This window comes from Streptomyces sp. YIM 130001 (assembly GCF_003574445.1).
In the GTDB taxonomy this organism is placed as follows: Bacteria; Actinomycetota; Actinomycetes; order Streptomycetales; family Streptomycetaceae; genus Streptomyces.
The window spans coordinates 221,970-278,959 of record NZ_KZ984548.1 but is presented as its reverse complement, the minus strand read 5'-3'; the positions used below and the strand labels follow the sequence as shown (position 1 = coordinate 278,959).

50 protein-coding genes and 1 pseudogene (1 of these 51 only partly in view) are annotated in these 56,990 nt (G+C 71.3%); 14 read left to right on the top strand and 37 right to left on the bottom strand.

The window, feature by feature from the left end:
* On the top strand, nucleotides 1–136 hold the final stretch of the coding sequence (locus DSC45_RS01355; protein ID WP_119286258.1) for a pyridoxamine 5'-phosphate oxidase family protein. 335 nt of this gene lie to the left of the window's left edge; only the last 136 of its 471 coding nucleotides appear in the window; its start codon lies beyond the left edge, outside the window; the stop codon is at nucleotides 134–136.
* Between the two features lie 78 nt (nucleotides 137–214).
* Here the strand turns inward: DSC45_RS01355 and guaA are convergent, their stop codons facing one another.
* Complete coding sequence (gene guaA, locus DSC45_RS01350) at nucleotides 215–1,801, bottom strand: glutamine-hydrolyzing GMP synthase (protein WP_119286257.1); 1,587 nt, start codon at nucleotides 1,799–1,801, stop codon at nucleotides 215–217.
* A 357-nt stretch (nucleotides 1,802–2,158) separates the two neighbouring features.
* Here guaA and DSC45_RS01345 point away from each other — a divergent pair, with 357 nt between their 5' ends.
* Together DSC45_RS01345 and DSC45_RS36040 are read left to right on the top strand one after the other, a co-directional pair.
* Entirely contained in the window at nucleotides 2,159–2,479 is a 321-nt protein-coding gene (locus DSC45_RS01345; RefSeq protein WP_119286256.1) for a chorismate mutase, read from the top strand.
* A gap of 602 nt (nucleotides 2,480–3,081) precedes the next feature.
* Nucleotides 3,082–4,065 carry a hypothetical protein gene (locus tag DSC45_RS36040; protein WP_205571216.1) on the top strand — a complete coding sequence of 328 codons (984 nt, stop codon included), beginning with the start codon at nucleotides 3,082–3,084 and terminating at the stop codon, nucleotides 4,063–4,065.
* Between the two features lie 104 nt (nucleotides 4,066–4,169).
* On the opposite strand, the gene DSC45_RS01330 is transcribed toward DSC45_RS36040, so the two are convergent.
* The 7 genes from DSC45_RS01330 to DSC45_RS01300 form a co-directional block, all read right to left on the bottom strand.
* Nucleotides 4,170–5,945, bottom strand: a complete 1,776-nt coding sequence (locus tag DSC45_RS01330; RefSeq protein WP_240434365.1) for a GMC oxidoreductase — start codon at nucleotides 5,943–5,945, stop codon at nucleotides 4,170–4,172.
* Between the two features lie 216 nt (nucleotides 5,946–6,161).
* Nucleotides 6,162–7,787, bottom strand: coding sequence for a succinic semialdehyde dehydrogenase (locus DSC45_RS01325; RefSeq protein WP_119286254.1), 1,626 nt, complete (start codon nucleotides 7,785–7,787; stop codon nucleotides 6,162–6,164).
* Nucleotides 7,788–8,068: 281 nt separating this feature from the next.
* Nucleotides 8,069–9,922 (bottom strand): serine/threonine-protein kinase, encoded by a 1,854-nt coding sequence (locus DSC45_RS01320; RefSeq protein ID WP_119286253.1) that lies wholly within the window; start codon nucleotides 9,920–9,922, stop codon nucleotides 8,069–8,071.
* Between the two features lie 199 nt (nucleotides 9,923–10,121).
* Complete coding sequence (locus DSC45_RS01315) at nucleotides 10,122–11,816, bottom strand: serine/threonine-protein kinase (protein WP_119286252.1); 1,695 nt, start codon at nucleotides 11,814–11,816, stop codon at nucleotides 10,122–10,124.
* A 144-nt stretch (nucleotides 11,817–11,960) separates the two neighbouring features.
* The gene (locus DSC45_RS01310) at nucleotides 11,961–14,798 is read right to left on the bottom strand and encodes a protein kinase (RefSeq protein WP_119286251.1); all 2,838 of its coding nucleotides are present in this window, start codon (nucleotides 14,796–14,798) and stop codon (nucleotides 11,961–11,963) included.
* Nucleotides 14,799–15,114: 316 nt separating this feature from the next.
* A complete protein-coding gene (locus tag DSC45_RS01305) occupies nucleotides 15,115–16,920 on the bottom strand; it encodes a serine/threonine-protein kinase (RefSeq protein WP_119286250.1) in 1,806 nt (601 codons plus the stop codon).
* A gap of 290 nt (nucleotides 16,921–17,210) precedes the next feature.
* On the bottom strand, nucleotides 17,211–18,917 hold the full coding sequence (locus DSC45_RS01300; RefSeq protein WP_119286249.1) for a glycerol-3-phosphate dehydrogenase/oxidase: 1,707 nt from the start codon (nucleotides 18,915–18,917) through the stop codon (nucleotides 17,211–17,213).
* A gap of 261 nt (nucleotides 18,918–19,178) precedes the next feature.
* On the opposite strand from DSC45_RS01300, the gene DSC45_RS01295 reads away from it, so the two are divergent.
* The gene (locus tag DSC45_RS01295) at nucleotides 19,179–20,438 is read left to right on the top strand and encodes a nucleotide sugar dehydrogenase (protein ID WP_119286248.1); all 1,260 of its coding nucleotides are present in this window, start codon (nucleotides 19,179–19,181) and stop codon (nucleotides 20,436–20,438) included.
* Between the two features lie 73 nt (nucleotides 20,439–20,511).
* On the opposite strand, the gene DSC45_RS01290 is transcribed toward DSC45_RS01295, so the two are convergent.
* The 4 genes from DSC45_RS01290 to DSC45_RS01275 all read right to left on the bottom strand — a co-directional run bounded on the left by DSC45_RS01290 (nucleotide 20,512) and on the right by DSC45_RS01275 (nucleotide 24,943).
* Nucleotides 20,512–21,636 (bottom strand): GuaB3 family IMP dehydrogenase-related protein, encoded by a 1,125-nt coding sequence (locus DSC45_RS01290; protein ID WP_119286247.1) that lies wholly within the window; start codon nucleotides 21,634–21,636, stop codon nucleotides 20,512–20,514.
* A 144-nt stretch (nucleotides 21,637–21,780) separates the two neighbouring features.
* Nucleotides 21,781–23,283, bottom strand: a complete 1,503-nt coding sequence (guaB, locus tag DSC45_RS01285) for an IMP dehydrogenase (protein ID WP_119286246.1) — start codon at nucleotides 23,281–23,283, stop codon at nucleotides 21,781–21,783.
* A 146-nt stretch (nucleotides 23,284–23,429) separates the two neighbouring features.
* Nucleotides 23,430–24,005, bottom strand: a complete 576-nt coding sequence (locus DSC45_RS01280) for a sigma-70 family RNA polymerase sigma factor (protein WP_119286245.1) — start codon at nucleotides 24,003–24,005, stop codon at nucleotides 23,430–23,432.
* 326 nt (nucleotides 24,006–24,331) lie between these two features.
* Nucleotides 24,332–24,943 (bottom strand): response regulator transcription factor, encoded by a 612-nt coding sequence (locus DSC45_RS01275; RefSeq protein WP_003948568.1) that lies wholly within the window; start codon nucleotides 24,941–24,943, stop codon nucleotides 24,332–24,334.
* A 390-nt stretch (nucleotides 24,944–25,333) separates the two neighbouring features.
* Here DSC45_RS01275 and DSC45_RS01270 point away from each other — a divergent pair, with 390 nt between their 5' ends.
* Nucleotides 25,334–25,648: a WhiB family transcriptional regulator gene (locus DSC45_RS01270; protein ID WP_119286244.1), complete on the top strand. Its 315-nt coding sequence runs from the start codon at nucleotides 25,334–25,336 to the stop codon at nucleotides 25,646–25,648.
* Nucleotides 25,649–25,726: 78 nt separating this feature from the next.
* On the opposite strand, the gene DSC45_RS01265 is transcribed toward DSC45_RS01270, so the two are convergent.
* The gene (locus DSC45_RS01265) at nucleotides 25,727–26,662 is read right to left on the bottom strand and encodes a LysR family transcriptional regulator (protein WP_119286243.1); all 936 of its coding nucleotides are present in this window, start codon (nucleotides 26,660–26,662) and stop codon (nucleotides 25,727–25,729) included.
* An 80-nt stretch (nucleotides 26,663–26,742) separates the two neighbouring features.
* Between DSC45_RS01265 and DSC45_RS01260 the strand changes: the two genes are divergently transcribed.
* The 3 genes from DSC45_RS01260 to DSC45_RS01250 all read left to right on the top strand — a co-directional run bounded on the left by DSC45_RS01260 (nucleotide 26,743) and on the right by DSC45_RS01250 (nucleotide 29,825).
* Nucleotides 26,743–27,411 carry an MOSC domain-containing protein gene (locus DSC45_RS01260; protein ID WP_119286242.1) on the top strand — a complete coding sequence of 223 codons (669 nt, stop codon included), beginning with the start codon at nucleotides 26,743–26,745 and terminating at the stop codon, nucleotides 27,409–27,411.
* A 123-nt stretch (nucleotides 27,412–27,534) separates the two neighbouring features.
* On the top strand, nucleotides 27,535–29,031 hold the full coding sequence (locus tag DSC45_RS01255) for a multicopper oxidase family protein (protein WP_240434309.1): 1,497 nt from the start codon (nucleotides 27,535–27,537) through the stop codon (nucleotides 29,029–29,031).
* A gap of 20 nt (nucleotides 29,032–29,051) precedes the next feature.
* Nucleotides 29,052–29,825 carry an SDR family NAD(P)-dependent oxidoreductase gene (locus DSC45_RS01250; protein ID WP_119286240.1) on the top strand — a complete coding sequence of 258 codons (774 nt, stop codon included), beginning with the start codon at nucleotides 29,052–29,054 and terminating at the stop codon, nucleotides 29,823–29,825.
* An 83-nt stretch (nucleotides 29,826–29,908) separates the two neighbouring features.
* On the opposite strand, the gene groL is transcribed toward DSC45_RS01250, so the two are convergent.
* The 4 genes from groL to DSC45_RS36205 all read right to left on the bottom strand — a co-directional run bounded on the left by groL (nucleotide 29,909) and on the right by DSC45_RS36205 (nucleotide 34,243).
* On the bottom strand, nucleotides 29,909–31,531 hold the full coding sequence (groL, locus tag DSC45_RS01245; protein ID WP_119286239.1) for a chaperonin GroEL: 1,623 nt from the start codon (nucleotides 31,529–31,531) through the stop codon (nucleotides 29,909–29,911).
* 117 nt (nucleotides 31,532–31,648) lie between these two features.
* Nucleotides 31,649–31,957, bottom strand: coding sequence for a co-chaperone GroES (gene groES / locus DSC45_RS01240; protein ID WP_119286238.1), 309 nt, complete (start codon nucleotides 31,955–31,957; stop codon nucleotides 31,649–31,651).
* Between the two features lie 419 nt (nucleotides 31,958–32,376).
* Nucleotides 32,377–33,261 (bottom strand): polysaccharide deacetylase family protein, encoded by an 885-nt coding sequence (locus DSC45_RS01235; protein ID WP_240434308.1) that lies wholly within the window; start codon nucleotides 33,259–33,261, stop codon nucleotides 32,377–32,379.
* Nucleotides 33,262–33,280: 19 nt separating this feature from the next.
* Nucleotides 33,281–34,243, bottom strand: coding sequence for a polysaccharide deacetylase family protein (locus DSC45_RS36205; RefSeq protein WP_240434307.1), 963 nt, complete (start codon nucleotides 34,241–34,243; stop codon nucleotides 33,281–33,283).
* Between the two features lie 90 nt (nucleotides 34,244–34,333).
* On the opposite strand from DSC45_RS36205, the gene DSC45_RS36200 reads away from it, so the two are divergent.
* Complete coding sequence (locus tag DSC45_RS36200) at nucleotides 34,334–35,503, top strand: THUMP-like domain-containing protein (protein WP_240434306.1); 1,170 nt, start codon at nucleotides 34,334–34,336, stop codon at nucleotides 35,501–35,503.
* A 15-nt stretch (nucleotides 35,504–35,518) separates the two neighbouring features.
* On the opposite strand, the gene DSC45_RS01225 is transcribed toward DSC45_RS36200, so the two are convergent.
* Nucleotides 35,519–36,817 (bottom strand): RNA polymerase sigma factor, encoded by a 1,299-nt coding sequence (locus DSC45_RS01225; RefSeq protein ID WP_205571215.1) that lies wholly within the window; start codon nucleotides 36,815–36,817, stop codon nucleotides 35,519–35,521.
* Between the two features lie 104 nt (nucleotides 36,818–36,921).
* Entirely contained in the window at nucleotides 36,922–37,284 is a 363-nt protein-coding gene (locus tag DSC45_RS01220; protein WP_119286236.1) for a YciI family protein, read from the bottom strand.
* 238 nt (nucleotides 37,285–37,522) lie between these two features.
* Here DSC45_RS01220 and DSC45_RS01215 point away from each other — a divergent pair, with 238 nt between their 5' ends.
* Entirely contained in the window at nucleotides 37,523–37,987 is a 465-nt protein-coding gene (locus DSC45_RS01215) for a carboxymuconolactone decarboxylase family protein (protein WP_119286235.1), read from the top strand.
* A gap of 61 nt (nucleotides 37,988–38,048) precedes the next feature.
* Here DSC45_RS01215 and DSC45_RS01210 read toward each other — a convergent pair whose 3' ends face one another.
* The 4 genes from DSC45_RS01210 to tsaB are packed head-to-tail and all read right to left on the bottom strand — an operon-like array spanning nucleotide 38,049 to nucleotide 40,741.
* On the bottom strand, nucleotides 38,049–38,315 hold the full coding sequence (locus DSC45_RS01210; RefSeq protein WP_119286234.1) for a hypothetical protein: 267 nt from the start codon (nucleotides 38,313–38,315) through the stop codon (nucleotides 38,049–38,051).
* The gene (gene tsaD, locus DSC45_RS01205; RefSeq protein ID WP_119286233.1) at nucleotides 38,312–39,442 is read right to left on the bottom strand and encodes a tRNA (adenosine(37)-N6)-threonylcarbamoyltransferase complex transferase subunit TsaD; all 1,131 of its coding nucleotides are present in this window, start codon (nucleotides 39,440–39,442) and stop codon (nucleotides 38,312–38,314) included. Before tsaD ends, DSC45_RS01210 begins: the two co-directional genes overlap by 4 nt.
* Entirely contained in the window at nucleotides 39,435–40,070 is a 636-nt protein-coding gene (locus DSC45_RS01200) for a GNAT family N-acetyltransferase (protein ID WP_119286773.1), read from the bottom strand. Before DSC45_RS01200 ends, tsaD begins: the two co-directional genes overlap by 8 nt.
* Nucleotides 40,071–40,087: 17 nt before the next feature.
* Entirely contained in the window at nucleotides 40,088–40,741 is a 654-nt protein-coding gene (gene tsaB, locus DSC45_RS01195) for a tRNA (adenosine(37)-N6)-threonylcarbamoyltransferase complex dimerization subunit type 1 TsaB (RefSeq protein ID WP_119286232.1), read from the bottom strand.
* A gap of 139 nt (nucleotides 40,742–40,880) precedes the next feature.
* Between tsaB and DSC45_RS01190 the strand changes: the two genes are divergently transcribed.
* The gene (locus DSC45_RS01190) at nucleotides 40,881–41,429 is read left to right on the top strand and encodes a hypothetical protein (protein ID WP_119286771.1); all 549 of its coding nucleotides are present in this window, start codon (nucleotides 40,881–40,883) and stop codon (nucleotides 41,427–41,429) included.
* 32 nt (nucleotides 41,430–41,461) lie between these two features.
* On the opposite strand, the gene DSC45_RS01185 is transcribed toward DSC45_RS01190, so the two are convergent.
* The 8 genes from DSC45_RS01185 to DSC45_RS35585 form a co-directional block, all read right to left on the bottom strand.
* Nucleotides 41,462–41,656 (bottom strand): hypothetical protein, encoded by a 195-nt coding sequence (locus DSC45_RS01185; protein WP_119286231.1) that lies wholly within the window; start codon nucleotides 41,654–41,656, stop codon nucleotides 41,462–41,464.
* 169 nt (nucleotides 41,657–41,825) lie between these two features.
* Nucleotides 41,826–42,419 (bottom strand): tRNA (adenosine(37)-N6)-threonylcarbamoyltransferase complex ATPase subunit type 1 TsaE, encoded by a 594-nt coding sequence (gene tsaE, locus DSC45_RS01180; RefSeq protein WP_119286230.1) that lies wholly within the window; start codon nucleotides 42,417–42,419, stop codon nucleotides 41,826–41,828.
* Nucleotides 42,388–43,623, bottom strand: a complete 1,236-nt coding sequence (locus DSC45_RS01175) for an alpha/beta fold hydrolase (protein WP_240434305.1) — start codon at nucleotides 43,621–43,623, stop codon at nucleotides 42,388–42,390. Before DSC45_RS01175 ends, tsaE begins: the two co-directional genes overlap by 32 nt.
* Nucleotides 43,624–43,787: 164 nt before the next feature.
* The gene (gene alr, locus DSC45_RS01170; protein WP_119286228.1) at nucleotides 43,788–44,933 is read right to left on the bottom strand and encodes an alanine racemase; all 1,146 of its coding nucleotides are present in this window, start codon (nucleotides 44,931–44,933) and stop codon (nucleotides 43,788–43,790) included.
* A gap of 124 nt (nucleotides 44,934–45,057) precedes the next feature.
* Nucleotides 45,058–46,524, bottom strand: a complete 1,467-nt coding sequence (locus tag DSC45_RS01165; RefSeq protein ID WP_119286227.1) for an NAD(P)H-hydrate dehydratase — start codon at nucleotides 46,522–46,524, stop codon at nucleotides 45,058–45,060.
* Between the two features lie 43 nt (nucleotides 46,525–46,567).
* The gene (locus DSC45_RS01160) at nucleotides 46,568–46,936 is read right to left on the bottom strand and encodes a holo-ACP synthase (RefSeq protein ID WP_119286226.1); all 369 of its coding nucleotides are present in this window, start codon (nucleotides 46,934–46,936) and stop codon (nucleotides 46,568–46,570) included.
* The gene (glmS, locus tag DSC45_RS01155; RefSeq protein ID WP_119286225.1) at nucleotides 46,933–48,780 is read right to left on the bottom strand and encodes a glutamine--fructose-6-phosphate transaminase (isomerizing); all 1,848 of its coding nucleotides are present in this window, start codon (nucleotides 48,778–48,780) and stop codon (nucleotides 46,933–46,935) included. Before glmS ends, DSC45_RS01160 begins: the two co-directional genes overlap by 4 nt.
* Before the next feature lie 140 nt (nucleotides 48,781–48,920).
* Nucleotides 48,921–49,208: a hypothetical protein gene (locus DSC45_RS35585; RefSeq protein ID WP_162929069.1), complete on the bottom strand. Its 288-nt coding sequence runs from the start codon at nucleotides 49,206–49,208 to the stop codon at nucleotides 48,921–48,923.
* Between the two features lie 193 nt (nucleotides 49,209–49,401).
* Here DSC45_RS35585 and coaA point away from each other — a divergent pair, with 193 nt between their 5' ends.
* Both coaA and DSC45_RS01145 read left to right on the top strand, forming a co-directional pair.
* Complete coding sequence (gene coaA / locus DSC45_RS01150) at nucleotides 49,402–50,388, top strand: type I pantothenate kinase (protein ID WP_119286769.1); 987 nt, start codon at nucleotides 49,402–49,404, stop codon at nucleotides 50,386–50,388.
* Nucleotides 50,389–50,485: 97 nt separating this feature from the next.
* Entirely contained in the window at nucleotides 50,486–51,448 is a 963-nt protein-coding gene (locus DSC45_RS01145) for a DUF389 domain-containing protein (protein WP_119286224.1), read from the top strand.
* 17 nt (nucleotides 51,449–51,465) lie between these two features.
* Here DSC45_RS01145 and glmM read toward each other — a convergent pair whose 3' ends face one another.
* The 3 genes from glmM to rplM form a co-directional block, all read right to left on the bottom strand.
* Nucleotides 51,466–52,878, bottom strand: a complete 1,413-nt coding sequence (glmM, locus tag DSC45_RS01140; protein WP_119286223.1) for a phosphoglucosamine mutase — start codon at nucleotides 52,876–52,878, stop codon at nucleotides 51,466–51,468.
* Nucleotides 52,879–53,050: 172 nt separating this feature from the next.
* Nucleotides 53,051–53,566, bottom strand: coding sequence for a 30S ribosomal protein S9 (rpsI, locus tag DSC45_RS01135; protein ID WP_119286222.1), 516 nt, complete (start codon nucleotides 53,564–53,566; stop codon nucleotides 53,051–53,053).
* Between the two features lie 42 nt (nucleotides 53,567–53,608).
* Entirely contained in the window at nucleotides 53,609–54,052 is a 444-nt protein-coding gene (gene rplM / locus DSC45_RS01130; protein WP_119286221.1) for a 50S ribosomal protein L13, read from the bottom strand.
* 333 nt (nucleotides 54,053–54,385) lie between these two features.
* On the opposite strand from rplM, the gene DSC45_RS01125 reads away from it, so the two are divergent.
* Nucleotides 54,386–55,336 (top strand): hypothetical protein, encoded by a 951-nt coding sequence (locus tag DSC45_RS01125; RefSeq protein ID WP_119286767.1) that lies wholly within the window; start codon nucleotides 54,386–54,388, stop codon nucleotides 55,334–55,336.
* On the opposite strand, the gene truA is transcribed toward DSC45_RS01125, so the two are convergent.
* The 3 genes and pseudogenes from truA to DSC45_RS01110 form a co-directional block, all read right to left on the bottom strand.
* Complete coding sequence (truA, locus tag DSC45_RS01120; protein ID WP_119286220.1) at nucleotides 55,310–56,164, bottom strand: tRNA pseudouridine(38-40) synthase TruA; 855 nt, start codon at nucleotides 56,162–56,164, stop codon at nucleotides 55,310–55,312. The two genes, DSC45_RS01125 and truA, sit on opposite strands and share 27 nt — an antisense overlap.
* Nucleotides 56,165–56,274: 110 nt before the next feature.
* Nucleotides 56,275–56,757 (bottom strand): 50S ribosomal protein L17, encoded by a 483-nt coding sequence (gene rplQ / locus DSC45_RS01115; protein ID WP_119286219.1) that lies wholly within the window; start codon nucleotides 56,755–56,757, stop codon nucleotides 56,275–56,277.
* Between the two features lie 80 nt (nucleotides 56,758–56,837).
* Nucleotides 56,838–56,990, bottom strand: a pseudogene (locus DSC45_RS01110) (DNA-directed RNA polymerase subunit alpha); the annotation flags it as partial.

The following is a 56,990-nucleotide window of genomic DNA, read 5'->3' as shown; positions in this document are numbered from 1 at the left end:
GGTGAAGCCGCCGGAGCCGTTCCACCTCTTCCGTACCGAACTCACCGAAGTGGTCAGGACGTTCGTCGAGGGCGACGAGCTCGTCGTCGAGGTCTGGCAGCCGGGCGCGCAGCTGCGCACGATCCGCCGAAGCTGACACCGGGCGGTCCCGCGCCCCGGACGTGCGAGAGGCGCCGCCCGACCGGACGGCGCCTCTCGCACGCTCAGGTGGGGATCACTCCCACTCGATGGTGCCCGGGGGCTTGCTGGTGACGTCGAGCACGACGCGGTTCACGTCGGCCACCTCGTTGGTGATCCGGGTGGAGATACGGCCGAGCACGTCGTACGGCATACGCGTCCAGTCCGCCGTCATGGCGTCCTCGGAGGAGACGGGCCGCAGCACGATCGGGTGCCCGTAGGTCCGTCCGTCGCCCTGCACGCCGACCGAGCGCACATCGGCGAGCAGTACCACCGGGCACTGCCAGATCTCCCGGTCGAGCCCGGCCGCCGTGAGCTCCTCACGGGCGATGGCGTCAGCCTCGCGGAGCAGGTCGAGCCGCTCCCGGGTGACCGCGCCGACGATGCGGATGCCGAGGCCCGGTCCGGGGAACGGCTGGCGCTGGACGATCTCGTCCGGCAGGCCGAGCTCCTGGCCGACCATCCGGACCTCGTCCTTGAACAGCTGGCGCAGCGGCTCGACGAGTTCGAACTCGAGATCCTCGGGGAGGCCGCCGACATTGTGGTGCGACTTGATGTTCGCCGCGCCGGTACCGCCGCCGGACTCCACCACGTCCGGGTAGAGGGTGCCCTGGACCAGGAAGGCGACGGGCTCGTCGGTGGCGGACGCCTCGGCGATGATCTCGGCCTGGGCCTGCTCGAAGACCCGGATGAACTCCCGGCCGATGATCTTCCGCTTCTCCTCGGGGTCGGACACCCCGGCGAGCGCGTCGAGGAAGCGCTGCTGCGCGTCGACGACCTTGAGCTGCACGCCCGTGGCCGCCACGAAGTCCTTCTCGACCTGCTCGGTCTCGCCCTTGCGCATCAGGCCGTGGTCGACGTACACGCAGGTCAGCTGGGTGCCGATGGCCTTTTGGACCAGGGCGGCCGCGACCGCGGAGTCGACGCCTCCGGACAGGCCGCAGATCGCGCGCCTGCCGCCCACCTGTTCGCGGATCGCGGCGACCTGCTCGTCGATGACGCTGCCGGTGGTCCACGACGGCTTGAGGCCGGCGCCGCGGTACAGGAAGTGCTCGAGCACCTGCTGGCCGTGCGTGGAGTGCATCACCTCGGGGTGGTACTGCACGCCGTAGAGCTTCTTCTCGTCGTTCTCGAACGCGGCGACCGGGACCACGTCCGTCGAGGCCGAGACCGCGAAACCCTCGGGGGCGGCGCTGCACGCGTCGCCGTGCGACATCCACACGGACTGCTCGGTGGGCGTGCCCTCGAAGAGGGTCGAGCCGGGCTTGGACACGTGCAGCGGGGTGCCGCCGTACTCGCGGGCGCCGGTGTTGTCGACCGTGCCGCCGAGCGCCGTGGCCATCAGCTGGAAGCCGTAGCACATCCCGAAGACCGGGACGCCGGCCTCGAAGAGCGCGCGGTCGACGCTCGGGGCTCCGTCCGCGTACACGGAGGAAGGGCCGCCGGACAGGATGATCGCCGCCGGGTTCCTGGCCAGCATCTCGGCGACGGGCATGGTGCTCGGCACGATCTCGCTGTAGACCCGGGCCTCCCGCACGCGGCGGGCGATGAGCTGGGCGTACTGCGCACCGAAGTCGACGACCAGGACGGTGTCGGGAGCGGCAGCTGGGGACACTGAAGACACTGCGGGCGGCCTTCCGGCGGTGGGTGAGGGGGGTCTCTACCGGTCGATTCTAACGGTGTCGGAGAGTCCGGCAGTCGCCGACGGAGTGCGCGGGACCGCTGCCGTACGTCTCACCATCCGGGAACCCACCAGGGCCAGGTTGACCGGGCACGCGCGCCTGGGGACATACTGACCAGGTGAACACGCACCTCGGCTTCCTCTTTACCTATGGCACCCGGCCCGCCGGCTGCCATGGTCGAGCTGCTTGATCACCTGACAAGCGACTTCCAGGCGCCCCGGGCCGACAAGGCCCGGGGCGCCTGTCGTGTCACCCGGGTCCGGTCGCTCCGGGGCATCCCTTCACCAAGGAGCCCCGACATGACCGCCACCACCGCCACCGCCTCGACCGACGACGGCTCGACCGCCGAGGACGTCACCGGTGCGCGTACGCAGGACGCCGCCTCCCTGATCACGGGCGCGCGCGAGCGCATCGACGCGCTCGACGACCGGATCATCGGCCTCATCCAGGAACGGATGGCCGTCTCGTCGGTGATCCAGGAGTCCAGGATCCGCTCGGGCGGCCGCCGGGTGAACCTCTCCCGCGAGATGGACGTTCTCAGCCACTACAGCGACGCACTCGGCAAGCCCGGCACCTCGCTCGCGATGACCCTCCTCGAGCTGTGCCGCGGCCGCGTGTGAGGCACCGCTTCCGCTGCCCGGTACGGAGCACGACGGTGCCCGGACCTGAGTTCGGGTGCGCTCTCACCCGTACGGCGCGTGACCGGTTCGCGGCGGTCTTCGTTGGTCCCGATGTCCGTGCCAGCCAGGCGCGGGCCCGCACGAACCACGCGTGGCTCCGCTGGAGCGATGAGACGTACGGCTCGCGCCGCACGTCGTGGGACCTCGCTCCAGGGTGTGACCGGGCGGCAGGGGACAGCAGTCCGGTCACGACACAACGGCCGGTTCCGGGGACGCCCGGGACCGGCCGTTTCGCGTCTCGTCCCCTTCCCGTACGGCCCGAGAGCCCCGCTTCCACGGGGTCGACTCGACTTCGCGGCCCTCGCGGCCACTTGACCGGCGCGATCGCCGGACGTCCGCGTGACCGGGACCGTAGAGCCTCCGCTCCGGGATCCAACGGTCGCGTGATTCAGGCCACATGAGGAAAGTGTCGGTTCGCGGACAACCATTCACAGGTTTCGCGGGTCATGCATGCGAATCAACGGCCGTACCCGCGCCCCGCCGCGGAGGCCTCCACCCGTGTCGCGCGGTTCGCGCGGCACGCCGGACACTCCGAGGTCTTCATGACACTTCGTCGTGCGACGGCCATCGCGGCCGCAACGGCCGTGATGGCCCCTGCCGCGCTCCTGGCCGCGCCGAGCGCGTACGCGACGGAGGGCTCCTCCCCGACGCCGACGCCGTCCGTGTCCGACAGCAGCCCCGGTACGACCGCGTCCCCGACGCCGAGCGAGACCCGGAGCAGCACACCGCCCGAGGAGCCCGGCGGGTCCGAGACCGCCACGGCGACCGCCGAGCCGAGCGTGACGGACTCCACGGACCCGGAGCCCGGCGCGAGCGAGTCGGAGTCCGGCGAGCCGAGCCAGGAGCCCACCGACCCCGGGGAGTGCGCGGACTCCAAGGTCGACCTCGACATCAAGGGGCTGCCCGGCAAGATCGCGACAGGCAGTGGCTGGCACAAGTTCAGCCTGACGGCCGGCAACGAGTCGCAGACGGTACTCGAGGACATCGTCTTCCTGGCCGGCGCGTCCGCGGACAAGGACGGCGAGGACGTCTTCAAGAGCAAGCAGGTCGAGATCCAGGCGTACAACCCGGACGACAGGACCTGGGAGACCGTCGGCACCGACGACTACGCGGTGGGATTCGTGGGCTGGACCGACGAGTTGAAGCCCGGCCACACCGTCGACATTCCGATGCGCCTGAACGCCCGGGCAGGTGCCCCGGTCGGCTCCGGATTCTCACTCGGCGCCAGTGTCTACCTCGACGAGTCGGGTGACTGCGCCGGGTTCGGCGAGGTCGCGTACAAGTTCCGGATCGTTGCAGCGGGTTCCGACACCGAGGGCACGAAGCCGCAGGAAGGCGGCAGGGCTCCGGTCACCGACGAGACGCCGAGCAAGCCGGTCGTCACCGAGGTGACCGGCAACCTGGCACGGACCGGGTCGAGTTCGATGCTGCCGACCATCGGCCTGATCGGCGGCATCGCCGTTCTCGCCGGTGCCGGCGTGGTCTTCGCCGTCCGCCGTCGCGGCGCCGGCGAGCCGCCCGCCTGAGCGGGCGGTGACGACGGAGGGACCTGCGCTCGGAGGGGGGTGCAGGTCCCTTCGTACGTCGTCCGCCGGGTGCCGAACGCGCGGCGCCTCAGCCCGTCAGGCACTCAATTCGCAGGCGTGGCCACGCCGTTCGCGTCCCTCTTCGGCGGCAGCGTCGGCATCCCGAGGAACGGCAGCTTCAGCGCGCCGAAGGCGTCGGCCGGCACGGCCGGGGCGCCCGGCGCGACCGGGTCGACCCTGATGTACGCGGTGCCCGGCTCGGGACGCGGGTCCTTGTCGCCCTTGTTCGGCCACAGGGACATCGCACGCTCGGCCTGCGCGGTGATCGTCAGGGACGGGTTCACACCGAGGTTCGCGGTCACGGCCGCCCCGTCCACGACCGAGATGCCGGGGTGCCCGTACAGCCGGTGGTACGCGTCGATCACGCCGGTGCGCTCGGAGTCGCCGATCGGGCAGCCGCCGAGGAAGTGGGCGGTGAGCGGGGTGCCCATCAACTCGCCGACGTTACTGCCGGGGAAGCCGTTGATCTCCTCGGCGATCAGGCTCGCCGCGCGGGTGGCGGCCTCGATCTGGTTCGGGTTCGGCGCGCCGTGGCCCTGCCGGGCGGTGAGCAGTCCCTTGCCGAGGCCCTTGGGCTTGCGGTGCGTCGTCAGGGAGTTGTCCAGGGACTGCATGACCAGGCCGATGATGGTGCGCTCGGACCAGCGGCGGTTGGAGAGCGAACGCGCCGTCATCAGCGGATGCCGCGCACAGTTGGCCAGCCAGGCGGCCACCCGGTGCGTGCTGAACGGGACTTGGAGGATCGTCAGGCCGCCCATCGCGTTCGAGCCCTTGCCGTAGCGCACCGGCTCGATGTGGGTGTCGGCGTCCGGGTGCACCGACGAGGTGATGGCGACACCCTTGGTGAAGTCGGCCTTGGCCGTGCCGTGGCGCTTGCGGTAGCGCCGGTCGGTGGTCTGCGCGCCCACCAGGGCCTCGGAGTTGGTGCGGGTCAGGTCGCCGAGGCGTTCGGAGAGGTGCGGCAGCAGGCCCGCGTCCTTCATCCGGTGCAGCAGCGTCTGCGTCCCGTACGTGCCGGCCGCGAGGACCACCCGCCTGGCGCGGAACGTACGGCCCTGGCCCTTGCGCTTCTTGTCGGTCGGCAGCGTCCCGACCGCGTAGCCGCCGCGGGAGTCGTCGGTGACGGTGACGACCGAGGTGAGCGGATGGACGACGGCGCCCGCCTTTTCGGCCAGGTACAGGTAGTTCTCGTTGAGGGTGTTCTTCGCGCCGTGCCGGCAGCCGGTCATGCATTCGCCGCATTCGGTGCAGGCGCGCCGGGCGGGGCCCGCGCCGCCGAAGTACGGGTCGGCAACTTCCTTGCCCGGCTCGGCCGTTGTGTCTCCGGTCGCGTCCCGGCCGTCGCCGAAGAAGACGCCGACCGGCGCCAGATGGAAACTGTCCCCCACACCCATGGCCTGCGCGGCCGACTTCAGATGGACGTCGGACGGCGTCACGGTCGGGTTGAGGCGTACGCCGAGCATGCGCTTGGCCTGCTCGTAGTACGGACCCAACTCGTCGTGCCAGTCGGTGATGTCCTTCCACTGCGGGTCGTTGAAGAACGGCTCGGGCGGTACGTAGAGGGTGTTGGCGTAGTTGAGCGAGCCGCCGCCGACGCCTGCGCCCGCGAGCACCATGACGTTGCCGAGGAGGTGGATGCGCTGGATACCGAAGAGGCCGAGGGCGGGTGCCCACAGGTAGTTCTTCAGGTCCCACGAGTTGCGGGGCAGCGACTCCCGGCTGAAGCGGCGTCCGGCCTCGAGCACGCCGACCCGGTAGCCCTTCTCGGTCAGCCGGAGCGCCGAGACGGAACCTCCGAATCCGGACCCGATGACGATCACGTCGTAGTCGTAACCGTCATCGACGCCGTGGCTGTCGCCGCCACCGCCGACGTGGCTCTCGGGGCCGCCGTCGGGCGCGGGCCCGGGAGCGAGATCGCGCCCGGTCTCGTCCCGATTTTGGGCAGACTCATCCTGTGACACCGATACCTCCGGAAAACGTGCAGGTCAGCGTGGAGTGAGCGGAGCAGTGCACGGACTGCGCCGCCCCGCGAGGGGTCAGCGCAGCCGGAAGGCCTTCATCGCGCGCAGGCTCCGGCTCATGAATGCGGCGTACTTGGCGTCGTCCATGCCGAACGACGGCGCCATCGGCATCAGCCGCTGCTGTGCCACGGTCTGCGCCTCGGTGTACTTGAGGATGCCCTCGCTGCCGTGCCGCCGGCCGAGGCCGGACTCCTTCATGCCGCCCATCGGCGACTGGACGCTGCCGTAGGCGGGGGCGTACCCCTCGTTGACATTGACGGTGCCGGTACGCAGCCGGGCGGCGACCTCGCGGCCGCGGCGGCCGTCCTTGGTCCACACCGAGGAATTCAGGCCGTACGCCGTAGCGTTGGCGAGGTCGACGGCCTCGTCCTCGTCGCTGAAGCGGTAGATGGCGACGACCGGACCGAAGGTCTCCTCGTTGCACACGGCCATCGGCGCCTCGACGCCGTCCAGGATGGTCGGCTCGTAGAAGTACGGGCCGATGTCCGGCCGGGCGACGCCGCCGGCAACCAGCTCGGCGCCCTTGGCCACGGCCTCCTCCACGTGCCGCGTGACGGTCTCCAGCTGTCGTTCGCCGACGAGCGAGCCCATGTCGGCGCCGTACGCGAGCGAGGTGCCGAGCCGCATCGCCTTGGTACGCGCCGCGAACCGGCTGACGAACGCGTCCGCCACCGACTCGTGGACGTAGAGCCGCTCGATCGAGATGCAGAGCTGGCCGGCGGAGGAGAAGCAGGCGCGTACCGCACCGGCGGCCGCCTTCTCCACGTCGGCGTCCTCGAGGACGAGCATCGCGTTCTTGCCGCCGAGCTCCAGGGACACTCCGACGAGGCGCGCCGCGGCGCCCTGTGCGACCTCGCGGCCGGTGCGCGTCGAGCCGGTGAACGACACGTAGTCGGCGTGCCGGACGATCTCGGGCCCGACGACCGGCCCGTCGCCGAGCACGACCTGGAACGCCTCGGCCGGAAGGCCCGCCTCGATCAGCAGGTCACGAGCCCACAGCGCGGTCAGGCAGGTCTCCGTGTCGGGCTTCATCACGACCGCGTTGCCGGCCACGAAGGCCGGCAGCGCGTCGCCGACGGAGAGCTCGAGCGGGTAGTTCCACGGGGCGATCTGGCCGACCACGCCGCGCGGTTGGCGCAGCTCGGTGACCTTGGTCAGGGTCGGGACCGCGCCGGTGTGGCGCTTGGCCCGCAGGTACGACGGGGCCTTGCGGCCGTAGTGCCGGGCCGCGACGACGACGGCCTGGACCTCCTCATGGGCGTGCAGCCGCGCCTTGCCCGTCTCCAGTTGGATGAGGTCGAGCACCTCGGCCTGCCGCTGGAGCACCAGGTCGTGGAAACGCAGCAGGACCGCGGCGCGCTTGCGTACGGGCACGGCGGCCCACAGGCGCTGCGCCACGCGGGCGCGCTCGAAGGCGGTCGCCACGTCCTCGGGCGTCGACTCGGGCAGGTCGGCCAGCTTCGCGCCGGTCAGCGGCGAATGGTTGGCGGTGCGGCCGGAGCCGACGACATCGCTGGTGAGCTGGGCGACCAGCTCCGGCGTGACCACGTCGGAGGCCGTACGGACACCCTGCGGTGCCGGTGCGGTGGGGTTCGTGCCGGTGGTGGTGCCCGCGGTGGAGGGGGCCTGCGAGTCCGTCATGTCGTGGAGGTTACGGCCCTGTCGCACGTTTGGGTACCCGGCGGTAACGAGCTTTCACGGCGTGCACACATCACGCCAGCGATCGCTGGCAGAAAGCCCCTGATCAGGGGCTTGTCACGGTCGGGACTAGTCGGAAGGGAAAAATGGAAGCTCCACGCCACGACGGCCGGAGGCCGGCGGCGGACAGTGCGGGTCCGCCACCGTTCCAAGTGCCATCGACCGACTCGTGCGCCGCTTTGGTCCCTCGGACGTCGGCCCCTCGGACGTCGGCCCCTCGGACGTCAGGGCTTCGTGATCTTCAGGTTGTCGATGGCCGTCTTGGCCACCTCACGGCCGCGCTCGGTGAAGTCGCCCTTGCCGGGATAGAGGACCGAGAGGCGGTACATGTCGCCCTTCCCGGTCCGGTAGTAGAAGATCTTGCCCTCGCGGGGCAGCGGCGCGTCCGTGTCCGAGTCGTCGGTGAACGTGATCGTACTGACGGCCGCCTTCTTCTCCTCGTACTTGATGTCGTCGTCGACGTCGACCTCGGGGGCCGGCTTGTCCGCCACGGTCCACGCGGAGGTCGTACCGTCCTCGATGGACCTGCTTTCCGCGTGAGCCTGACTCACCGCCGAGCTCTCGATCTCATCGAGCGAGTCCTCGGACTTCTTCATGAGGTCGAGTCGGATGTATACGGCGCCGCTCGGGTCCGTGTAGCGGATCCAGTGCTCGTCCTCCGCGTCCGGCTCCGGCTCGGTGTCCCCGTACCCGTTCGGCACCGCGAGCGTCGCTCCCAGCGGCTTGACCGGCTGCTCCTTCCAGTCGTCCGGCAGCGGCCCCGCGAAGGGATCGACGACCACGAGCACCGTCGCGAGCACCGCGGCGACCACCACCGCGCCCGCCGCGATCCAGCCCTTGCGGCTGAGACCGATGCCCTTGCCGCCACCCGGGCCCGACACCCGCACCACCTGTGCGGGCTGCGGCGGCTTCGCGGCCTGCTCGAGGAGCTGGCGCACCTGAGGCGTACTCGGACGCTGGTTGGGGTCCTTGACCAGGAGCCGATTGATCGCGTCCGCGAGGGGGCCCTTCGCCGAAGCGGGCGCCGCCGGGGCCGCGTTGAGCACCGACTGCAGGGTGGCCGGGGTGTTGTTGCGCCGGAACGGCGAGACGCCCTCGGTCGACGCGTACAGCACCACACCCAGCGACCAGAGGTCGGAGGCCGGGCCGGGGCGCTGCCCGAGCACCCGCTCGGGCGCGATGAACTCGGGCGAGCCGACGAATCCGCCGGTGTCCGTCAGGTTGGTCTCGCCCTCGATCTGCGCGATGCCGAAGTCGGTGAGGACCACGCGGTCGTGCGAACCGAGCATGACGTTGTCGGGCTTCACATCGCGGTGCAGGATGCCTGCCTGGTGCGCGGCGTCGAGCGCGTTGAGCACCTCGAGGCCGATCCTGGCCGCCTCACGGGCGCCGAGTGTGCCCTCCTGCAGGGCTGCCCCGAGGGAACGGCCCCTGACGAACTCCATGACGATCCACGGCTGCCCGTCCTCGACCGCGACATCGTGCACGTTGACCACGGCGGGGTGGTCGAGCCGGGCGGCGGCGCGGGCCTCACGGCGCATCCGCTCGAAGGCGTTGGCCCGCTCCCGCTCCGGCAGGTGATCCGGAACGCGTGGCTCCTTCACCGCGACCTCGCGGTCCACCGTCTCGTCCTTGGCCCGCCACACCGTGCCCATGCCACCGTGGCCGAGCTTGGAGAGCAGCCGGTACCGGTTCGCGATCAGGCGCCCGGCGCCCGGGTCCGGCGGCTCGTGGGCGGAGACCTGGGTGGGGACGACGGGCGTCTGCGGGTTGTTCGGCGGCTGCGGTGCCGGCGGAGGCGTGCCGGGCTGCTGCGGCTGGTTCTGCGACGGGTACGCCTGGGTCGGGTCGTACGCGTACGGGCTGCCCTGCCCCTGCCCCGGAGTGCCCGGCTGTCCGGGGCCGTTCGCGCCGGGATGCCCCTGGCCGTACGGGTCCTGGCCCTGCCCGGACTGCGCCTGCGCCTGCGCGTACGGGTTGCCCCCGGGGGCCCCGCCCTGCCCCTGCGGGTGCGGCGGGCGCAGGCCGTAGCTGGTCGGGTCCTCGGGACCGTAGGGAGTTCCCCCGTCGTTACTCATATGCCCATCCCTATCGCGTGCGGTGTCGCCAAATCCACCTCGGGTCGCCGTCGGTCACCGACCCGTGACGAGCGGCGCCTCGTTTCTTGCGGTTGCACACCATTTGGTTACGGGCAGGCGGGCAGCGGCGGCGGGGACGGCGGGTCGGCCGGGAACCGTTCGGCGGCCGGGAGACGGGCCGGCCCGGAAGCCGCAGCGGCTATCGCCCGCCCCGCACACCGAAGGTGTCGAGCGCGGTGTCGAAGTGGCGTTTGGCCTCGCCCTTCCTGGCGAGCGGTGCGGACACCCAGACGTCGTACATCCTGCCGCCCTCCTCCCAGGTCAGGTCGAGGGTGTGCCGCGCCCCCTCCTTCTCGGTGAAGCCGTCCCAGGTGAACTCCCAGAGCGCGGCGGTCCGGCCGTTGTGCGTCGTCTCGGTGACCCGGCCGTCGCGGTAGCCGGGGTTGTTGTCCGGGCCCTTGGCGGCCGCGCTGCGCATCGCGGCCATCGGCCCGCCCGGCACCGGCTTCGTCGACTTGATGCCGATCCGGACCTTGTCGTCGGCGGATACGTAGAACACCCGGGGCGCCTGCCGCTCACGGACGTACGCGCGCGGCACCGCGAGGGAGAAACCCTCGGCGTCCTGCGCGATGCGATAGCCGGCCGGGACCTTCGGGCGCCCGTCGCCCCCGGGCTCGGTGACCGTCACCGTCGGCCCGGGGCTCGGATCACCACTCGTCTCCGAGGGCGGCTCCGTGGTGTGCGTCGTCTCCGGGGCCGAACTGGCCGGCGGATCGTCGTGGTCCTGACCGCGGTCCAGGAGGAACGCGGCGGCACCCGCTCCGGCACCGGCGACCGCGACGACGAGTGCAACGGCGATCAGCGCGGACCTCCGCGACCGCCGCCTGCCGGGCTCCCGCGGCACCGGCGCCTCGGAGAGCGCGGCGGCCGACGTGGCGGACGGCACCGAGGACGGTGTCGCGTCCGCCGGAAACCCCGGCATGTCGACGGGCATCGCGGCACGCTCCGCCACCCGCACGTCCGCGTGCGCCGGCGTGTACCCGGCCGGCACCGGCGGCATCGTGCCCGTCGTCACGTAGGCGGAGAGCAGCCGTTCGGCCTCGACCGCGTCGATACGGCGCTCCGGCGACCGTTCGAGGAGGCCGTGCACCGCGGGCAGCAACGGCGCCACCGCGGACGGCGGACGGATCTCGTCCATCACCACGGCATGCAGGACGCCGCCGAGCGAATCCCGGTGGAACGGGGACTCCCCGGTCACCGCCGCACACAGCAGCACCCCGAGCGACCAGAGGTCGGACTCGGGGCCGGTCTGCCCGCCCGCCATCCGCTCCGGCGCCGTGTACTCGGGCGAGCCGACGAACGCCCCGTACTCCGTGAGCGTCGTGGCCCCCGCGACCTGGGCGATCCCGAAATCCGTGAGCACGGCGCGGTCGGTGCCGGCCTCCAGGAGGACGTTGCCCGGCTTGATGTCGCGGTGCAGGACTCCGCGCGCGTGCGCGGCGCGCAGGGCACCGAGCAGCGACAGGCACAGCCGCGCGGCCTGCGCGGGAGAGACCGGCCCCTGCGAGGCCAGCCGGTCCGCCAGCGAACCGCCGTCGATCACTTCCATGACGATGTACGGCTGTTCGTCCTCGACCACCACGTCGTGCACGACGATGACGTGCGGATGCCGGACGCCCGCGACGATGCGCGCCTCGCGCAGCATTCGTTCCCGCAGTTGGCGCGCCTCGTCCGCGGACAGCGTCTCGTCGAGGCGCAGTTCCTTGACCGCCACCTCACGCCCGAGCACCTCGTCGACGGCCCGCCAGACGATCCCCATACCGCCTCTGCCGAGCCGCGCGCACAGCCGGTAGCGGCCCGCGATGACTCGGCTGCTTCCCCCGTCAGTCGCCATGCAGTCATCATGCCGCACAGGAACGATCTGCTCCGTCCCGGTGTCCGACCGCCACCTGCGGCAGCTCCGGCCCCACCGGACCCAGCGGCGTCCGTCGACGGCGAGGGGGACGACCCGGCTCCGCCGAGCGCCCCCGGCGATCGCCTACTTCGTAGGCCGATACGTGGCAGCCGCCTGCTCGTAGAACCGCGAGACCTCGTCCCGCTCCGACTCGGGGCCCTTCACCATCACCACGTGGTACCGGCCGTCGACGATCATCGCCAGGTTCCGCACGTAGACCTCGTCCTCGTCGCCCTCCTGCCAGGTGAACTGGCCCTCGGCCATGGCCCGGTCGCCGACGTCTATTCGGCGCATGCCCGTGGACGTGGACCAGGAGGAGTCCCGGAACGGCTGCAGCTCCCGCTCCTTCTCCCGCTGGTACTCCATCGGGTCGCTGCCCTGCGCGTCGGTGCCGTCCCGGCCGGGGACCAGCAGCAGCTCGAAGTCTCCCTTGCTGTACGTGACTTGGCCCTGGCCGTTCTTGCCCTTTCGGTCCCAGCCCTTCGCCACCGCCACGTGGAATCCCGCGGGGTCCTTCTGCAGCGTGAAGCCCTTGGGCAGGTCAGGGTCCGTCGTCTGCGGGTCCGGAGACCCCTTGCCCGTCTCCTCGGGCTTCTCCGATTTCCCGGGGCTCTCCGGCTTCTCCGGATCGGACGAGGCCCGCGGAGGCGTGTCCGCCGGGGCGGACTCGCTCGCACCGGCGCCCTGGGCGTCGTCACCGCTCCCCGAATCCGCCTTGGGCATGAACATCACGGCGTAGGCCACGGCTGCCACCAGCCCGAGCAGGACGAGCGCGAGCAGCAGCCGGCCGAGCCTGCGCGGACCACCGCGGCGTGGTTCGCTCGGCGGCTTCGGCGCCCGCTCGGGCAGATCCCGCTGCACCACGGGCTCCTCGCGCCGGGCGGGCCTCTCCCTGCGCACGGCCTTCTCCCGCCGGGCGCGCGGTTCCTTCGGCGGCTTGCCCTTCTTGTGCCGTCCGCCGTCACCCCTGCGCCTGCGTACGAGCTCGCCGCGGCGGCGTACGACGGGCAGCTTGCCGGACTCGTGCGGCAGCACCGGCACGACGTCCTCGCCGACCTCCGGCTCCGGCGCCGAGCGGATGAGCGAGCGCAGCCAGCCGCGCAGCTCCTCGAACTCGGGCCGCTCCGTGGGGTCCTGGCGCAGCAGCGACTCCACCACGGGCCGCAGCGGCCCGCACTCCTCGGCGAACGCGGGCGACTCCGCGCACACCAACTGCACGAGTTCGTAGGTGCTGTCCTCCGGATACGGCGCATGCCCCTGCACCGCCCGGAAGAGCAGCGCGCCGAGGGCCCAGAGATCGGTGGCGGGGCCGACCGGCGGCGCCAACTGCCAGTTCTCGTGCACCGGTCCGGCCTGCTCCGGCGACCAGCGCTCGGTCACCGCGCCGACCACCGTCATCCGTGCCTGTCGCGCCCGCTCCGCGTCCAGCGGGGTCGCGGGCCCCTTACGACGCGGACCGTCGCCCGCCACCAGGTCGTCCCAGCGAGCTCCGCCCGTGGCGTGCGCCGGCGCACCGGCGGGCAGACCGGCCGTCCCGGTCGAGGTGCCCGTCAGCCCGGAGCCATCGCGGGTGGCGAGCTCCTGGCCGACCGCACCACCGGTTTCCCAGGGCTCCCGCGGCTCGTGCGACTCCTCGGCCCCACCGGCATCCTGCTCACGGCCGGCCACCTCCACCCCGGCGTCCGTGCCGGCCCTCGCGGCCTCGCTGCGTGGAACCGCACCGTGCCAGCCGGGCGCCGGCTCCGCGGCGCTCGCGCCGCTGCGCTCGGAGAGGTGCCGCGGGCGGTGGGCCGGCTCCGGCTCTCGCCCGTCCGCGCCGTCACTCGCTCCGGAGAGGCGCCCGCCCACTCCGTACGGATCGACTATCCGTCCGGGCGGCCCTGCCTCGACGGGCCCGGACTCACCGGACTCCTCGGGCGCGAAGCGGTCCTCCTCGCGTGCTGCACTGCGCGGCCCCGGGAGGGCGCGCCCCTCGACGTCCTCCTCGCGCACGCGCGCCGCCGCGGCCGCCCGAGCGCCCGCGCGGTAGGCCGCGATCGCTCCGGCCCGCGCGGCCCGGGTGTCACCCACGGGCAGAGCGGGGCGCGCCCCGCCGTCCGGCCGGCCCTTGTCGAGCGCGGGAGCGCCGACCGCGACCTGACCCGAACTCCCGTCCCGATGACCGGAATTGATCGCTTCATACCCACCCGCCCCAGCCGGCTCCGGCAGAGCACTGCTCGAGTACCCAGCCCCGGGACCGCCCGAGCCGCCGTCCTCGCCGCCGACCGAGCCGTCGGCCGAGCCGTCGATCGGCTCATCGGCCTCGCCGTCGTCCGGCGGCGGCTCGGGCACCGGGTCGTACCCGCACAGTGCGTCCTCGGCCGCGCCTGCGGCCAGCCCGGTCAGCATGATGCGTCCGTCGTCGCAGACCAGGACCGTACGCACCGTGATGTTCCGGTGGACCCAGCCGTGCGCGTGCAGAACCCGCAGGGCCGTGAGGACGTCCGAGGCGACTTCCGCCGCCCGATACGGCGGCAGGGGCCGCTCGGCCAGGAGCGCGGCGAGCGGCCGCGCGGCCACGACCTCGCTCACGATCCACAGCGAACCGCCCTCCGCGAACACGTCGAAGACCTGGTCGAGCCGGGGATGGTCCGGAATCTGCGCGGCGGCCTGAGCGGCCTCGATGGCCCGCCGGACCGCCGGATCGGTGGGCTTGCGCGTGGTCCGCCCCGAGGCCCGCCGGGGCGCCGGCACCGTCCCTACGCCGCCCTCGTCGTCCAGCACCTCGGCCTCGACGACCTCGGGCAACGGCACCTGCCTGACCAGGACTTCCTGGCCGCTGTAGGTGTCGAACGCGCGCGTCTCGGCGAACTCGTACTCATCGGACGGCGGCAGTGGCAGACGGTAACGGTCGGCAAGTACACGTCCCGCGTAGTCGTCCACATCGCCTCCCCGTCAGCATGCGCGGCGCCCGATGCCCCTGTCCGCGCACTTCTACCCGTCCCTTTGTGCGCCAAGTCCGTTCGTTTCCCGCCAGATTGCGGTTGCGTAGGGTTCGCGCGTTCTCACGATACGTCACCACGCACATCTGTGCGGGTTATCCACAGGCATCGCGGAGAGCGAGGCCCTCACCAGGCCACTAGCCCCCAATTCCGCCCAAGGTGCGCCTAGTTGGGAACAATCCGATCAACGGGCATGACGATACGCGGTCACCCAGAGCACCACCCCGGGGTCCGCGGAAGTCGTTCGCGCGCTGCGGTCAGCCCTTCGGCTCGAAGGTGTCGAACGCCGTATCGCGCAGCTCGGCGCAGGACTTGTCGTCCCACTTGTCCGCCTCGCAGGTGATCATGATCGCGTAGGCGTGCGCCTTGTCCGTCACGAAGCCCCTGTTCAGTATCCGCACCGGCACCTTGCCCTCGGTACGGGTGAACTCCCAGTCGGCGACGGTCAGATAGCCGCGCCAGGACGAGGGCTCGAGCGACACGCGCTTGTAGTCGGTGGAGTTCTGCTTGACCGACACCTCGCCCTTCCGCCAGGCGTCGGCCGCGTCACTGCCCGGCGACCGGGAGAGGTCCACCTGGACCTTCGGATAGCCGCCGTCGCTCCCGGCATAGATCGCACCGGCGCCGGCACCCGACTCACCGGTCTGCTTCCAGCCCTCCGGCAACGCCACGGAGAACTCGAACTTCGAGTTCGAGACCGTCTCGTACCCGTCCGGGGGGCCGTCCTCGGGCTTGTCCTCGGCCTTGCCGCCGTCGTCGTCGCCGTCACCGGCGTCGTCGCCCTGCCCGCCGGCCTCCTCCTTGGGCTTGTCCGCGCCCTTCTCCGAGCCCGCGGACTCCTGGGCGCCCTTGCCCTTGTTGTCCCGACTGCCGTCGCCGGAACCGTTGTTCAGCGCGACAGCCAGCGCGGAGCCGAGCACGACAAGCGCCGCCACCACGGCCAGGATCACCATCTTGTGCCGCGCCAGCAGCCGCCCGAACGCCTCTCCCCCGGCGTTCACCCCCGACGGCGCGGAACTCGGCGGCGGCCCGGCAGGCCCGGCAGGCGTGGCGGCAGCCGCATCGGCCGCCACCGCTCCTTCGCCCGCGGCCGCACCGGCACCGGCCGCAGCACCCTTCCGCTTGCCCGACCCCTTCGGCTTCCCCGCCGGCGGAGGCGGCAACGGCATGGAGCGAGTCGAGTCCGCCGGGGGCTCCGGCGCCTTCTCCTCGGACTCCTCGGGCGCGTGGATCACGTCGTTGAGCAGTGCACGGGCCGCGGCATCGTCGAGACGCTGGTCCGGGTCCTTGGCGAGCAGACCGTAGATGACCGTCTCCAGCGGCCCCGCGTTCTTCGGCGGCTCCAGGTTCTCGGTCATCACCGCGGTGAGGGTGGCGATCGCCGACCCCTTGTCGTACGGCGGGACGCCCTCGACCGAGGCGTAGAGCAGACCGCCGAGCGACCACAGGTCCGCGGCGGGCCCGGGCTTGTGCCCGCGGGCCCGCTCCGGCGAGATGTACGAGGGGGCTCCGACGAGCATGCCGGTCGAGGTGATCGACGGGTCGCCCTCGACCTGGGCGATCCCGAAGTCGGTGAGGACGACGCGGCCGTCGTCCTCGGAGATCAGTACGTTCGACGGCTTCACATCGCGGTGCAGGATTCCCTCGCGGTGCGCAAAACGCAGCACGTCGAGCACCGCGAGCCCCACCTCGGCGGCGCGCCGGGGCGTCAACAGCCCGTCATCACGGGTCACCTCGGCGAGGGACTTGCCCTCGATCAGCTCCATGACGATCCACGGCCGGTCGTCCTCGTCGACCACGTCGTAGACCGTCACCGCGCCGTTGTTCCGGATCCGGGCGATCGCCTTGGCCTCGCGCAGTGTGCGCGTGATCAGCCGGCGCTTCTCGTCCTCCTCGATGGCCGAGGGAAACCGCAGCTCCTTGACCGCGACCGTACGGCCGAGGGTCTCGTCGACTGCGCGCCAGACGGTGCCCATTCCGCCGCGACCGAGGACCTCGCCCAGGCGGTACCGCCCGGCAAGGAGGCGCCCCGTGGTCTCCTTCGGCTGCTCAGCCTCCGACATGCGTCCCCTCTGCAATCAACCCGCCCTGGCAGAGCCTCCATTGTCCCTCATGCCCGGGGTAGGGGAAGTCCCGGGTCCGCGCCGCAACGGTGCGCGTTCGCAAGGCACCGCACCATGCCCGGCGACCTCGTCATATGCCACGGGAAGCCCGTTTCCGGACCGATTCAGCCGGTATCCACAGCCCGGCCCGAGCCCGCACCCGGGCCGGTGCGAATCACACGCACCACCGACCCAGCCACCGCCAACTCCCCTGCCGGGCAAGGTGGTTGCCCGGCAGAGGTCACCGCACGTCAGTCCGGCGAGATCTCCGGAGCACCGAGCCGCGCCGCGTCCGCCGTCAGGTCGTCCGGCTGGAGCTGCGACTCCCGCTCGGCCTCGACCCGCTTCTCGTAGTGCGTGATCTCCCGTTCGATCTGGTCCTTGTCCCAGCCCAGCACCGGCGCCATCAGCTCCGCGGCCTCCCGCGCACTGCGCGTGCCCCGGTCGAACGTCTCGATCGAGATCCGCGTACGCCGCGTCAGGACGTCGTCCAGGTGACGGGCGCCCTCGTGCGAAGCCGCGTAGACCACCTCGGCACGCAGGTAGTCGTCCGCGCCCGGCAACGGCCGGCCGAGCGACGGATCCGCCGCGATCAGCTCGAGCACTTCCTCGGCCATCGATCCGTACCTGTTCAGCAGGTGCTCGACGCGGACCACATGAAGGCCGGTACGGGCCGCGGTGCGCGCCCGCGCGTTCCACAGCGCCCGGTACCCCTCGGCTCCCACCAGCGGGATGTCCTCGGTGACACATTCCGCGACGCGCTGATCGAGGCCGTGCACCGCCTCGTCCACGGCATCCTTCGCCATCACCCGGTACGTCGTGTACTTGCCGCCCGCCACGACCACCAGACCCGGCACCGGATGGGCCACGGTGTGCTCGCGGGACAGCTTGCTGGTGGCATCCGACTCACCGGCGAGCAGCGGCCGCAGCCCTGCATAGACCCCTTGCACATCGTCCCTGGTCAGCGGCACCGCGAGCACCGAATTGACGTGCTCGAGGAGGTAGTCGATATCCGCGCTGGACGCCGCCGGGTGCGCCTTGTCCAGGTCCCAGTCCGTGTCGGTGGTCCCCACGATCCAGTGCCGTCCCCAGGGGATGACGAACAGCACGCTCTTCTCGGTCCGCAGGATCAGACCCGTCGTCGAGTTGATCCGGTCCTTCGGTACGACCAGGTGGATGCCCTTGGACGACCGGACGTGGAACTGCCCCCGCTCACCGACCATGGCCTGGGTGTCGTCGGTCCACACGCCCGTGGCATTGACGACCTGGCGTGCCCTGATCTCGTACTCCCCGCCGCCCTCCAGGTCCTGGACCCGGGCGCCGACCACCCGCTCGCCCTCGCGCAGGAAGCCGGTCACCCGCGCCTGGTTCGCGACCTTCGCGCCGTACGCCGAGGCGGTGCGCACCAAGGTGGCTACGTAGCGGGCGTCGTCCATCTGCGCGTCGTAGTACTGCAGGGCCCCGACCAGTGCGTCCTTCTGCAGACACGGTGCCACCCGCAGGGCGTGACGCCGGCTCAGGTGCCGGTGCATCGGCAGCCCCCGGCCGTGGCCGCGCGACATCGACATCGTGTCGTAGAGCGCGACGCCCGATCCCGCGTAGATCCGCTCCCAGCCCTTGCCCTTCAGCGGGTAGAGGAACGGCACCGGTTTCACCAGGTGCGGGGCGATGCGCTCCAGGAGCAGGCCTCGCTCCTTCAAGGCCTCCCGCACCAGCGCGAAGTCGAGCATCTCCAGATAGCGCAGCCCGCCATGGATGAGCTTGCTCGACCGGCTGGATGTACCGGATGCCCAGTCGCGTGCCTCGACCAGACCGGTGGACAGGCCGCGGGTCACGGCGTCGAGCGCGGTACCCGCGCCGACCACGCCGGCGCCGACGACCAACACGTCCAGTTCCCGCTCGGCCAGGCCGGCCAGTGCTTCGGCGCGCTCTGCGGGGCCCAGTGTCGCTGTCCTCACGGCTGCCTCCCGTTCGTTTCGGGTGTGCTCGGGCGTTTCGGATGTGCTCGGGCTCACGTCACCCATGCCCCGATTCTGTCCGCGTGCACGGACATCGGCCACCTCCACCTCTCAGCCTGTGGACAACACACGGTGGATCACGGCCGCACAATGCCGGAAATCGGTCATATTTACTCCTAACCTGACATTGCGCTCGTCCACCTTGTCCACAGGACTTGCGCGCTCCTCCCGCTCCGGCTACAGGGAAGGACGGCTCATTCCATGCCCGCAGATCTCGCCGTCATCGGACTCGGTCATCTCGGCCTGCCACTGGCCCAGGCCGCCGTGGCGGCCGGCATCGACACCGTCGCCTACGACCCGCGGCACAACGCCGACCTCACCGCCGGACGGCTGCCCGCGGACGAAGGCTCCCTGTCCGCCGCCGACCTGCGCCGCATGCTCGCGAACGGCTTCCGCCCCACCACGAACGCCGCCGAACTGGGCCGCGTCCGTACCGCCGTCATCTGCGCCCCCGCCCCGCTCGGCCCCGACCGCTCCCAGGACCTCTCCCAGGTCACCGAGGCCGCCCGCGCGCTCGCCGCCCGACTGCGCCCGCACACCACCGTCATCCTCGAGTCACCGGTACCGCCGGGCACCACCGAGGAACTCCTGCGCCCGCTCCTGGAGAAGGGCTCCGGACTGCGCGCGGGCCGCGACTTCCACCTCGCGTACTCCCCCGGCCGCCTCGACCCCGGCAGCCGCACGCACAGCCACGCGAACACCCCGAAGGTCATCGGCGGCATCACCCCCGCCTGCACGGAGTCCGCCGCCGCCTTCTACGGCCGGCTCTCCGACAAGGTGGTACGCGCGCGTGGACCACGAGAGGCCGAGACCGTACAGGTCCTCGAGACCAACTACCGGCACGTCAACATCGCCCTGGTCAACGAGATGGCCGTCCTCTGCCACGACCTCGGCGTCGACCTGTGGGACGTGATCCGCTGCGCCGAGACCAAGCCCTTCGGCTTCCAGGCCTTCCGCCCCGGCCCGGGAGTGGGCGGCCACGGCGTCCCCCTCGACCCCAACTACCTGCCGCACCCGACCCGCACCCCGGGCCACCCGCTGCGCATGGTCGGCCTCGCGCAGGAGATCAACGACCGCATGCCGAGCTACGTCATCCAGCGCGCCGCCACCCTCCTCAACGAGCACGGCAAGTCGGCCCGCGCCGCACGCGTCCTGCTGCTCGGCGTGACCTACAAGCCGGACCTCGCCTCCCAGGAGGGCGCCCCCGCGCACGAGATCGCCACTCGCCTGATGGAGATGGGCGCCGCCATCAGCTACCACGACCCCTACGTCCCGCACTGGAGGGTCCTCGGCCGCCCGGTCCCCCGCGCCGACTCCCTCTACGAGGCCGCGGCCGACGCCGACCTCACGATCCTGCTCCAGCCCCACCGCACGTACGACCTACAGGGTCTGGCCGTGAAGGCACAACTCCTCCTGGACACCCGCGGCGCCACCCCCATCGGCGCCGCCCACCGCCTCTGACACGCAGGAAAGGCCGCCCCGCAGAACAGCGGGGCGGCCCTTCCTGCTGCCGGGGCACGACCCCGGCGGGCGCTCAGCGGCTGTGCTGCGAGTCGGCCACAGTGACCTCGACCCGCTGGAACTCCTTGAGCTCGCTGTACCCGGTGGTCGCCATCGAACGCCGCAGCGCACCGAAGAAGTTCATCGACCCGTCCGGCGTGTGCGAGGGACCGGTCAGGATCTCCTCGGTGCTGCCCACGGTGCCCAGGTGCACCTTCTTGCCCCGCGGCACGTCCTCGTGGACGGCCTCCATGCCCCAGTGGTGGCCCTGACCGGGCGCATCGACGGCACGGGCGAGCGGCGACCCGATCATCACCGAGTCGGCACCGCAGGCGATCGCCTTCGGCAGGTCACCGGACCAGCCCACTCCGCCGTCCGCGATGACGTGCACGTAGCGACCGCCGGACTCGTCCATGTAGTCACGCCGGGCCGCGGCGACATCGGCCACGGCCGTGGCCATCGGGACCTGGATGCCGAGGACGTTGCGTGTGGTGTGCGCGGCGCCGCCGCCGAAACCGACGAGCACGCCGGCCGCACCGGTCCGCATCAGGTGCAGCGCGGCCGTGTACGTGGCGCAGCCACCCACGATCACCGGGACGTCCAGCTCGTAGATGAACTGCTTGAGGTTCAGCGGCTCGGCCGCGCCCGAGACGTGCTCGGCGGAGACCGTGGTGCCGCGGATGACGAAGATGTCGACGCCCGCGTCCACGACGGCCTTCGAGAACTGGGCCGTACGCTGCGGCGAGAGCGCGGCGGCGGTGACCACGCCCGAGTCACGCACCTCCTTGATGCGCCGGCCGATCAGCTCTTCCTGGATCGGCGCCTCGTAGATCTCCTGCAGCCTGCGGTTCGCGGTCTCGGGGTCGAGCTCCGCGATCTCGTCGAGCAGCGGCTGCGGGTCCTCGTAACGGGTCCACAGACCCTCGAGGTTGAGGACGCCGAGGCCGCCGAGCTCACCGATGCGGATGGCGGTCCCCGGCGAGACCACCGAGTCCATCGGGGCTGCCAGGAAGGGCAGGTCGAAACGGTAGGCGTCGATCTGCCAGGCGATCGAGACCTCCTTCGGGTCCCGCGTGCGCCGGCTGGGGACGATGGCGATGTCGTCGAACGCGTACGCCCTGCGGCCGCGCTTGCCGCGCCCGATCTCGATCTCAGTCACGTTGGGTGGCCTTTCCGTCTTCCGGTCCTGCGTCTTCCAGTATCCCCGACCGCACACCGAGGGCTTCCCCGGCCGCACGGGGCGGCGCACCGAGGCCCGCGGGCACAGTACCCGCGGGCCTCGTCGTGTGCGTCCGCCGTCCGTCTAGCGACCCGCGTAGTTCGGTGCCTCGACGGTCAACGAGATGTCGTGCGGGTGGCTCTCCTTGAGCCCCGCCGACGTGATGCGTACGAACCGTCCCTTGGCCTTCAGCTCCGGGACGTCGGCCGAGCCGACGTACCCCATGGAGGCCCGCAGGCCGCCGATCAGCTGGTGCGCCACCGAGGACAGCGGGCCGCGGTAGGGCACCTGGCCCTCGATGCCCTCGGGCACGAGCTTGTCCTCGGACAGCACGTTGTCCTGGAAGTAGCGGTCCTTCGAGTACGAGCGGGCCTGCCCGCGCGACTGCATCGCACCCAGCGATCCCATGCCCCGGTACGACTTGAACTGCTTGCCGTTGACGAACACCATCTCGCCCGGCGACTCCTCGCAGCCCGCGAGGAGCGAGCCCAGCATCACCGTGTCCGCGCCGGCGGCGATGGCCTTCGCGATGTCGCCGGAGAACTGCAGTCCGCCGTCACCGATCAGCGGCACACCCGCGGCGTGGCAGGCCTTCGCGGCCTCGTAGATCGCCGTGACCTGGGGGACGCCGATACCGGCGACCACCCGCGTGGTGCAGATGGAGCCGGGTCCGACGCCGACCTTCACGCCGTCGACACCGGCGTCGATGAGGGCCTGGGCGCCGTCCCGCGTCGCGACGTTCCCACCGACGATGTCGATGTCGATGTGCGTCTTGAGCTTGGCGATCATCTCGAGGATGCCGCGGCTGTGGCCGTGCGCACTGTCGACCACGAGGAAGTCCGCGCCGGCTTCGACGAGCGCCTGCGCCCGGTCGAACGACTCGTCCCCGACGCCGACCGCGGCACCGACGACCAGACGGCCCTCGGCGTCCTTGGCCGCGTTCGGGTACTTCTCGGCCTTGACGAAGTCCTTGACGGTGATGAGGCCGCGCAGCACGCCCGCGTCGTCGACCAGCGGCAGCTTCTCGATCTTGTGCTTGCGCAGCAGCTGCATGGCGTCCTCGCCGGAGATGCCGACCTTGCCGGTGACCAGCGGCATCGGCGTCATGACCTCGCGGACCTGCCGGGAGCGGTCGTTCTCGAAGGCCATGTCGCGGTTGGTGACGATGCCGAGCAGCTTGCCCGCCGGGTCGGTGACCGGCACACCGCTGATCCGGAACTTCGCACAGAGGTCGTCGGCCTCGCGCAGGGTCGCGTCGGGCGAGACGGTGATCGGGTCGCTGACCATGCCGGACTCGGAGCGCTTGACGAGGTCGACCTGATTGGCCTGGTCCTCGATCGAGCTGTTGCGGTGCAGTACGCCGGCGCCGCCCTGACGTGCCATGGCGATCGCCATGCGGGCCTCGGTGACCTTGTCCATGGCCGCCGAGAGCAACGGGATGTTCACCCGGACGTTGCGCGACACGCGGGAACCGGTGTCGACCTTGTTCGGCAGCACCTCGGAGGCGCCCGGCAGCAGCAGGACGTCGTCGTATGTCAGCCCGAGCATCGCGAATTTTTCGGGCGCTCCGTCGACGTGGTCACTCATGACACCTTCCCCAATGCTCTTGCCAGGCGCGGACCACCATGCTAACGGGCCGCGGAGGTACTTCATTCCACGATCGCACCGACTGCTCAACCGAACTTCGTCGTGCGTTCCTACGACCGCGCCCGCACCCCCACGACCGGGAGTTGCTACTGCCCGGCGAGCGCCCGCAGCCGGCTGAGTGCACGGTGCTGGGCGACCCGGACGGCACCGGGCGACATACCGAGCATCTGGCCGGTCTCCTCGGCGGTGAGGCCGACGGCGATCCGCAGCAGCAGCAGTTCGCGCTGGTTCTGCGGGAGATTGGCGAGGAGCTTCTTGGCCCAGGCGGCATCGCTGCTGAGCAGCGCCTGCTCCTCAGGACCGAGTGAGTCGTCGGGCCGCTCGGGCATCTCGTCGGACGGCACGGCGGTGGATCCGGGGTGCCGCATCGCGGCCCGCTGCAGATCGGCGACCTTGTGCCCGGCGATGGCGAAGACGAACGCCTCGAAGGGACGCCCGGTGTCCTTGTAGCGCGGCAGCGCGAGGAGTACGGCGACGCAGACCTCCTGCGCCAGATCCTCCACGAAGTGCCGTGCGTCACCCGGCAGTCGGGACAGCCTGGTGCGGCAGTAGCGCAGCGCGAGCGGGTGGACATGGGCCAGGAGATCGTGCGTGGCCTGCTTGTCGCCCTCGACGGCACGATGGACCAGATCGCTGATCACCGTCGTCCCGTCGTCCCGCATCGGTCCATGGTGCCTTGGTGTCTGCCGATCTGCGGCACCGCGTCCGTAGTTGTGCATGGAAGCGTTATGAGCAGGCGCGCCGGAACTCATCTCCTGCGCCCTCCCCTCCCGCTCGGCCGAATCGTCCCCGAGGAACTCCACACCTCAAGGATGCGGCATCTCGTGGGAAACAACCTAAGCCGCTGTACGAAGCGGGTTGCAGGGGCGTCCGCCACCCCGCCCGCACGTCGGCGGAGGGCGATGCTCCCACCCCCGCGACACAGTGGAGGGTGTGGGTCTTTCACCACACCCCCCGAAGAGTCCGCACAGGACTTCGCGGGCACGGCCTAGCGCACCAGACCCCAGCGGAAGCCCAGCGCCACGGCGTGCGCCCGGTCCGATGCGCCGAGCTTCTTGAACAGCCGGCGCGCGTGCGTCTTGACGGTGTCCTCGGAGAGGAAGAGCTCGCGCCCGATCTCGGCGTTCGACCGGCCGTGGCTCATGCCTTCGAGCACCTGGATCTCCCGCGCGGTCAGCGTGGGAGCGGCGCCCATCTCGGCGGAACGCAGTCGGCGCGGGGCGAGCCGCCAAGTCGGGTCGGCGAGCGCCTGCGTGACGGTCGCGCGCAGTTCCGCACGCGAGGCGTCCTTGTGCAGATAGCCGCGGGCGCCGGCGGCGACCGCGAGTGCGACCCCGTCGAGATCCTCGGCCACCGTCAGCATGATGATCCGCGCGCCGGGGTCGGCGGACAGGAGCCGGCGCACCGTCTCCACACCCCCGAGCCCGGGCATGCGTACGTCCATCAGAATCAGGTCCGAGCGGTCGGCGCCCCAGCGGCGGAGGACTTCCTCGCCGTTGGCCGCTGTCGTCACGCGCTCGACACCGGGCACGGTCGCGACCGCGCGGCGGAGCGCCTCTCGGGCGAGCGGGGAGTCGTCGCAGACGAGGACGGAAGTCATGATTGGCGTCCTCCGCGGCTCTCACAGCTGCTGCGCGTCACCTTGAGCCTCCAGGCTGGGTACGAATCGTCACCTGTGCGGTTGACGCTCTCGGACATGTGCCCGAGCGCTTGGGTTTTCAACCGCCTCGCACTCTCAACGATGGTCACCCGAAAGAGTTACGGGTCCGAGCACCTGGTTCGGCACTCTACGTAAGGGCCTGAATACACCAGAGAGTCCGCAGGTCATCGCGACATCGCCGAGCAGTGTGCCCCATTCAGGCTGGATTTCTTCCCTTTTAGTGGTGTTTGAGGCTAGATTCGCAATGAGTCATATTTACATCTCCTACGACAGTAGATGTACCGTCGTGGGCACTGAAACCGCCTCAGAACGGCTGCAAGGGGACACGTAATGGCAGACTTCTCCCGCCTTCCCGGACCGAACGCTGATCTGTGGGACTGGCAGCTCCTGGCCGCGTGCCGAGGGGTCGACAGCTCGCTGTTCTTCCACCCGGAGGGCGAGCGGGGAGCGGCACGAAGCGCCCGCGAGAACTCGGCCAAAGAGGTCTGCATGAGGTGCCCGGTGCGCGCCGAGTGCGCGGCCCACGCCCTGGCCGTGCGCGAGCCGTACGGGGTGTGGGGCGGGCTGACCGAGGACGAGCGCGAAGAGCTCATGGGACGGGCCCGCAACCGGCTCGTGACGGCCGCGACCTCAGCACCTTCCTGAAGGAACGTTTCTTCGAAACTCGGCGGCCGCGGGAGGCGACCGCAGGGCCGAGACGACGTCCGGGCCCGGGCGACCGCGTCAGAGCGCGGCGGCCGTGGCCAGTTCGTCGAGGGTCGCGGCGACGGCCGGGACCTGGGCGAGGTCCGGCAGCGTGAGGGCCACGATCTCCCGCCGCACAGCCGGTTCGACCGTCACGGTCCGCACTCCGCGGGCCCGGACCGAGGCCAGCGCCAGCTCGGGCAGTACGGCGACCCCCAGGCCGGCGCCGACCAGGCCGACCACCGCGGGATAGTCGTCCGTCGCGAAGTCGATGCGCGGGGCGAACCCGGCGCTCTCGCACACCTCGACCAACTGCCGGCGACACCGCGGGCAGCCCGCGATCCAGGGCTCGTCCGCGAACTCGCCGATCTCCACGGACTCCTGGTCCGCCAGGCGGTGGCCCTCGGGCACCACGCCGACCAGGCGATCCGCGAGTACGGGACGTACCACCAGATCGCTCCAGTCGTCTGCGCTGCGGGGGGCCTGCCGGGCCGGCTCGCGCGGCGTCTCGCGCCAGCCCTCCTCGTAGCGGAAGGCGAGCGCCACGTCGCAGTCGCCCTCGCGGAGCATCTCCACCGAGCGCGGCGGCTCGGACTCCACCAAGGAGACGCGGGTGCCGGGGTGCGCCGCGCGCAGGGCGGCGAGCGCGCCGGGGACGAGGGTGGAACTGCCGCTGGGGAAGGAGACCAGGCGGACCCGGCCGGCGCGCAGGCCGGCGATGGCGGCGACTTCCTCCTCCGCGGCGGTCAGGCCGGCGATGATGCCTGCCGCATGCCTGACCAGAGCCTCTCCGGCCTGGGTCAGGCGCATCTCGCGTCCCGACCTGATCAGCAGCGGCGTACCGGCCGACTGCTCGAGCGCCTTCATCTGCTGGCTCACCGCGGGCTGCGTACAGCCCAGTTCGCGAGCAGCCGCCGAGAACGAACCGGTGGCGGCGACGGCGCGCAGGACGCGGAGGTGACGTGCCTCGATCATTCTCCGAGCATAAGGGAGTCTTGGGGAGAACGGAGAATACTGCGTTGCCGCTTTGGCTGGTGCTGGCTTAGCGTGCGGCCATGAGGCTTCTTTCCGTGAATCTGGGTCGGGCCAAAGCCGTCGAGTACTCCGACGCGCCGTCCGGCACCTCCGGCATCGACAAGCGTCCCGTGCAGGGCCCGGTACGGATCTTCGAACCCGGCCCGAAGGGCGTGGGCGCCAGCGGCGTCGCCGGGGACGCCGTCTGCGACACCCGGCACCACGGCGGGACCGACCAGGCCGTGTACGCGTTCGCCCGGGAGGACCTGGACTTCTGGGAACAGGAGCTCGGGCGCCCCCTCGCCAACGGTAGCTTCGGGGAGAACCTGACCACCTCCGGCATCGATGTGAACGGCGCGCGGATCGGCGAGCGCTGGCGGATCGGCCCCGATCTGCTGCTCGAGGTGTCCAGCAGCCGTATCCCCTGCCGCACCTTCGCGGCCTGGCTCGGCGAGCGCGGCTGGGTCAAGCGGTTCACCCGGCAGGCCGCGCCCGGCGCCTATCTCCGGGTGGTGGAACCGGGCGAGGTCGAGGCCGGCGACACGGTCGAGATCGTGCACAGGCCCGAGCACGAGGTCACGGTGTCCTTCCAGTTCCGGGCCCATACGACCGAACGGACGCTGCTGCCCCGGCTGCTCGCCGCCGGTGACGCACTGCACCAGGAGGACCTGGCCGCCGTTCGGAAGTACGAGGCCAGGCTCGGGGGTTGAGCCCGTGCTCCCCTAGGGGGCGTCACCGGGTTCGTTCAGGGCCGTTCCGGATACTGCCCCGAGCGTGGCGCGACCACGCTGATTGTCATGGCGGAGACGGGTGGCAGACGCAGGTGGAGACGGGTGCTGATCGTCTTGGCGACGGTCGCGGGGGTGTTCGCGGCGATGCTCGGGGGCGGGTTCGCCTGGGTGTGGAGCAGCGCCGATGTCAGCACCGTCGGCAAGGTGGATTTCAGTGATCGACTGGCCGTACCTCCCCTCGCGAGGTCGACGGTGGCCAAGGACGGCACGCGGGTCTTCGACCTGCGCATGCAGTCCGGCAGCAAGGAGTTCAACTCGGGGCGGAAGACCCCGACTTGGGGGTTCAACGGCGACTACCTGGGACCGACGCTGCGCGCCGAGCGCGGCGAGAAGGTCAGGGTCAGGATCGCGAACGGTCTGCAGGAAGCCTCCACCGTGCACTGGCACGGCATGCACCTGCCCGCGCGCATGGACGGCGGCCCGCACCAGATGGTCGAGCCGGGCGACACCTGGTCGCCCGAGTGGAAGATCGACCAGCCGGCGTCGACCCTCTGGTACCACCCGCACCCGCACGGGGCGACGGAGAAGCATGTGCAGCGCGGTCTCGCGGGCATGTTCCTGCTCGACGACAAGCGTTCGTCCGGTCTGGACCTGCCCGATGACTACGGGGTCGACGACGTTCCGGTGATCGTGCAGGACGTGCGGTTCGACGGCGCGGACTTCGACCACGGCCACGGGTTCATGCAGAGCACCGGCTTCCTCGGTGACCGCACGATGGTCAACGGCACCATGAAGCCGTACCAGGAGGTCGGCGACGAGCTGGTACGGCTGCGCCTGCTGAACGCGTCGACGGCGCGGATGTACGACTTCGGCCTGTCCGACGACCGCGAGTTCGCGCTGGTCGGGACGGACGGCGGCCTGCTCGAGGCGCCCGCGCGGATGAACCGGATCCAGCTCTCCCCCGGTGAACGCGCCGAGATCGTGGTGCGGATGAAGCCCGGCGAGAAGAGCGTGCTGCGCAGCTACCCGCACGACTCCTACGGGAACCACTGGCAGCAGCGCTTCAGCGGCGGCGACGACGCCTTCGACATCCTCGAGCTGCGCGCGGCCGACCGCCTCCGGCCTAGTCCTGAACTACCCGGAAAACTCGGCGAGTTGGAGGTCCCGCACGGCAAGGACTCCAGCAGGGAGCGGTTCTTCGGCCTGCGGATGAGCGGGATCAACGGCAGGGCGATGGACATGAGCCGCGTGGACGAGACGGTCACCCGCGGCGCCACCGAGACCTGGACCGTACGCAACGAGGACGGGGTGCTGCACAACTTCCATGTGCACGATGTGCAGTTCAGGGTGCTGGCGGTGAACGGCGAGGCCCCGCCCCCCGAACTGCGCGGCGCCAAGGACACGGTGCCGGTGCCCGGCGGGGACTCGGTCAAGCTGGCGATGCGCTTCGACGGGCCGGCGGATCCGGACACTCCGTACATGTACCACTGCCATCTGCTGTCCCACGAGGACGGCGGGATGATGGGGCAGTTCGTGGTCGTCGAGAAGGGCGGCAAGGCTGGTCGGCCACCCGCGGGGCACGGTCACGGCGATCATTGAGCGGTCATTAACCTGACCCCATGACAACCGCTCTGATTACGGGTCCGACCTCCGGTATCGGCGCCGCCTTCGCGCGCCGGCTCGCCGCCGACGGACACAACCTGGTCCTGGTGGCGCGCGACATCGGCCGGCTGCGGGAGCAGGCAACCGAGTTGCACGACCGGCACGGCATCGAGGCCGAGGTGCTCGCGGCCGATCTCTCCACGGAGGAAGGGATCAGCGCGGTCGAGACACGCGTCGCCGACCGCACGAGCCCGGTCGATCTGCTGGTCAACAACGCCGGGTTCGGCAACAAGGGCCGCTACCTCGAAGTCCCCATGTCCGACGAGCTGACGATGCTGAAGGTGCACTGCGAGGCAGTGCTCCGGCTGACCTCGGCGGCAGCGGAGTCCATGCGGGAACGGGGCCGGGGCGGCGTGATCAACGTGGCGTCGACGGCGGCCTTCGTGCCGCGCGGGACGTACGGCGCGTCCAAGGCGTGGGTCGTGCAGTTCACCCAGGGCGCGGCGAACGACCTTGCGGGGGCCGGCGTACGGCTGATGGCGCTGTGCCCGGGGTTCGTCCGTACCGAGTTCCACGAGCGGGCCGGTATGGGGACCGACAGCATCCCCAAGTGGATGTGGCTGGACGCGGACAAGCTGGTGACGGCCGCGCTCTCCGACATGGCGCGGGGCAAGTCGCTGTCGATCCCCGACGCGCGCTACAAGGCGATGATGGGGGCGGTGAAGTTCGTACCGCGCGGACTGCTCGGCGGGATCACCTCGCGCACGGGACGCAAGTACGGCCCGCAGTAAGGGACTTGGCCCATGAGCGCGCGCCGGAAAAGCGGGAGGCCCGGCCCCCCGAAGGGAAGCCGGGCCCCGACGACGCGGAAGCGTCAGTGGCTGTGGCCGTGCCCGTGGCCCGCGGCCTCTTCCTCCTCGGCCGGCTTCTCGACGACCAGGGTCTCGGTCGTGAGGAGCAGGGAGGCGATGGAGGCGGCGTTCTCCAGGGCGGAGCGGGTGACCTTGACCGGGTCGATGACGCCGGACTTCAGCAGGTCGCCGTACTCGCCGGTGGCGGCGTTGTAACCGCTGCCCTTCTCCAGCTCGGCGACCTTGGAGACGATCACGTAGCCCTCGAGGCCCGCGTTCTCCGCGATCCAGCGCAGCGGCTCGACGGCGGCGCGGCGGACGACGGCGACACCGGTGGCCTCGTCGCCCTCCTTCTGCAGGGAGCCCTCGAGCACCTTGGCGGCGTGTACCAGAGCGGAGCCACCTCCGGAGACGATGCCCTCCTCGACCGCGGCGCGGGTCGCGGAGATGGCGTCCTCGAGACGGTGCTTCTTCTCCTTGAGCTCCACCTCGGTGGCGGCGCCGACGCGGATCACGCACACGCCGCCGGCCAGCTTCGCGAGACGCTCCTGGAGCTTCTCGCGGTCCCAGTCGGAGTCCGTGGACTCGATCTCGGCCTTGATCTGGTTGACGCGGCCGGCCAGGTCGTCGGCGTTGCCGCCGCCGTCGACGATGGTGGTGTCGTCCTTGGTGATCGTCACGCGGCGGGCGGTGCCGAGCACGTCGAGGTCCGCCTGGTCGAGCTTGAGGCCGACCTCTTCGGCGATGACGGTGGCACCGGTGAGGGTGGCCATGTCGCCGAGCATCGCCTTGCGGCGGTCGCCGAAGCCGGGGGCCTTGACGGCCACGGCGTTGAACGTGCCGCGGATCTTGTTCACGACCAGGGTCGACAGGGCCTCGCCCTCGACGTCCTCGGCGATGATCAGGAGCGGCTTCGAGCCACCGGCCTGGATGACCTTCTCGAGCAGCGGGAGCATGTCCTGGATCGAGGAGATCTTGCCCTGGTGGATCAGGATGTACGGGTCGTCGAGGACGGCCTCCATACGCTCCTGGTCGGTCACCATGTACGGCGACAGGTAGCCCTTGTCGAAGGCCATGCCCTCGGTGAAGTCCAGCTCCAGACCGAAGGTGTTGGACTCCTCGACGGTGATGACACCGTCCTTGCCGACCTTGTCCATCGCCTCGGCGATGAGCTCGCCGACCTGCTGGTCCTGCGCGGAGAGCGCGGCCACGGCGGCGATGTCGGACTTCGAGTCGATGGGACGCGCGGTGGCGAGCAGGTCGTCGGAGACGGCCTTGACCGCGGCGTCGATGCCCTTCTTCAGGGCGGCCGGGGAAGCACCCGCGGCGACGTTGCGCAGGCCCTCGCGGACGAGTGCCTGGGCGAGCACGGTGGCGGTGGTGGTGCCGTCACCCGCGATGTCGTTGGTCTTGGTCGCCACCTCCTTCACCAGCTGGGCGCCGAGGTTCTCGTACGGGTCCTCGATCTCGACCTCGCGCGCGATGGTGACGCCGTCGTTGGTGATGGTGGGGGCGCCGAACTTCTTGTCGATGACGACGTTGCGGCCGCGGGGGCCGATCGTCACCTTCACGGTGTCGGCCAGGTTGTTGACGCCGCGCTCGAGGGCGCGACGGGCGTCCTCGTCGAACTTCAGGATCTTCGCCATGGAGCTGTCTCAAGTCCTCTCAAAAAGAGCTGCGCCCCTGACCGCCCGGCAATGTGGAACTCGCGGGGGCCAGGGGCGCAGTGAAAACTTCGGGAGCCGGTCGGCTCCCCAGGTGAATTACTTCTCGACGATCGCGAGCACGTCGCGAGCCGAGAGGACGAGGTACTCGTCGCCGTTGTACTTCACCTCGGTGCCGCCGTACTTGCTGTACAGCACGATGTCGCCGGTCTTGACGTCGAGCGGCAGGCGCTCGCCGTTCTCGAAGCGACCCGGGCCCACGGCGAGGACGACGCCCTCCTGGGGCTTCTCCTTCGCAGTGTCCGGGATGACCAGGCCAGAGGCCGTGGTCTGCTCGGCGTCGAGCGGCTGGACCACAATGCGGTCCTCGAGCGGCTTGATGGCAACCTTGGAGCTGGCGGTCGTCACGATCCGACCTCCCCCTTCGGAGATCTCACGGGGTTAACTGTCTGAGGTGGCGACCAGGTGGATCCGTCGTCGCGGGTGCCGGACCTGCCCGTCGCTGTGTTGGCACTCTCCGGTGGGGAGTGCCAGGGTCGACACTATGACTGCGATTAGCACTCGGTCAAGCGGAGTGCCAATTCGCTGCGCTCGGCCGGCGGATTCGGCATTGCGTGCCGCGGGGGTTCTGTCGACTGCGACCGGCCCTGGCGGGCCTTGTCCTCAAGCGCCGGACGGGTTCGGTGGTGCCCTGCGGGCTCCGTGGCCGACTTGCCCTCCCGCGCGGACGGGCTGAACAGATGTCCTCAATCGCCGGAGGGGCTTGGGGTCGGGGCGGGCAGGTCGCGCGGGACCCGGGGCGCGACAGGCGGGGTTTGTAGCGGGGGTCAGCCCGTGTAGTCCTCGAGGCGGGCGACCGTGTAGCCCTGGGACTGGATGTGGCGGAGCAGGTGGGTGGTGGTGTCCGTCAGGGGGCCGCCGGGGCCGTGGGAGTGGGCCCGGATGATGTCGCCGGGGTGGAGGCTTGCGCCTTCCGCGGGGGCCGGTGTCGAGGTGCGCCAGGTGATCACCGAGCGGATGCCGCATGCGGCGGCGGCACGCAGGGTGTCCTCGTTGTACTCGCCGTACGGCGGGCGGAAGAGGGTCGGGCGGACGCCGAAGCGCTTCTTGAGCTTGTCCTGCTGGCCGCAGATCTCCCAGCGCTGCCCGGCGTACGAGAGGCCCGGCAGGTACGGGTGGTCGAGCGTGTGGTTCTGCACCGTGGCACCGACCGCGCGCAGTCGGCCGAAGTGGGCGTAGCCGGGGCCCGCGACGCTGTCGGTGAGGAACATGCTGACGGGGAGCCGCAGTTCGCGCACCATGCGCACGAAGCGCGGGTCGCGCTCGGCGCCGTCGTCGAAGGTCAGGAAGACGACCTTGTCCTTGGTGGGTACGCGGTCGACGACGCGGGACAGGCCGGGGGCGCCCGGGGCTCCGTGCAGGGCCGCGCGTTGCGTACGGGTGGGTGGGCGCGGCGCCGGGGCCAGGGGTTCGGACAGGCCCCAGCGGCGGTGGGCGGAGGCCGGGGCCCGCTGCTCGCCCCGTTCGTCCGGAGGTGCCTGGCCGGCCGGCCGGGCCGGCTCTTCTCGCTCCGCGTGGTGGGCCCGTTCGCCGGCCTTCTCCGCGGCCTTGCGGCCCAGCCGTTCGATGGGGTCGACGGACTGGGCGCATCCGGTCAGGGCGAGCGCACCGGCCGCGAGCACTCCGGCCAGCAGCCGGTGCGCGCGCGTCACCGCGGATCTCCGGCGCGGCTCACACGTAGTCCTCGAGGCGGGCGATGGCGTAGCCCTTGTCGGTGACCGTCTTGAGGACGTTGCGGATCATGGAGGGCATGCCGCCCTTCCACTCGTCCTTGCCGCGGAAGTGCGTGAGGATGATGTCGCCCGGGTGCAGGTCGCGGTCCTCCTCGCGCCAGTCCATGCGCTTGTCGAAGGCCTCCGCGTTCCACAGCGGGACGGACTTGATGCCGCAGGACTTCGCGGCGCGCAGGGTGTCCTGGTTGTAGTTGCCGAACGGCGGGCGGAACAGCGTGGGGCGGGTGCCGTACTGCTTCTCGATGATGTCCTGCATCCCGCAGATCTCGCGCTCCTGCTGCTCGTAGGAGAGACCGGGCAGGTAGCGGTGGTTGAGCGTGTGGTTGTTCAGGCCGACGCCGTGGGACTGCATCTTCTTGAAGTAGGCGTAGTCGTCGTTGACGACGTAGTCACTGAGGAACGCCGTGTACGGGATCTTCAGGTCGCTCATCATCTTGATGAACCGCGGGTCCTTCGCGGCACCGTCGTCGATGGTCAGGAAGACGACCTTGTCCTTGGTCGGGACGGTCGTGTAGACGGGCGGGAAGTTCTTCTGGTCGTCGACCTCGAAGCCCTTGCGGGTGGTCAGAGCGGGCTTCTTCGCCGGCGGCTCGGGAGCCTGCAGGGGCGGTTTGGCGATTCCCCAGCGCTTGGAGGCGGCGACCAGGGCGGTGTGTGCGGCGGCCTTCTTCTCGGCCTTGGCGGCGGCCTGCTGGCCGGGGGCGGGTGGGACGGCCTTCTTCTCGGTCTCGCCGCTCGCGCAGCCGGCTGCCAGTGCGGCGACTGCGATCACGGCGGCGACTGCCTTGACGGGCAGGGTTGGCCGGTGAGGACGGGGGCGCGGGTCGGCGGGGGCGGTGTCGCGGGATTCGGCGTGCTTCCCTTTTCCACCACATTCTTCGTTTTGTCGTACAAGTTGCATGGCGTCGGATCCTGTCAGTGGAGCCCTCCGCACTCCGGCCGACACCGCCGCCCGGCACGCACGATCCACCGACTGGCCGACAATGAGCGGGTGAACGACCTCGACTCCTTCGCCACCCTGCTCACCGACGAGGGCGCCCGGCTCCTCGCCGAGCTGCGCGACCACGACGCCGCGGACGAACTCGCCCTCGCCACCCGCCTGCGCCGCGACCACCCCGCCGAGCTCGTGTCGGCGGCTCTCGGGCAGGCGCGGCTGCGGCAGCGGGCCGTGGCGAAGTTCGGCGCCGACGACGCGGCGCGGATGTACTTCACGCCGAACGGTGTCGAGCAGGCGACCCGTACGACCGTCGCGCGGCACCGTGCGCGGCGCTTCGCCGAGCTCGGCGTGGGCTCCGTGGCGGACCTGTGCTGCGGGATCGGCGGGGACGCGATCGCGCTCGCCCGGGCCGGTATCCGGGTCCTCGCGGTCGACCGCGACCCGTTGACCTGCGCGGTGGCGCGCGCGAACATCGACGCGCTCGGCCTCGGCGAGCTGATCGAGGTGCGCTGCGGCGACGTCACGGCGGTCGACACCGGCGGTTACGACGCGGTGTTCGTCGACCCCGCGCGGCGCGGCGGACGCGGCCGGATCTTCGACCCCGAGGCGTACTCGCCCCCGCTGTCCTGGGCGATCGGCGCCGCTCGTGGCGCCCCGCACGCCGCGCTCAAGATCGCGCCCGGTGTTCCGCACGAGCTGGTGCCCGAGGAGGCCGAGGCGGAGTGGATCTCGGACGGCGGCGAGGTGAAGGAGGCGGTGTTCTGGTTCGGCACCGCGCCGGGGACGGTCCGGGCCACGCTGCTGCCGGCCGGTGACGGTCTGGTCGGTGCCGGGCTGCCGGATCCGGCGGTACGGCCCGTCGGCCGCTATCTCTACGAACCGGGCGGCGCCGTGGTCCGCGCCCACCTGGTCGCCGATGTCGCCGAAGCGGTCGACGGCGGCCTGATCGACCCGATGATCGCGTACGTCACTTCGGACACGCTGCACGAGACGCCGTTCGCGACCGCCTACGAGATCAGCGACCAGCTGCCGTTCAACCTGAAGCGGCTCAAGGCCCTGCTCAGAGAACGCGAGGTCGGCGTACTCACGGTCAAGAAGCGCGGCTCGCCGATGGAGCCGGAGGAGCTGCGGCGCAGGATGAAGCTCAAGGGACCGCATTCCGCAACGGTGTTCCTGACCCGGGTCGAGAACGCGCCGACGATGCTGCTCGGCAACCCGGTCTGAGACACGGCGTGAGCCCTACTCGTTCACGCCCGGATCACCCGATCCGGCGGCTCGGGTGAGCAGCAGTTGACGCTCCTGCTCGTTGCGGGTGAGCGCGGCGGCGCGGGTGAACTCCGTACGGGCCTCCGCGCCGCGGCCGAGTCGCAGCAGCAGATCGCCGCGGACGCTGGGCAGCAAGTGGTAGTCGGCGAGGGCGGGTTCGGCCCGCAGGGCGTCGACGAGAGCGAGGGCCGGCTCGGGACCGTAGGCGTGGCAGACGGCGACCGCTCGGTTGAGTTCGACGACCGGGGACGGAGCGCGCGCCGCGAGGAGTTCGTACAGGGCCGCGATACGGGTCCAGTCGGTGTCCGCGTAGGTCGCGGCGCGGGCATGGCAGGCGGCGATCGCGGCCTGCAGCAGGTACGGACCGGGGGCGCCGGACGACCGGGACTCGGCTCGGGTGAGGGCCTCGAAACCGCGCCGGACGAGCAGCCCGTTCCAGCGGGACCGCCGCTGGTCGGCGAGGAGTACCGGCTCGCCCGAGGGTCCGGTACGGGCGGCCGAGCGGGACTGCTGCAGTTCGAGCAGTGCGGCGAGACCGTGCACCTCGCTCTCCTCGGGCATGAGCCCGGCGAGGACCCGGGCCAGCCGCAACGCCTCCTCGCAGAGCGCCGGACGCTGCAGGTCGTCCCCCGCGGTGGCCGCGTACCCCTCGTTGAAGATCAGGTAGATGACCTCCAGAACCGAGCCGAGCCTGGCCTCGCGGTCGGGTCCGTGCGGGACCTCGTAGGCGACGGAACGTTCGGCGAGGGTGCGCTTGGCGCGGACGATGCGCTGGGCCACGGCCGGTTCGGAGCTGAGCAGGGCGCGGGCGATCTCGCGGGTGCCGAGCCCGCCGAGCAGCCGCAGGGTCAGGGCGATACGGGCCCGGGCGGGCAGCACCGGGTGACAGGCGGTGAAGACGAGGCGGAGGAGGTCGTCGTCGATCGCGTCGGGGTCCGTGTCGGCGGGACCGGGGACGATCGCCGGGGAGGTCTCCAGGTCCCGGCCCAGCTCACGGAGCTTCACGGCATAGCGCTCGTGACGGCGTACGAGATCGACCGCACGGCGCTTGGCGACGGCCGTCAGCCAGGCGCCCGGGTTGTCCGGGACCCCGGATTCCGGCCACTGCTCGAGCGCCGCGACCAGGGCGTCCTGGGCCAGCTCCTCGGCGAGGCCGACGTCGCCGACCAGGCGGGCGACGCGGGCGATGATGCGCGGGGACTCGATCCGGAAGACCGCCTCCACGGCGCGGTCCGGAGGCTGTCGGTCGGGGGCGGAGCGCGATGCCGTCACGGTCAGCCATCCCAGCACCGCGGGGGATCCCGGGCAAACGGCGGCGCGCCCGGGCTCGCGGACCTGCCGCTGCGCCCGGGCCGCCGTCGCCGGCGCCGGCCGGCTCAGCCCTCCTCGATCTCCCGGAGCTCCACCGTGATGTCCAGGTCCTCGTGGAGGCTGACGAAGCGGCGGGCCCACTCGACCGCCTCCGGCCGGTCCGCGCACTGCAGCATCGCGTAACCGCCGACGATCTCCTTGGCCTCGGTGAACGGGCCGTCGGTGTACGAGAGATCGCCCGACTTCCAGTGCAGGCGGACGCCCTCGTGGGTGGGCTTGAGGCCCGCGGTGTCCAGCAGGACGCCCGCCTTGGTCATCTCGTCGATCAGCTTGCCCATGTTCTCGATCAGCTCGGGGCTGAGGTCGGGGCGGTTGTCCGGGTTCTGCGGGTCCTCGCCGTGCCGGATCATCATCAGGAAGCGCGACATGGTGTCTCTCCTACGGTGCGGGGCGGGGGCCGCTCCCCCGCTCTCACCCCTGCGTCGATCGGGCCCTGGCCGGATCGACACCTCCGAGGACATTTTCTGCGTTCCCGCGGAAAATCTCTCTGCCGGAGATCTCCTCCCGGCCGGTCACACTCCTGCCCGGCCGTCCGTCATGGCAGTACGCGGAGGGACCGGCCCTCCGCGCGATCAGGCCCCACACGCGGGCCGAACGGAGACAGCCATGCGACCAGCACGTATGCGAAACCCCGGGGCCCTGCTCCCGGAAGCCACCAAGGGCATCCTGCAGGTGGTGAACGCCCTGCAGCAGGACGACAGCCTGCCGCCCTCGATCCTGGGCCTCGTGCACCTGCGGGCCAGTCAGATCAACGGCTGCGGCTTCTGCGTCGAAGGAGGAGTACGCAGCGCCAAGGAGACCGGCGAGAGCGACGAACGGCTGCACGCGGTGGCGGCCTGGCGGGAGTCGCCGCGCTTCACCGACGAGGAGCGGGCGGCGCTCGCGCTCGCCGAGTGCGCGACCCGGCTCAGCGACCGCTCCGACCCGGTGCCGGACGACGTCTGGGACGAGGCCGCCACCTACTTCGACGAGAAGCAGCTCGCCAGGATCGTCCTGTGGACCGCCGTGACGAACCTCTTCAACCGCATCAACGTCACCACGCGCCAGCCCGCGGGCGAGATCACCTGGTGAGCGGTGGGTGTTCCTGGGCCGCCGCTCGGCCCGGCTCAGGAGCACCCGCCCGGGCGGCGCCTCACTCCTCGCCGTACGACTCGAAGCGCTCGAAGCGCCAGCGGTGTACCGGCCGGTGCAGCAACTCGCCGGGAGGATCGGGCAGTTCGGGCAGTTCGGCGTCGTACGCGGCCGCCCACCAGGTGATGACCAGGACGCGGTCGCCGGGCGCACCGAGGACCTCGCGGCGCAGCGGCTCACCGGCGAGGTGCTGTGCCCGCACCCAGGCCAGGAGCTCGGCGCCCCGGCCCTCGGCGCCTCTCGCCTCCCACATCAGCGCGACGGTCATGAGTACAGGTTGTCCTTGCTGACCTCGTGCACGTGGTCGTGGCTGTGCGAGTGAGCGTGGCCGTGGCCGTCCGCCGCACCCGGAACATGCGGTTCGGTGACCGGAAGAGAAGAGTCCGCGGACAGGTCCCAGTCGGAGGCGGAGCGGTTACGGGCGACCATCTCGGCGCCGAGGGCCGCGACCATCGCGCCGTTGTCGGTGCACAGGCCCGGACGCGGCACCCGCAGCCGGATACCGGCGCGCTCGCAGCGCTCCTCGGCCATCGCCCGCAGGCGGGAGTTGGCGGCCACTCCGCCGCCGATCATCAGGTGGTCCACACCCTGGTCCTTGCACGCCCGTACTGCCTTGCGGGTCAGCACATCGGTGACGGCCTCCTGGAACGAGGCGGCCACATCCCGTACCGGCACCTCCTCACCCGCACTCCGCTTGGCCTCGATCCAGCGGGCCACGGCCGTCTTGAGCCCGGAGAAGGAGAAGTCGTACGCGGGATCGCGCGGCCCGGTCAGTCCGCGCGGGAACGCGATCGCCTCCGGGTCGCCCTCGCGGGCCAGCCGGTCGATCACCGGGCCGCCGGGGAATCCGAGGTGCAGCACCCGCGCGATCTTGTCGAAGGCCTCGCCCGCGGCGTCGTCGATCGTCGCGCCCATCGGCCGTACGTCCGAGGTGATGTCCGAGGAGAGCAGCAGCGAGGAGTGCCCGCCGGAGACCAGGAGGGCCATCGTGGGTTCCGGCAGCGGGCCGTGCTCGAGCTGGTCGACGCAGATGTGCGAGGCCAGGTGGTTCACGCCGTAGAGCGGCTTGCCGAGTGCGTAGGCGTACGCCTTGGCGGCCGAGACGCCGACCAGGAGCGCGCCGGCCAGGCCCGGGCCCGCGGTCACCGAGATGCCGTCCAGGTCTCGCGCGCTCACGCCCGCCTGCCCGAGCGCGCGCTCGATGGTCGGCACCATCGCCTCGAGGTGAGCGCGGGAGGCCACCTCGGGCACCACGCCGCCGAATCGGGCGTGCTCGTCCACGCTGGAGGCGACGGCGTCCGCGAGCAGTGTCGTCCCGTGCACGATGCCGACGCCGGTCTCGTCGCAGGAGGTCTCGATGCCGAGAACGAGTGGCTTGTCGCGTGAATCAGCCATGGGTGTCGGGTCCTTGCTCGGTTCCTGGTAGTTCGGTCGCCGGTGCGTCGGGGGCGTACGGGTCGCTCGCCTGCGCGTCGGGCGTGCCTGATTCGGCCACCGGGACTTCGGCGACGGGCACGTCCGGGGGGCCGGCTTCGGGGCCCGGGACGCCGGACGCGGGGTCGGCGAGGCGCATGACAAGGGCGTCCACGTTGCCCGGCTGGTAGTAGCCGCGACGGAAGCCGATGGGCTCGAAGCCGAACCGCAGATACAGCTTCTGCGCACGGGTGTTGTCGACCCGCACCTCGAGCAGCAGCTCGGTGCACTCGAAGGCGGTGGCGTACTGCAGCAGGTCGGTGAGCAGCGACGCCCCGAGTCCGGTGCCCCAGTGGTCGGCGGCCACCGCGATGGTCTGGACGTCACCGGTGACATCACCCGTACCGGCGCCCGCGGCGGCCAGGCCCGCGTAGCCGACCAGGCGCTCGGGTCCGTCGGCGGCCGGTTCCACGGCGACCACGTAACGGCGGGAGGCCCCGGGCCCACGGGCGTGGGCGAGCTCCGACCAGAACATTCCCTTGGACCAGGCGTCGTCAGGAAACAGTTCGCGCTCGAGGCGGAGCACCGGTTCGATGTCCCACCAGCGCATCTCGCGCAGGGTCACGGTCACTTGGGGGTGACCACCTTGTAGTTCTTCGGCACCTGGGCGTCGGGACGGCGCAGGTAGAGCGGCCGCGGCTCCAGCAGCTCCTCGCCGGCGGCGAGCCGCTCGGCCGCCAGCGCGGCGAGCGCACCGGCGGACACGTGCCCGGGATCGCGTGCGTCGGTGAACGTCTCCGGATAGAGCCGGGCGCCCGCGCCCACCGCGGGCAGACCGGCCACCTGCTCGGCGATGTCCGCGGGCCGGTCGACGGACGGGCCGGCGACCCGGGTGCGCGAGGAGGTGTAGCGCGCCCAGTAGACCTCCTTGCGCCGCGCGTCCGTGGCCACCACGAAGTCGCCGTCGAGGCCGGAGGCGTGGGCCAGGCCGTCCAGGGTGCACAGCCCGTGCACCGGGATGCCGAGCGCGGAGCCGAAGGTTTCGGCGGTCATCAGGCCGACCCTGAGCCCGGTGTACGGACCCGGTCCGACGCCCGCCACGATCGTGGTCACCGCATCGAGCCCTACGCCCGCCTCGGCGAGCACCCGGTCGACGGCGGGGAGCAGCAACTCCCCGTGGCGTCTGGCGTCCACCTGTCTGGATTCGGCGAGTACGGAGGTGCCGTCGTGCAGGGCGACGCCGACGGCGGGGGTGGCGGTATCCAGGGCGAGCAAGAGCACGCGAACAGCCTACGGCGTAAGCGGCCGGGGCACGGCGCCAAGAGCCGGGCCGCCCCTGCTGCTACCGTCGGCCCCTGAACGGAAGTCGTATCTACGGCGCGCACGCATGTGCGACTGGTACACGCGAAGGGTGGACCCGGTGTCACGCAGCAGCTCGGGATTCGTGGCCGGGCTCACGGCAGCGGCTCTCACCGCCGTCGGCTTCCTCGCCTACCAGGCCTCTGCGAACGTCCCCGACAGCATCGGCAAGGACCGCCCCAAGGCGTCGGCCAGCAGCTCGCACACCCCCGGCAAGAAGACCGACCCGAAGGCCCTGCCCGCCGAGTCGGGCAAGGGATCCCGCGTCGTGTACGCCCTCGAATCGGACCGCGTCTGGCTGGTGGGTCCGCGCAACAAGGTGCAGCGCACCTTCAAGGTCACGCCGAGCACGATCGACCCGCTGCCGGGCGAGTACTCGGTCACCTCCCGCTCGGGCACGATCACCGGCTCCGACGGGGTGCCGATCGAGCACGTGGTGCGCTTCGCCGACAACGACGGCGTCGCGATCGGCTTCAGCGCCGCTGTCGACGGCTCTACGCCCGCACCCGACACGGACAAGAAGACGGGCGGCATCCGGGAGTCGCGTGCGGACGGCTCGGCGATGTGGAAGTTCGCGACGATCGGCCAGCAGGTCGTCGTCGTCCCCTGACCCGGTCCGATCCCGTCACCACCCTGCCCGGCCTACGCGGCGTCCAGCTGCTCCTGCTCCCCTGCCGCTTCCGGCGACGTATTCGTGCGCGCCGGAGCCGAGGCGTGGTGTCGCTCCGGGGCGGCGGGCGGTGTCGAGACCGCCTTCGCGGCGGCGCAGGATGCGAGCAGCTCGCTCATGGACGGGGGCTTCGGGCGGTTGTGCGGGTCACGTTCCGACGCCGGCATGGTGCCTCCTGGAGCTCCGACGGGAGTCGTGGTTAGGTAGACCTAACCACGTCCTCTTCTCCATGTGACCACGGCCGACACCCGCCACGCAAGAACTTCCCGACACCTTGTCGGCTCCTCGGGCGTACGGCATCGGGGCACCGGCGCCGGTTCGTCGCTCCGGGGGGCGTCAGTCGGCAGGACCGGTGAGCACGCCCAGGTCCACGCCCGCCCAGCGGGCCCCGACACCGGTGAGCGCGACGCCGCGCACCTCGGCGGCGCTGTCGGCGCTGTCGGCGCTGTCGGCGCTGTCGGCGCTGTCGCCCGCGGCACGGTCGATGACCACGTGCAGCCGGTCGTCGGAGAGCTCCTCCACCCGGCCCTCGCCCCATTCGACGACGATCACCGAGTCCGGCAGCGAGACGTCGAGGTCCAGGTCCTCCATCTCGTCGAGCCCGCCGCCGAGCCGGTACGCGTCCACGTGCACCAGCGGGGGTCCGGAGCCGAGCGACGGGTGCACCCGGGCGATCACGAAGGTCGGTGAGGTGACGGCGCCGCGCACGCCGAGTCCCTCGCCGAGGCCGCGGGTGAGCGTCGTCTTGCCCGCGCCGAGCGCGCCGGTGAGCATCACCAGATCGCCCGCACGCAGGAGGCCGGCGAGGCGCAGGCCCAACTCCCGCATTTCCTCTGGTGACTTGACGGTGAGCTGGGCGGCGTTGACGTCGAGGGCCGGGGCGGCGGAGGCCGTGCTCTCAGCGGCCGTCGGGGGGTGCGGTGCTTCCATAACTCCTCACGGTAGCGGCCGACGCCACCGCTCCCGCCCGGGTCAGCAGGTCCGCGAGACGGTCGGTGACGGTCTCGGGGTGCTCCATCATCACGAGGTGGCCGGCCTCCGGCACGATCACCAGCTCCGCGTCCGGCAGCGCGTCCCCGATCGCCTCGCTGTGCTCGCTCGGTGTGACCAGGTCCGCGTCGCCCGCGAGGACCAGCACGGGCAGACCCGCGAAGTGCTTCAGCGCCTCGGCCTTGTCGTGGTTCTGGAACGCCGGGTAGAACTCGGCGACGACGTCGATCGGGGTCGCCTCGATCAGCCGCTCGGCGAACCGCGCGACCGCCGGGTCCACGTCCCGCGAGGCGAACGAGTAGCGCTTGATGATCCCGGCGAAGAGGTCCGCAGTGGCCCGCCGTCCGCGTTCCACCAGTTCGGCGCGTGCGCCGAGGGCGTTGAGCACGCCGGGCAGTACGCGGCGCACCACGTTGACCCCGGCCGTCGGCAGCCCGAAGTTGACCTCGCCGAGGCGACCGGAGGAGGTGCCGACCAGGGCGACGCCCACCACCCGGTCCCGGATCAACTCCGGGTACTGGTCGGCGAGTGCCATCACCGTCATACCGCCCATCGAATGGCCGACGAGCACCAGCGGGCCCTCGGGCGCCGCCGCGTCGATCACGGCCTTCAGGTCGCGGCCCAACTGGTCGATGTCGACCGGCACCCCGTCGGCCTGCGCCCGGCCCCGCTCGGACCGGCCGTGGCTGCGCTGGTCCCAGTGCACCGTGCGGACGACCGAGCGCAGTGCCGCCCGCTGGAAATGCCAGGCGTCCTGGCTGAGGCAGTAGCCGTGGCTGAACACCACGGTGACCGGCGCCGGTGACCTGCGGCCGAACAGCCGTCTGCGGCGCGGGGCTTCACCGCCGGCCGGGTCGGTCTCGTCGACCTCGTAGTAGAGCTCGGTGCCGTCCTCGGCTGTGGCCCGGCCCGGCATGCCGCGCAGTGCGCCGTACGGACCGGCGGCGTCCAGGGCGAGGCGGGCCTTCTTGCGCATCCCGCGGCCGACCGTGAGGCGCTCCACTGCGACGCCCGCCGCCGCTCCCGCGGCCACCACGCCTATCGCGACGCCGGCGACTCCCGCCCGGCGCCAGTTGGCCGTGGACACCGCCGACACCGCGGTGCTCGCCGCGCGGGCGGCGCCCCCCGTGCTGGTCTCGCTCACGTGCGCTCCTGCCTGTCTGCGGGGCATGGCCGGTAGGCCGGTGCCCGGTCGGGCTCCGTGGCCGGCCGCGCGGGCACCGGTCTACGGTTGCGTCTTCCCCCGTGGGTACTGGTTGACAGTTACACCTTCCCCGGAGTGGGGCAACGGTCACCGGTTCCTCGCGGTCAGCCGTTCACATGGACGCGCGGGATCCGGGCACCGATACGCGTCACGATCTCGTACGCGATGGTGTCCGCGGCGAGCGCCCAGTCCGCCACCGTCGGCTCGCCCCCGTCCCCCGGGCCGAACAGCACCGCGGGCTCCCCCACGGCCGGCTCCTCGCCCGCCAGGTCGACGACGAACTGGTCCATGGCGATGCGACCCGCCACACGGCGCCACTTCCCCGCCACGAGCACCGGTCCGCTGCCCGACGCGTGCCGCGGGATGCCGTCGCCGTATCCGGCCGGGACCAGGCCGAGGGTGGTGGCGCGGGGTGTGACGTAGTGGTGCCCGTAGCTGACGCCGTGGTCCGCGGGTACGTGCTTGACCAGCGCGAGCGAGGCGGTGAGCGTCATCACGGGGCGCAGGCCGAGCTCGGCGGAGGTACCCAGTTCGGGCGACGGCGAGATGCCGTACATCGCGATGCCGGGGCGCACCAGGTCGTAGTGCGAGTCGGGCAGGGTGAGGGTCGCGGGCGAGTTGGCGATGTGCCGGACCTCGGGTCGCAGTCCGGCCTCGCCGACGATCCGCAGCGCCTCCTCGAAGGCGGTGCTCTGGGCGGCGATCGAGGGATGGCCCGGTTCGTCCGCGCAGGCGTAGTGCGACCAGACCCCGGTGACCTGGACGGTGCCCTCCGCCTCGGCCTTCAGGGACTCCTCGACGAGCCGCGGCCAGTCTGCGAGCTGGCAGCCGTTGCGGCCGAGGCCGGTGTCGCACTTGAGCTGGACCTTCGCCGTACGACCGGAATCGCGGGCCGCGGCGGTGACCTCGTCGAGCGCCCAGAGGCCGCTGACCGACACCTCCACGTCCGCCTCGATCGCCGCGCGCCACGGGCCGCCGGGTGTCCACAGCCAGCACAGGATGCGCGCCTCGTCGGGGCCGATACCGGCCGCGCGCAGGGCGAGCGCCTCCTCGGGGGTGGCGGTGCCCAGCCAGGTCGCGCCCGCCTGCAGGGCGGCCCTGGCGCACGGGAGCATCCCGTGGCCGTACCCGTCCGCCTTGACGACGGCCATGAAGGCGGAGCGGGGTGCCCGGGCGCGCAGGGTCCGCACATTGGCCCGCAGAGCGGCCAGATCGATCTCTGCGCGGACGCGCGGCGGTGTCTCGTTCATCCCGCCCAGTGTCTCAGAGGGCGGTCACAGAGCCGGACCAGCCTGTTTCCGGTCCCGGCTCCTCAGTCCTCCAGCCCCTCAGCCCTCCGGCCGTTCAGCCGCTTGGCCCCTCCGCGTCGAGCCGTCAGCCGTGGACCTCGCGCCAGGCCGCGGGGATCGCGGCGGCGACGTCCTGTGCCGCGACCGGTGCGCCGGTCGAGGCGTGGCGGGCGGCGAGGCCGTGCAGATACGCGGCGACGGAGGCCGCGTCGAGCGGCTCCAGACCCGCCGCGAGCAGCGCACCGGCCAGGCCGGACAGCACGTCGCCGCTGCCCGCCGTCGCCAGCCACGGTGTGCCCGTCGCGTTGACCCGCACCGGGATCCCGTCCGCCGGCGCGGCGACCAGCGTGGTCGACCCCTTGAGCAGCACCGTCGCCCCGAACTCCGCCGCCAGCCGGCGCACCGAGGCGAGGCGGGCCGACTCCACCTCCGCCCGCGCCACCCCGAGCAGCGCCGCGGCCTCACCCGCGTGCGGGGTGAGCAGCGTCGGCGCGGTACGGGCCCGGACCGCGGCCGGGTCGAGGCGCCGCAGACCCTCCGCGTCGACGAGCACCGGGACGTCCGTACCGAGCACATCGTCGACCAGCCGTCCGCCGTCCTGCCCGCTGCCGAGGCCCGGCCCCACGACCCAGGCCTGGACCCGGCCCGCGTTCGACGGCGGCCCCTCGTGCACCAGCGCCTCCGGGAAGCGGGCGATCACCTCGGCCCCCGCGGTCCCGACGTAGCGCACCGCGCCGACACCGGAGCGCAGCGCACCGGCCACCGCGAGCACTCCCGCACCGGGGTACTGCGCCGAGCCGGCGGCGATCCCCGCGACCCCGCGCCGGTACTTGTCGCTCTCCGCCTCGGGCCGCGGCAGCAGCCGGGCCACGTCCGCGAACTGCAGCGCCTCGAGCTCGGGCGGCCCGGCCGGTTCGATGCCGATCGGCACCAGGTGCAGCGCGCCCGTGTGACCACGCGCGGGATCCACCAGCAGACCGGGCTTGTACGCCCCGAACGTCACCGTCGCATCCGCCCGCACCGCGTCGCCGTGCACCTCACCGCTGTCCGCCTCGACACCGCTCGGCAGGTCGACGGCCAGCACCGAGGCCTTCGACTCCTGTGCGGCGCGGGCCAACCGGGCGGCGAGCGGCCGCAGTCCGCCCTTGCCTCCGATGCCCACGATGCCGTCGAGGACGAGATGCGCGCGGGCCACGGCGCGCAGGGCGGCGTCCGCCACTGCGCCCTCCTCCACAGCGCCGTTCACCACAGCGCCGCCCGCCCTGCTCAGCGCGGCCAGACCGCCCGGATGGGTCCGCCCGGGCGCGACGAGCACGGCCGTGACACCCGCACCGCGTCGGGCGAGGCGGGCCCCGGCGTACAGCGCGTCACCCCCGTTGTCACCGCTGCCGACGAGCAGCACGACCCGGGATCCGTAGACCCTGCCGAGGAGTTCGACGGACGCGGCGGCCAGCCCGGCCGCCGCCCGCTGCATCAACGCGCCCTCCGGCAGCCGCGCCATCAGGTCCCGCTCGGCCGCCCGCACCCCGTCCACGCCGTAAGCAGTACGCATGCTCCCGAGTCTGCCGCATCGGCGGACGCCGGGCTCGGCGGTCTCAGCCCTCCGCGATCACCACGGCCGACGCGATCCCCGCGTCATGGCTGAGGGACACGTGCCAGCCTCGTACGCCCAGTTCCTCCGCACGGGCCGCGACGCTGCCGCGCACCCGGAGCCGGGGTCGGCCGCTCTCCTCCACCCAGACCTCCGCGTCGGTCCAGAGCAGACCGGCCGGGGCGCCGAGCGACTTCGCCAGCGCCTCCTTCGCGGCGAACCGGGCGGCGAGCGAGGCGGTCCCGCGCCGCTCGCCGCTCGGCAGCAGCAACTCCCCCTCGACGAAAAGCCGTTCGGCCAGCCCCCGGGTCCGCTCGAGAGACCTGCCGAAGCGCTCGACCTCGGCCACGTCGATCCCCACCCCGATGATCATTCGACGGTGACCGACTTCGCGAGGTTGCGCGGCTGGTCCACCTCGTTGCCGCGGGCCGTCGCCAGCTCGCAGGCGAAGACCTGCAGCGGAACGGTGGACACCAGCGGCTGCAGCAGCGTCGGCGTCGCCGGGATACGGATCAGATGGTCGGCGTACGGCACCACGGCCTCGTCCCCCTCCTCGGCGATCACGATCGTCCGCGCACCACGGGCCCTGATCTCCTGGATGTTCGACACGATCTTGTCGTGCAGCACGGAACGGCCGCGCGGCGACGGCACCACCACCACGACGGGCAGGTCCTCCTCGATCAGCGCGATCGGACCGTGCTTGAGCTCGCCGGCGGCGAACCCCTCGGCGTGCATGTACGCCAACTCCTTGAGTTTGAGCGCCCCTTCGAGCGCCACGGGGTAACCCACGTGCCGCCCGAGGAAGAGCACCGTGTTCTTGTCCGCGAGCGAGCGGGCCAGTTCCCGTACCGGCTCCATCGTGCCGAGGACCCGGTCCACCTCGCGGGCGATGTCGGAGAGTTCGCGGATCACGGCACTGATCTCGTCGCCCCACTTGGTGCCGCGCACCTGGCCGAGATAGAGCGCCACCAGATAGCAGGCGACCAGCTGGGTCAGGAACGCCTTGGTGGAGGCGACGGCGATCTCCGGGCCCGCGTGGGTGTAGAGGACGGCGTCCGACTCACGGGGGATCGTCGAGCCGTTGGTGTTGCAGATCGCGAGCACCTTCGCGCCCTGCTCGCGGGCGTGCCGCAGCGCCATCAGGGTGTCCATGGTCTCGCCGGACTGCGAGATCGCGACGACCAGGGTGCGCGGGTCCAGGATCGGATCCCGGTAGCGGAACTCGCTGGCCAGCTCGACCTCGCACGGCATCCGGGTCCAGTGCTCGATCGCGTACTTGGCGATCAGACCGGCGTGGAAGGCCGTACCGCAGGCCACGATGACGACCTTGTCGGCCTCGCGCAGCTCCGCCGCCGGGATCCGCACCTCGTCGAGACTCAGCGAACCGGAGCGGTCGATCCGGCCGAGCAGGGTGTCCGCCACGGCCTTCGGCTGCTCGGCGATCTCCTTGAGCATGAAGTAGTCGTAGCCGCCCTTCTCGGCGGCCGAGACGTCCCAGTCCACGTGGTACGTGACGACGTCGGCGGGCCGCCCGTCGAAGTCGGTCACCGTCACACCGCCCGGCCGGAGCTCCACGACCTGGTCCTGGCCGAGCTCGAGCGCGGTCCTGGTGTGCGCGATGAAGGCCGCCACATCGGACGCGAGGAAGGACTCGCCCTCCCCCACGCCCACCACGAGCGGCGAGTTCCGCCGCGCTCCGACCACCACGTCCGGCTCGTCCGCGTGCACCGCGACCAGGGTGAAGGCGCCTTCGAGGCGCCGGCACACCAGACGCATCGCCTCGGCCAGGTCCGCGCAGCCGGAGAACTCCTCGGCGAGCAGATGGGAGACCACCTCGGTGTCGGTCTCGGACGCCAAGTGGTGGCCGCGGTCGGCCAGTTCGGAGCGCAGCTCGGCGAAGTTCTCGATGATGCCGTTGTGTACGACGGCGACCCGGCCGGCCTGGTCCAGGTGCGGGTGGGCATTGACGTCGGTGGGGCCGCCGTGGGTGGCCCAGCGGGTGTGGCCGATACCGGTGGTGCCTGACGGCAGCGGCCGCTCCAGGAGTTCCTTCTCCAGGTTGATCAGCTTGCCGGCCTTCTTGGCGGCGGCGAGCGATCCGTCCGCGGGCACGGCCACGCCCGCCGAGTCGTAGCCCCGGTACTCCAGGCGCTTGAGCCCGGCCAGTACGACGTCAAGCGCCGACTGCGAGCCGACGTAACCCACGATTCCGCACATACCAACCCCTTCGCGGTGCCTCACCGGTGACTCCCGGGCTGCTGACGGATCTCATGCTCGCAGAGCCCGCCGCCGTCCCGGGCGACCCGCGCGCACCAGGAGTCACGCGCCGTCGGGCACCGGCGGGGTGGGACGTGCGGTCACCAGCCGCGGCTCATCCGGTCGCGTGCCTCGCGGACCAGGCGCAGATACTCGACCTCCTCGCAGCGGGGCTTGCTGCCCCACTCGTAGAGGTCGAGGCAGTCCTCCAGGTCCTCACCCAGGTCGTCGTCCGGCAGATCGCGTACGAGTTCACCGCGCACCCGCTCGGCGAAGCCGGCCGCGACATCGGCACCCGCACCCGCACCCGCACCCGCACCCGCACCCGCACCCGCACCCGCACCACCGAAGGGTCTCCGACCTGCGAAAACGCGGTGACGTAAGGACATGGCGCACCTCCGGACCGGCGCCGGACGCGGCGGCTCCGCCCCGGTAGCCCGGCGAGGCTAGCCCGGCCCGCCACGCAGGTCCAGACCACGGGAGTCGCTGCTCCCCTCCCGCCCCGGCCGAGGCGCAACCCACGCGTCACGTGAGACAGCCCACCTGCAGTCCCCGGGCGGCAGGAGCGACAATGAGTCAGTGATCCTGTCGTCGCCACCCAGCACCCCCGGCCACCCGCACCGCCGTGCCGAGCCGACGCCGTACGTCGACCTCACCCGCGCCGAGTGGAGCGCGCTGCGCGACAAGACCCCGCTGCCGCTGACCGCCGACGAGCTCGAGCGGCTGCGCGGTCTCGGCGACGTGATCGACCTCGACGAGGTGCGGGACGTCTACCTGCCGCTGTCCCGCCTCCTGAACCTGTACGTGAACTCCACGGACGGCCTGCGCGCCGCCCTGAACACCTTCCTCGGCGAGCAAGGCACCCAGCACGGCACCCCCTTCGTGATAGGCGTCGCCGGCTCGGTCGCCGTCGGCAAGTCCACCGTGTCCCGGCTGCTGCGCGCGATGCTGGCCCGCTGGCCCGAGCACCCGCGCGTGGAGCTGATCACCACCGACGGCTTCCTGCTGCCCATGAAGGAGCTCAAGGCCCGCGGCCTGACCTCCCGCAAGGGCTTCCCCGAGTCGTACGACCGCCGCGCCCTGACCCGCTTCGTGGCCGATGTGAAGGCCGGCAAGGAGGAGGTCACCGCACCGGTCTACTCCCACCTGGTCTACGACATCGTCCCCGGCAAACGCCTCACCGTCCGCCGCCCCGACATCCTGATCGTCGAGGGCCTGAACGTGCTGCAGCCCGCCCTGCCGGGCAAGGACGGCCGCACCCGCGTCGGCCTCGCGGACTACTTCGACTTCAGTGTGTACGTCGACGCCCGCCCCGAGGACATCGAGGGCTGGTACCTCAACCGCTTCAAGAAGCTCCGCCAGACCGCCTTCCAGGACCCCGACTCGTACTTCCACCGGCACACCCGGGTGAGCGAGGACGAGGCCCTGGAGTACGCCCGCACCATGTGGCACACCATCAACAAGCCGAACCTGCTGCAGAACGTCGCCCCGACCCGCGGCCGCGCCACCCTCGTGGTCCGCAAGGGCGCCGACCACAAGGTCCAGCGCCTGCGCCTGCGCAAGCTCTGACCCCTTCCGGGCACGTACGTCCGCCGCCCCGGAAATCGTCGTCCACGCGCGCGTGCCGCCCGCCCCGCCCGGACAGAGCGCTCTCTACTCTGCCCGCATGCTGCATCTGCGCCTGATCACGCCACCTGACCTGACCGACGCCGCGGTCCGGCAGATCGGCGAGACGGTCGGCGCCACCCACCTGCTGGTCGTCCCAGGAGCCGCCCGGGCCCCCGCCGGCGACGTCGTCGAGTGCGACGTCGCGCGCGAAGCGGCCGACGGCCTGATCGGCTCGCTGCACACCCTCGGCATCGACGACCGCGGTGCGATCACCGTCGAACCGGTCGAACTGACCCTCTCCAGAACGGCCGACCGCGCCGAGCGGGACGCCCCCGGCGAACCCGCCGACGCCGTCCTGTGGGAGGAACTCACCGAAGCCACCCACGAGGAATCGACCCTCAGCGTCACCTACGTGGCGTTCCTGTCCATCGCCACCATGCTCGCGGCCATCGGCGTGATGCTGGACAACGCCGTCCTGATCGTCGGCGCGATGGCCGTGGGCCCGGAGTTCGGCCCGCTCGCCGGGATCTGCACCGCGGTGGTGCAGCGGGCCCCACGCCTCGTGCACCGCTCGCTCGTCGCACTGCTCGCCGGGTTCGCCGTGGCGATGGTCCTGACCACCGGATTCGCCGCGCTGCTCGACGAGTTGGGCCTGTTCAGCCGCGCCATGGTGGAGGCCGAGCGGCCCAACACCGGGTTCATCTGGCAGCCCGACTGGCTGTCGTTCGTGGTGGCGTTCCTGGCCGGCGTGGCCGGCACCCTGTCCCTGACCTCGGCGAAGTCGGCCGCCCTGATCGGCGTCGCGATCTCCGTGACCACGGTCCCCGCCGCCTCCAACGCCGCGGTCGCCCTGAGCTACCAGGACTACGACCAGACCTGGGGCTCGGCCGCCCAACTCCTGGCCAACCTCGGCAGTATCGTCCTCGCCGGCACCCTCACCCTGCTCGCCCAGAAGGCCTACTGGTCCCGGCAACGCGAACGCGGGGCCGGCCCGAAGGCCCGCCCCGCGTCACGTACTTGAACACCTGCCGGTACGCCTCAGCCCAGCGCCGACTTCACCACGTCGGCGAGCCGCTCGGCCACCGCACGCGCCTGGTCGATGTCGGCCGCCTCGACCATCACCCGCACCAGCGGCTCGGTCCCGGAGGACCGCAGCAACACCCGCCCGGTGGCGCCCAGTTCACGCTCCGCGGCAGTGACCGCCGCGGCCAGCTCGCCGGAGGTGTCCACCCGTGACTTGTCCACGTCGGGCACATTGACCAGAACCTGCGGAAGGCGCCGCATGACACCGGCGAGGTCGGCCAGGCTGCGCCCGGTCTCGGCCATCCGCGCGGCCAGCATCAGACCGGTCAGCGTGCCGTCACCGGTCGTCGCGTGGTCGAGGATGATCACGTGCCCGGACTGCTCGCCGCCGAGCGCGAAGCCGTCTTGCTTCATGGCCTCCAGCACATAGCGGTCGCCGACCGCGGTCGCCACGAACTGCACGCCCTCGCGCTCCATGGCGAGCCGGAAGCCCAGGTTCGACATGACCGTCGCGACCACGGTGTCCTTGCGCAGCGCGCCCCGTTCCCGCATGGCGAGCGCGAGCACCGCGAGGATCTGGTCGCCGTCGATCTCCTGACCGGCGGCGTCCACGGCCAGGCAGCGGTCGGCGTCCCCGTCGTGCGCGATGCCGAGGTCGGCGCCGTGCTCGACCACGGCCTCCTTCAGCAGGTCCAGGTGGGTCGAGCCGCAGCCGTCGTTGATGTTCAGGCCGTCCGGGTCGGCTCCGATCGTCACCACGTCGGCACCGGCCCGCGCGAACGCCTCGGGCGAGACCCGGGAGGCGGCACCGTGCGCCTCGTCCAGCACGATCCGCAGACCGTCCAGCCGGTTGGGCAGTACGCCGATGAGGTGCGCCACGTACTGGTCGAAGCCCTCGTCGTAGGTACGCACCCGGCCCACCCCCGCGCCCGTCGGACGGCTCCAGGGGGCACCGGTGCGGTGCTCCTCGTACACGGCCTCGATACGGTCCTCCAGCTCGTCGGCGAGCTTGTGACCGCCGCGCGCGAAGAACTTGACGCCGTTGTCCGGCATGGCGTTGTGGCTGGCCGAGAGCATCACACCGAGATCCGCGCCGAGCGCCCCGGTGAGGTACGCGACGGCCGGTGTGGGCAGTACTCCGACGCGCAGTACGTCCACGCCCGCGCTCGCCAGGCCCGCGACCACCGCGGCCTCGAGGAACTCCCCGGACGCACGCGGGTCCCGGCCGACCACCGCGACAGCCCGCTGCCCCTCGGACGTCGGCGTGCGCCCGTCACTCGGCTGCCATCCCAGTCTGACGTGGCTCGGCCCCGAACTCTCTTCCGCGAGAACATGCGCCGCCGCCACGGACAGACCGAGCGCCAGCTCGGCCGTGAGATCCGCATTGGCGACACCGCGCACGCCGTCCGTGCCGAAGAGTCGTCCCACTGGTGTCCTCCGAACCTGTCAGAAGCCGTCGGAATGCTTTCCGAACATGCAAGCCGCTGAGCGCGTGTTGTCGTTATACGCCCACGGCGGTTGATAACACGAACGCCCCGGCAGCACACAGCGTGCCGCCGGGGCGAACGGTCGAACGATCAAGCCACTGCGCAGGCAGCGATCAACGCTTGCTGTACTGCGGAGCCTTACGGGCCTTCTTGAGACCGGCCTTCTTGCGCTCGACCGCACGGTCGTCACGCGTCAGGAATCCGGCCTTCTTCAGGGCGCCGCGGTTGTTGTCCGCGTCCGCCTCGTTCAGCGCGCGGGCCACGCCGAGGCGCAGCGCGCCGGCCTGACCCGAGACACCGCCGCCGGCGATGCGGGCGACGACGTCGTAACGGTCGTCGAGCTCGAGCACCTTGAAGGGCTCGTTGACTTCCTGCTGGTGAACCTTGTTGGGGAAGTACTCCTCAAGGGTGCGGCCATTGATCTTCCACTTGCCGGTGCCCGGGATGATCCGGACGCGGGCGATGGCGTTCTTGCGACGACCCAGGCCGGCGGCCGGCTGGGGGTCGCCGAAGCGGGAGCTCAGCTCCTCCGAGGTGAACTCGCCCTCGACGGGGACCTCGGACTCGGTGGTGTACTGCTCGACGTCGGCAGTTTCCTCAACGGGCTGCTCAACGGTGGTCTCGGCCACGATTCTCCTCAGATTCTTATTCGTCTTAGGGGGTGGCCGGACTTACTGCGCGACCTGGGTGATCTCGAACGGCACCGGCTGCTGGGCAGCGTGCGGGTGCGTGTCGCCCGAGTAGACCTTCAGCTTGGAGAGCATCTGACGGCCCAGGGTGTTCTTGGGGAGCATGCCCTTGACGGCCTTCTCCACGGCCTTCTCGGGGTTCTTGTCGAGCAGCTCGTCGTAGCGGACGGAACGCAGACCACCCGGGTAACCGGAGTGGCGGTACGCCATCTTCTGGGTCCGCTTGTTGCCGGACAGGTGCACCTTGTCGGCGTTGATGATGATGACGAAGTCACCAGCGTCAACGTGCGGCGCGTAGATCGGCTTGTGCTTGCCCCGCAGGAGCGTGGCAGCAGTGGTGGCCAGACGGCCGAGGACGATGTCCTGGGCGTCGATGACGTGCCACTGGCGCGTCACATCGCCGGGCTTGGGGCTGTACGTACGCACGGTCGTAGCCTTCGCTTCTTCAGTGATGGTTTTCCCCCGGCCCGGAAGGGCCATGGGGACGGGGTCCTGACAAGGCCACCACGGACGATGTACGACAGCCTTGGCGGACATCGGTGACGCAACCGAGTCCTGCCGCTGGTCATCGGCCCGGTGGACCGGTGTAAGGGCCCCTCACGTGAGAATGAGAAAGCCAATACACATAACGAACAGGCAGAATACCCGCGCGGCCCCGGACGGGTCAAAACGCGGCTCTGGAGACCGGCACCGCCGACTCCTCCGCCTACGACGGATCTGCCGCTTCCCAGCTTACCCGTTCGGCCTAAGATGCCAGCCATGAGCTTTGGGCAGGGGGGACCGAACTGGGACCCCAGGGAACCGCAGCAGACACCCACCGGTTGGGGCTCCGCGCAGCAGACGCCGGGCACGGGCCAGGGACCGCACCAGGGGCAGTCCCCCGGCCAGCTCCCGGGCCAGGCCCCGAGCGGGCCCACCCCCGACTGGGCCGCGCTCGCCGAGGCCTCCGAGGCCAGGGCGCGGCGCCGGCGCTGGCTGATGATCGGCGGCGGCGCGCTCGCCACCGTCGTGGTCGCCTCCGTCGTCGCGTTCGCCGTCGTCTCGGCCAACAGCGACACAGAGGCGAACAAGCCGTCCGGCGAACTGCCCGCCTCAGAGACCCTGCCGAGCAACACGGCCTCGCCCGACCCGTCCTTCCCCGAAGCGGCTCCCCCGCCGCCGCCGGACCCGAAGGACTACATATCCAGCGCCAAGAAGGACAAGGCCCCGCTCAGCCCGGACAGCCTCTTCCCCGGCACCCAGTACACCAAGGGAGAAAGCGTCTACAAGAAGGGCAAGGCCGCACGCACCAAGGAGTGCGACTCGGCCACCAAGGGCGCACTCGGCTCCGTCCTCACCAAGAACAACTGCGAACAGGTCATCCGCACCACGTACCGCAAGGACGGTCTCGCCGTCACGGTCGGCGTCGCGGTCTTCGAGACCGACAAGGTGGCGACCAAGGCCAAGGACCAGGTCGGCAAGGGCAACATCCAGCCACTCGCCGGTGCGGGCGTCCCCGAGTTCTGCAAGACCGCCGTCTGCCGCACCACCGCCAACGCCTACGGCAGGTATGCCTACTTCACGGTCACCGGCCACACCGACGGCAAGGACGTCACCGGCAAGGACGAGAAGGCGGTCGCCGCGGGCAACGACATCGCCGAGCTCGCCTTCCGGCAGATCCACCGCCGCGGCGAGGCGCAGGCCTCAGCAGCAGCCGGCTTCTCCCAGTGACCGCTTGTTGCGTGCCTCACGGCTCCGCGCGGCCAGCAACTCGTCGGCGGGGTAACCGACTTCCTCCAGGGTGAGCCCGTGCGGCCGTACGACATGCACGGCCGAATCCCGTACGCCCGCGGCCAGCACCTTCGCGGGCCAGTCCACACCGCGGTGCCCGTCACCGACGAACAGCAGCGCCCCGACGAGCGAGCGCACCATGTTGTGGCAGAAGGCGTCGGCCCGCACGGTCGCCGTCATGATGCCGTCCGCGCCGCGCTCCCAGTCGAGGCGCTGCAGCGTACGGATCGTGGTGGCACCCTCGCGCCGCTTGCAGTACGCGGCGAAGTCGTGCTCACCGAGCAGCCCGACGGACGCCGCGTTCATCGCCTCGACGTCCAACGGCCAGTCGTGCCACAGGACATGGGACCGCAGCAGCGGATCGACCCCGCCCGGATCGTCGGTCACGCGATACGCGTAGCGCCGCCACACCGCCGAGAACCGGGCGTTGAACCCCGTCGGCGCCTCCTCGGCCCGCCACACCCGAACGTCGTGCGGAAGCCGCCCGGCAAGCCGCCGCAGCAGCTTCTCCCGGTGCTCGGCCCAGACGTCCACCGGCAGATCGACGTGCGCCACCTGCCCGCGCGCGTGCACCCCGGAGTCCGTACGGCCCGCGACGGTCAGCTCGAAGGTCCGCTCCGACCGGGTCACGGTCCGCAGCGCGCTCTCGATCTCCCCCTGCACGGTCCGCTGCCCCTGGCGCTGCTTCGCCCAGCCCGAGAAGTCCTTCCCGTCGTAGGAAAGATCCAGCCGTACCCGTACGAGACCGGGCTCCACCTCGTCCGACACCGGACGTTCCTCCTTGTGCGGTCTTTCTCCCGTACGCCGGCTCCCCCGACGTACGACGGGCCCGCACCCCCGAAGGGATACGGGCCCGCCGTGAACAGCCGTCGCTGGGCTCAGGCGTCCTTGGACTCCTCGGCGGCCTCGGCCGGCTTGGCGTCCTCGTCCTTCTTGAGGGCGTCTTCCTTCACCGCGCGCTTCGTCGCGGCCTCGGCCTCGCCGACAGCGTTCTGCTGCACGGTCAGGGCCTCCACCAGCTCGATGACGGCCATGGGAGCGTTGTCGCCACGACGGTTACCGATCTTGGTGATACGGGTGTAGCCACCCGGGCGGTTCTCGTACCGCGGGCCGATCTCCGTGAAGAGCGTGTGCACGATGCTCTTGTCGGTGATGACCTGCAGGACCTGGCGACGGTTGTGGATGTCGCCCTTCTTGGCCTTGGTGACCAGACGCTCGGCGTAGGGGCGCAGACGACGCGCCTTGGCCTCGGTCGTGGTGATCCGGCCGTGCTCGAACAGCGCCTTGGCGAGGTTCGCCAGCAGGTGCCGCTCGTGCGCAGCGCTGCCGCCCATACGGGCGCCCTTGGCGGGCTTCGGCATGGTGTTTCTCCTTGTGTGCTGCCCCGGCCGTATCAGGTACCGGGGTCAGTTCCCGACGAACAGTTGTCCGCCGGAGGTTCTCAGTACTGCTCGGTCTCCACGAAACCGGCGTCCGCGTCGTCGTCCGCGCCGAACGCGTCGGCAGCGGCGGTCGGGTCGAAGCCGGGAGGCGAGTCCTTCAGCGCCAGGCCCATACCGGCCAGCTTCGCCTTGACCTCGTCGATCGACTTCGC

Coding starts and splice junctions, on each gene's coding strand:
- DSC45_RS01345 (WP_119286256.1), top strand. CDS start 2,159: ATGACCGCCACCACCGCCACCGCCTCGACCGACGACGGCTCGACCGCC.
- DSC45_RS36040 (WP_205571216.1), top strand. CDS start 3,082: ATGACACTTCGTCGTGCGACGGCCATCGCGGCCGCAACGGCCGTGATG.
- DSC45_RS01325 (WP_119286254.1), bottom strand. CDS start 7,787: ATGACGGACTCGCAGGCCCCCTCCACCGCGGGCACCACCACCGGCACG.
- DSC45_RS01320 (WP_119286253.1), bottom strand. CDS start 9,922: ATGAGTAACGACGGGGGAACTCCCTACGGTCCCGAGGACCCGACCAGC.
- DSC45_RS01315 (WP_119286252.1), bottom strand. CDS start 11,816: ATGGCGACTGACGGGGGAAGCAGCCGAGTCATCGCGGGCCGCTACCGG.
- DSC45_RS01305 (WP_119286250.1), bottom strand. CDS start 16,920: ATGTCGGAGGCTGAGCAGCCGAAGGAGACCACGGGGCGCCTCCTTGCC.
- DSC45_RS01295 (WP_119286248.1), top strand. CDS start 19,179: ATGCCCGCAGATCTCGCCGTCATCGGACTCGGTCATCTCGGCCTGCCA.
- guaB (WP_119286246.1), bottom strand. CDS start 23,283: ATGAGTGACCACGTCGACGGAGCGCCCGAAAAATTCGCGATGCTCGGG.
- DSC45_RS01280 (WP_119286245.1), bottom strand. CDS start 24,005: ATGCGGGACGACGGGACGACGGTGATCAGCGATCTGGTCCATCGTGCC.
- DSC45_RS01275 (WP_003948568.1), bottom strand. CDS start 24,943: ATGACTTCCGTCCTCGTCTGCGACGACTCCCCGCTCGCCCGAGAGGCG.
- DSC45_RS01270 (WP_119286244.1), top strand. CDS start 25,334: ATGGCAGACTTCTCCCGCCTTCCCGGACCGAACGCTGATCTGTGGGAC.
- DSC45_RS01265 (WP_119286243.1), bottom strand. CDS start 26,662: ATGATCGAGGCACGTCACCTCCGCGTCCTGCGCGCCGTCGCCGCCACC.
- DSC45_RS01260 (WP_119286242.1), top strand. CDS start 26,743: ATGAGGCTTCTTTCCGTGAATCTGGGTCGGGCCAAAGCCGTCGAGTAC.
- DSC45_RS01250 (WP_119286240.1), top strand. CDS start 29,052: ATGACAACCGCTCTGATTACGGGTCCGACCTCCGGTATCGGCGCCGCC.
- groL (WP_119286239.1), bottom strand. CDS start 31,531: ATGGCGAAGATCCTGAAGTTCGACGAGGACGCCCGTCGCGCCCTCGAG.
- DSC45_RS36205 (WP_240434307.1), bottom strand. CDS start 34,243: ATGCAACTTGTACGACAAAACGAAGAATGTGGTGGAAAAGGGAAGCAC.
- DSC45_RS01220 (WP_119286236.1), bottom strand. CDS start 37,284: ATGTCGCGCTTCCTGATGATGATCCGGCACGGCGAGGACCCGCAGAAC.
- DSC45_RS01215 (WP_119286235.1), top strand. CDS start 37,523: ATGCGACCAGCACGTATGCGAAACCCCGGGGCCCTGCTCCCGGAAGCC.
- DSC45_RS01210 (WP_119286234.1), bottom strand. CDS start 38,315: ATGACCGTCGCGCTGATGTGGGAGGCGAGAGGCGCCGAGGGCCGGGGC.
- tsaD (WP_119286233.1), bottom strand. CDS start 39,442: ATGGCTGATTCACGCGACAAGCCACTCGTTCTCGGCATCGAGACCTCC.
- DSC45_RS01200 (WP_119286773.1), bottom strand. CDS start 40,070: ATGCGCTGGTGGGACATCGAACCGGTGCTCCGCCTCGAGCGCGAACTG.
- DSC45_RS01185 (WP_119286231.1), bottom strand. CDS start 41,656: ATGCCGGCGTCGGAACGTGACCCGCACAACCGCCCGAAGCCCCCGTCC.
- tsaE (WP_119286230.1), bottom strand. CDS start 42,419: ATGGAAGCACCGCACCCCCCGACGGCCGCTGAGAGCACGGCCTCCGCC.
- alr (WP_119286228.1), bottom strand. CDS start 44,933: ATGAACGAGACACCGCCGCGCGTCCGCGCAGAGATCGATCTGGCCGCT.
- DSC45_RS01165 (WP_119286227.1), bottom strand. CDS start 46,524: ATGCGTACTGCTTACGGCGTGGACGGGGTGCGGGCGGCCGAGCGGGAC.
- DSC45_RS01160 (WP_119286226.1), bottom strand. CDS start 46,936: ATGATCATCGGGGTGGGGATCGACGTGGCCGAGGTCGAGCGCTTCGGC.
- glmS (WP_119286225.1), bottom strand. CDS start 48,780: ATGTGCGGAATCGTGGGTTACGTCGGCTCGCAGTCGGCGCTTGACGTC.
- DSC45_RS35585 (WP_162929069.1), bottom strand. CDS start 49,208: ATGTCCTTACGTCACCGCGTTTTCGCAGGTCGGAGACCCTTCGGTGGT.
- DSC45_RS01145 (WP_119286224.1), top strand. CDS start 50,486: ATGCTGCATCTGCGCCTGATCACGCCACCTGACCTGACCGACGCCGCG.
- DSC45_RS01125 (WP_119286767.1), top strand. CDS start 54,386: ATGAGCTTTGGGCAGGGGGGACCGAACTGGGACCCCAGGGAACCGCAG.
- rplQ (WP_119286219.1), bottom strand. CDS start 56,757: ATGCCGAAGCCCGCCAAGGGCGCCCGTATGGGCGGCAGCGCTGCGCAC.